This is a genomic window from Anaerosporobacter sp. (assembly GCF_965301125.1).
In genome coordinates, this window is sequence record NZ_CBDLAM010000001.1 from 31236 (window position 1) to 72001 (window position 40766).

The 40766-nt window shown below is 33.4% G+C and carries 34 protein-coding genes; 11 read left to right on the plus strand and 23 right to left on the minus strand.

All coding sequences use genetic code 11. The features are described from left to right. Positions 1-112: 112 nt before the first annotated feature. Both ACW2QF_RS00175 and ACW2QF_RS00180 read right to left on the minus strand, forming a co-directional pair. Complete coding sequence (locus tag ACW2QF_RS00175; RefSeq protein WP_455713963.1) at positions 113-1537, minus strand: sensor histidine kinase; 1425 nt, start codon at positions 1535-1537, stop codon at positions 113-115. Position 1538: 1 nt separating this feature from the next. Next, positions 1539-2222, minus strand: coding sequence for a response regulator transcription factor (locus ACW2QF_RS00180; RefSeq protein ID WP_455713964.1), 684 nt, complete (start codon positions 2220-2222; stop codon positions 1539-1541). Positions 2223-2467: 245 nt separating this feature from the next. Between ACW2QF_RS00180 and ACW2QF_RS00185 the strand changes: the two genes are divergently transcribed. From ACW2QF_RS00185 to ACW2QF_RS00215, 7 genes are all read left to right on the plus strand, one after another. Next, entirely contained in the window at positions 2468-3448 is a 981-nt protein-coding gene (locus ACW2QF_RS00185) for an ABC transporter substrate binding protein (RefSeq protein WP_455713965.1), read from the plus strand. Positions 3449-3602: 154 nt separating this feature from the next. Beyond that, positions 3603-4634, plus strand: coding sequence for an ABC transporter permease (locus ACW2QF_RS00190; protein ID WP_455713966.1), 1032 nt, complete (start codon positions 3603-3605; stop codon positions 4632-4634). A 20-nt stretch (positions 4635-4654) separates the two neighbouring features. Continuing rightward, positions 4655-5449: an ABC transporter ATP-binding protein gene (locus tag ACW2QF_RS00195; protein ID WP_455713967.1), complete on the plus strand. Its 795-nt coding sequence runs from the start codon at positions 4655-4657 to the stop codon at positions 5447-5449. Positions 5450-5503: 54 nt separating this feature from the next. Continuing rightward, entirely contained in the window at positions 5504-6187 is a 684-nt protein-coding gene (locus tag ACW2QF_RS00200; protein ID WP_455713968.1) for a response regulator transcription factor, read from the plus strand. Between the two features lie 120 nt (positions 6188-6307). Continuing rightward, a complete protein-coding gene (locus ACW2QF_RS00205) occupies positions 6308-7231 on the plus strand; it encodes an ABC transporter ATP-binding protein (RefSeq protein ID WP_455713969.1) in 924 nt (307 codons plus the stop codon). Further along, positions 7228-8007 carry an ABC transporter permease gene (locus ACW2QF_RS00210; protein ID WP_455713970.1) on the plus strand — a complete coding sequence of 260 codons (780 nt, stop codon included), beginning with the start codon at positions 7228-7230 and terminating at the stop codon, positions 8005-8007. Before ACW2QF_RS00205 ends, ACW2QF_RS00210 begins: the two co-directional genes overlap by 4 nt. 43 nt (positions 8008-8050) lie before the next feature. Beyond that, the gene (locus ACW2QF_RS00215; protein WP_455713971.1) at positions 8051-9019 is read left to right on the plus strand and encodes a sensor histidine kinase; all 969 of its coding nucleotides are present in this window, start codon (positions 8051-8053) and stop codon (positions 9017-9019) included. A gap of 104 nt (positions 9020-9123) precedes the next feature. On the opposite strand, the gene ACW2QF_RS00220 is transcribed toward ACW2QF_RS00215, so the two are convergent. From ACW2QF_RS00220 to ACW2QF_RS00245, 6 genes are all read right to left on the minus strand, one after another. Then, positions 9124-10677, minus strand: coding sequence for a Na+/H+ antiporter NhaC family protein (locus ACW2QF_RS00220; RefSeq protein WP_455713972.1), 1554 nt, complete (start codon positions 10675-10677; stop codon positions 9124-9126). A gap of 159 nt (positions 10678-10836) precedes the next feature. Further along, entirely contained in the window at positions 10837-11772 is a 936-nt protein-coding gene (locus tag ACW2QF_RS00225) for a DUF4349 domain-containing protein (RefSeq protein WP_455713973.1), read from the minus strand. Positions 11773-11878: 106 nt separating this feature from the next. Beyond that, positions 11879-12346 carry an Lrp/AsnC family transcriptional regulator gene (locus ACW2QF_RS00230; RefSeq protein ID WP_455713974.1) on the minus strand — a complete coding sequence of 156 codons (468 nt, stop codon included), beginning with the start codon at positions 12344-12346 and terminating at the stop codon, positions 11879-11881. Positions 12347-12721: 375 nt separating this feature from the next. Next, on the minus strand, positions 12722-14002 hold the full coding sequence (locus ACW2QF_RS00235) for a glycosyl hydrolase family 18 protein (protein ID WP_455713975.1): 1281 nt from the start codon (positions 14000-14002) through the stop codon (positions 12722-12724). Between the two features lie 222 nt (positions 14003-14224). After that, on the minus strand, positions 14225-15646 hold the full coding sequence (locus ACW2QF_RS00240) for a spore germination protein (RefSeq protein WP_455713976.1): 1422 nt from the start codon (positions 15644-15646) through the stop codon (positions 14225-14227). Between the two features lie 214 nt (positions 15647-15860). Further along, entirely contained in the window at positions 15861-17591 is a 1731-nt protein-coding gene (locus tag ACW2QF_RS00245) for a glycoside hydrolase family 13 protein (protein WP_455713977.1), read from the minus strand. A gap of 271 nt (positions 17592-17862) precedes the next feature. Here ACW2QF_RS00245 and ACW2QF_RS00250 point away from each other — a divergent pair, with 271 nt between their 5' ends. Further along, positions 17863-18867 (plus strand): asparaginase, encoded by a 1005-nt coding sequence (locus ACW2QF_RS00250; protein WP_455713978.1) that lies wholly within the window; start codon positions 17863-17865, stop codon positions 18865-18867. A gap of 151 nt (positions 18868-19018) precedes the next feature. Further along, positions 19019-20029, plus strand: a complete 1011-nt coding sequence (gene asnA, locus ACW2QF_RS00255) for an aspartate--ammonia ligase (protein ID WP_455713979.1) — start codon at positions 19019-19021, stop codon at positions 20027-20029. Positions 20030-20122: 93 nt separating this feature from the next. On the opposite strand, the gene ACW2QF_RS00260 is transcribed toward asnA, so the two are convergent. The 12 genes from ACW2QF_RS00260 to ACW2QF_RS00315 form a co-directional block, all read right to left on the minus strand. After that, a complete protein-coding gene (locus ACW2QF_RS00260; protein ID WP_455713980.1) occupies positions 20123-20689 on the minus strand; it encodes a manganese efflux pump MntP in 567 nt (188 codons plus the stop codon). Between the two features lie 233 nt (positions 20690-20922). Further along, a complete protein-coding gene (locus ACW2QF_RS00265; protein WP_455713981.1) occupies positions 20923-22605 on the minus strand; it encodes a peptide ABC transporter substrate-binding protein in 1683 nt (560 codons plus the stop codon). Positions 22606-22743: 138 nt separating this feature from the next. Further along, positions 22744-23733, minus strand: coding sequence for an ABC transporter ATP-binding protein (locus ACW2QF_RS00270; RefSeq protein WP_455713982.1), 990 nt, complete (start codon positions 23731-23733; stop codon positions 22744-22746). Beyond that, positions 23730-24740 (minus strand): ABC transporter ATP-binding protein, encoded by a 1011-nt coding sequence (locus ACW2QF_RS00275; protein ID WP_455713983.1) that lies wholly within the window; start codon positions 24738-24740, stop codon positions 23730-23732. Before ACW2QF_RS00275 ends, ACW2QF_RS00270 begins: the two co-directional genes overlap by 4 nt. Positions 24741-24758: 18 nt before the next feature. Beyond that, complete coding sequence (locus ACW2QF_RS00280) at positions 24759-25811, minus strand: ABC transporter permease (protein WP_455713984.1); 1053 nt, start codon at positions 25809-25811, stop codon at positions 24759-24761. A 66-nt stretch (positions 25812-25877) separates the two neighbouring features. Continuing rightward, a complete protein-coding gene (locus ACW2QF_RS00285; protein ID WP_455713985.1) occupies positions 25878-26795 on the minus strand; it encodes an ABC transporter permease in 918 nt (305 codons plus the stop codon). A 294-nt stretch (positions 26796-27089) separates the two neighbouring features. Continuing rightward, complete coding sequence (locus ACW2QF_RS00290) at positions 27090-27434, minus strand: DUF6560 family protein (RefSeq protein WP_455713986.1); 345 nt, start codon at positions 27432-27434, stop codon at positions 27090-27092. Positions 27435-27633: 199 nt separating this feature from the next. Next, positions 27634-28290 (minus strand): DUF6560 family protein, encoded by a 657-nt coding sequence (locus ACW2QF_RS00295; protein ID WP_455713987.1) that lies wholly within the window; start codon positions 28288-28290, stop codon positions 27634-27636. A gap of 192 nt (positions 28291-28482) precedes the next feature. After that, positions 28483-32499 carry an RHS repeat-associated core domain-containing protein gene (locus ACW2QF_RS00300; protein WP_455713988.1) on the minus strand — a complete coding sequence of 1339 codons (4017 nt, stop codon included), beginning with the start codon at positions 32497-32499 and terminating at the stop codon, positions 28483-28485. Next, on the minus strand, positions 32496-32648 hold the full coding sequence (locus ACW2QF_RS00305) for a hypothetical protein (RefSeq protein ID WP_455713989.1): 153 nt from the start codon (positions 32646-32648) through the stop codon (positions 32496-32498). The genes ACW2QF_RS00300 and ACW2QF_RS00305 overlap by 4 nt, the downstream gene beginning before the upstream one ends. Before the next feature lie 8 nt (positions 32649-32656). Further along, positions 32657-33715 (minus strand): AAA family ATPase, encoded by a 1059-nt coding sequence (locus ACW2QF_RS00310; protein ID WP_455713990.1) that lies wholly within the window; start codon positions 33713-33715, stop codon positions 32657-32659. A 19-nt stretch (positions 33716-33734) separates the two neighbouring features. Continuing rightward, positions 33735-34652 (minus strand): FHA domain-containing protein, encoded by a 918-nt coding sequence (locus ACW2QF_RS00315; protein ID WP_455713991.1) that lies wholly within the window; start codon positions 34650-34652, stop codon positions 33735-33737. Between the two features lie 280 nt (positions 34653-34932). On the opposite strand from ACW2QF_RS00315, the gene ACW2QF_RS00320 reads away from it, so the two are divergent. Beyond that, the gene (locus ACW2QF_RS00320; protein ID WP_455713997.1) at positions 34933-35070 is read left to right on the plus strand and encodes an IS3 family transposase; all 138 of its coding nucleotides are present in this window, start codon (positions 34933-34935) and stop codon (positions 35068-35070) included. 66 nt (positions 35071-35136) lie between these two features. Here the strand turns inward: ACW2QF_RS00320 and ACW2QF_RS00325 are convergent, their stop codons facing one another. Continuing rightward, complete coding sequence (locus ACW2QF_RS00325; protein WP_455713992.1) at positions 35137-36123, minus strand: Ig-like domain-containing protein; 987 nt, start codon at positions 36121-36123, stop codon at positions 35137-35139. A 514-nt stretch (positions 36124-36637) separates the two neighbouring features. Between ACW2QF_RS00325 and ACW2QF_RS00330 the strand changes: the two genes are divergently transcribed. Continuing rightward, complete coding sequence (locus ACW2QF_RS00330) at positions 36638-38572, plus strand: endonuclease MutS2 (protein ID WP_455713993.1); 1935 nt, start codon at positions 36638-36640, stop codon at positions 38570-38572. Positions 38573-38629: 57 nt separating this feature from the next. Here the strand turns inward: ACW2QF_RS00330 and ACW2QF_RS00335 are convergent, their stop codons facing one another. Further along, positions 38630-39565: a carbohydrate kinase family protein gene (locus ACW2QF_RS00335; protein WP_455713994.1), complete on the minus strand. Its 936-nt coding sequence runs from the start codon at positions 39563-39565 to the stop codon at positions 38630-38632. A gap of 19 nt (positions 39566-39584) precedes the next feature. After that, positions 39585-40364, minus strand: a complete 780-nt coding sequence (locus ACW2QF_RS00340) for a TrmB family transcriptional regulator (RefSeq protein ID WP_455713995.1) — start codon at positions 40362-40364, stop codon at positions 39585-39587. Between the last annotated feature and the right edge of the window lie 402 nt (positions 40365-40766).

The window sequence follows — 40766 nt, forward strand, 5'->3', positions numbered from 1 at the left end:
AACCATTTTGTAAATATATAGTTAAAAAGCACTACATATTTTGTTTATATTTATATATTAAAAAGAGGCAACCTTTAATTAAAAGTTGCCTCTTCACATATAAAATACATTATCATCTTCTCCTAGGAAGCGTCACAATAAAACTAGATCCCTTCGTATATTGAGAACGTACACGTATATTACCAGTATGTTTCAAGATAATTAATTTAGCGATGGATAACCCCAATCCATGCCCATTAATCTTTCTATCCCTTACATGATCAGAACGGTAGAATCTCTCGAATATATTATCAATATCTTTTCTTGTCATACCGATACCAGTATCCTCTACCGATATAACACAATCCCCATCTTTATTCTCACAAGATATGTAGATTGAGTCCCCATCACTAGTGTACTTAACCGCATTATCAACAAATACCCTTATTGCTTGCTTTAGCGCTTGCCTGTCCCCATAAACCATAACATCTTCTAGCGCCTTGGTCTCAATAATCCGATTGGTTGTAACCATCTTCGTTTCCTTTAACATATCTTCTACAAGTACACGCATGTTAAACATATGCTTCTCTAATTTAAGTGTCTTTTTATCGTGCCTTGATAGGAACAATAACTTCTCAACTAACTCTTGCATTGACTTAGATTCATTCTTAATCGCTTCTATAGATTCTTCCAAGACTTCCGGATCTGATTTTCCCCATCGATCTAACATGTTAACATATCCTTGAATAACTGCAATCGGTGTTCTAAGCTCATGTGAGGCATCGGAGACAAATTGTTTTTGACTTTCATAAGATAATTCAATCCGATCTAGCATTTTATTAATTGTCTCAGCAAGATCCTTAAGTTCATTCTTTGTTCCAGCAATATTAATTCTTTCACTTTGTAGGTTATTAACAGTAAGGCGATTTGCTAGTCTTGACATATTTTTAATAGGTAAGAACACTTTTTCATCACCATTTTTACCATAACCAATTACACAGGCTGTAAAGAATGCAAGCAGTAAAATCACAAATGGTAATAAACGATATAACAAAAGGCATTCTTCTGATAAATCAAATTGAAAATATAATACATAGCCCGTATCACCAATCTTAATCTTCTGTGTATCCTTCACAATTAACACTTTCTGGTCGTCTATAGTCCCATAGAATACCTTATGCAAGAGACTATCTCTCTTTTCAATACTACGCTCAATATCATTGAAAACAATTTCCTGTGTATCTTCATTTAAAATTTTTAAAGATAACCCTTGCATATAATATGGATTTTTCTCTTCAAAATCACTTATGTAAATCTCTTCATTCTCTAGACTAAATACCAACTGTTTTTGCAATGTATTACTATCATATGCCGAAATACCTAGATATACCCCTACGAATAATAAACAGAATACAACGCTATTAATAATCAACAATCTAAGGTAGTTTAATGATATACGGAATGCGATTGAGAAATAGAACTGGCTAAAGAATAACTCTTTTCTCTTTCGTAATGGTAGAACCGTACGAATTAGTAGTTTTCTAATCCATTCAACCATCTTACTTCTCGTCCTTAATTATATATCCAACGCCGCGGACAGTACTAATAAGATGAATTCCGTATTTGTCATCAATCTTTTGACGTAGGTATCTAACATATACATCTACCACATTCGTATCCCCTAGATATTCATAATCCCATACGTTATTTAATAACTGTTCTCTCGTCATAGCAATATTCTTATTCTTTAGTAGGTATTCAAGTAATTGGAATTCCTTCTTTGTTAGAGTAATTTCTTCTTTATCATATGTTACCGTATGACTAGCTAGATTTAGTAGAAGTTTTCCGTACTGCAATGTCTCTGTCTTTACGCCAGCATTTGAATGACGATTTAAAGATACACGAATTCTTGCTAACAGTTCTTCAATTGCAAATGGTTTTGTCATGTAATCATCCGCTCCCATATCAAGACCTGCAACCTTGTCTGTTACATCATCCTTAGCAGTTAACATGATGATCGGAACTTGGTTTCCCTCTTGTCTTACCCTTCTACAAACCTCTATACCACTTAACCCTGGTAACATAACGTCTAGGATAACCAAATCCACATCATCATGCATTGCTTTCTCAAACCCTTGTCTTCCATCTAAGGCAATCTCAACTTCATAGCCTTCATATTTCAATTCCAGTTCAACAAATCTTGCAATCTTATTCTCATCTTCAACTATTAATATTTTTGCCAAAACTATATACCTCCCTAATTTTCTATATAATTACTTCTATTGTATCATTATTTCTATAATTTTCACATTAAAAACATATTAAAAACTGTAATTAAATTGGGTTATTGCCATCACTAATGAGACGTCAACAGTGCAATATTAATTGACTAACAATTAAAAGTATCGTATAATTTACTTTATTATACCAAAGCTTTAAAGCTTTAAAGATTAAAATCGATAACAGATTAAAGAAGGGGACGGAGAATATGAAAAGAAGTAAAAAAATACTATCTACACTATGCATTTTTGCTTTGACCGTGACAGCGCTTAGTGGATGTAGTTCAAAAAAGGATTCTGACAAAACATTTAAGATTGGTGTTAGTCAACTTACAACTCATGACGCACTTGACGCTGCTTACAAGGGTTTTGTTGATGGTCTATCTGAGGCTGGATATAAAGAGGGCGATAATATCGAAATTAATTTTCAAAATGCGCAAGGTGACAAATCAAACATTAACACCATTGCTTCCACACTAGTTAATGATAATCCAGATTTAATCTTAGCGATTGGTACATCAACTGCTCAATCACTTGCTAATCTAACGAAGGATATTCCTATTGTAGTTACAGCCGTTACTGATCCTGAAGAAGCTGGAATTGTAGACACTAATGAAGCACCTGGTGGAAACGTTACTGGCACATCTGACTTAAATCCAGTTAAGGAACAGATGTATCTTTTAAAACAATTAGTCCCAACTGCTGATAAGGTTGCAATTCTATATTGTTCCAGCGAAGATAATTCGAAATTCCAAGCTGATCTTGCTGCAGAAGCTGCTGCAAATATTGGTATAGAAACAGTAGAAGCTACCGTATCTAGCACTAATGATATTGAACAAGTTATTCAATCATTAGTAGATAAAGTAGATGCTATCTATGCTCCTACAGATAACACGATTGCATCTGGTATGTCAACAGTATCGATGATTGCCAACGCAAACAATATTCCAGTTATCTGTGGAGAAACAGGAATGGTAGAGAATGGTGGCCTTGCTACATACGGACTTGATTACTATAACTTAGGAAAACAAACTGCTGCTATGGCTGTTAAGATTCTTACTGGGGAATCAGAGCCCGCAGATATGCCAATTGAATATATTGAAAATGTAGAATTGGCTATTAATGAAGATGTTGCTACTCAATTAGGAATCACGATTCCTGATGATTTAAAGGCTGAGATGAATAAATAATCGTAACCCGACTTACATATTGTTTAATACTAGAATAACCCCCGTTTTTTAATAGTCATTTAATTAAATATGGGCGATATTCTCTTTTACATTTTATATAAGAAATCTACATTATTAAATGATCGAATATAACAAAAGATTACAGGAGGTTATTATGGAAAACTTAACAGCAGTTTTATTTTCAATTTTAGGTGCTACTGGTCAAGGTCTTTTATGGGCAGTATTAGCACTTGGTATCTATATTACATTTAAAATCCTTGACATTGCCGACATGACTTGCGATGGTAGTTTCGCGTTAGGAGGTTGCGTAAGCGTTACATTAACCGTATCTGGTTGGAATCCATTTTTAACTTTACTTATATCCGTATTAGCTGGTATGGCTGCAGGTATGGTAACTGGCCTCTTACATACAAAGCTTAAGATTCCTGCAATTCTAGCTGGTATCCTAAGTATGATTTCCCTTTATTCTATTAACCTAAGAATATTAGGACAGGCAAATGAATCTTTAGTTAAATCAGATACCATCATCTCATTAATTAAAGACTTAATTCCTGATTCTATTATGGATTATATGAGATACTCCACACTGAATTCCATTATTGTTATCACTGTTGGTATTATTTTTGGTGTTTTACTTTGTATTCTACTGTATTGGTTCTTCGGTACTGAAGTCGGTAGTGCTCTTCGTGCAACTGGTAACAACGCAGACATGATCCGTGCTCTTGGACAGAATACAGACCATATGAAGATTCTTGGTCTTGTTATTAGTAATGGCTTAATTGCCTTATCGGGTTCTTTAGTAGCTCAAAGCCAGGGATATGGCGATGTTAACATGGGGCAGGGTTCTATTGTTATCGGTTTAGCTTCCATTGTAATTGGTGAGGTATTCTTAGGACATCGTACTTCATTTATAAGTAAATTAATTTCTGTTATTGTTGGATCTGTTGTCTACCGAGTAATTATAGCCCTCGTACTTCAAGCTGGATTAAATAATAATGATCAAAAATTATTTACTGCTATCATCGTTGCTTTTGCGTTATCAATTCCAGTTATTAAGAAAACAAAATTCGGTAGGTTTGTATCAAAGATTTTTGCTTGGATTAAGAAATCAAAATTTGGTAGGTTTATGAATAAAATCTTTGGACGTAAGAGAAAAACTTCCACAGTAGTAACTTCAAGCAAATAATCATTAGGAGGGAAAACAATATGTTATTTATAGAAACCTTACATAAAACATTTAATGCAGATACTATTAATGAAAAACATGTATTAAAAGGTGTGAATCTACATCTTAATCCTGGCGATTTCGTTACCATAATTGGTGGTAATGGTGCAGGTAAATCCACTTTATTAAACATGATTGCAGGTGTATATCCTGTAGATAGCGGTACACTTAAATTGGATGATATAGATATTACCAAACAACCTGAGCATGTTCGTGCGAAGCTGTTAGGGCGTGTGTTCCAAGACCCAATGAAAGGGACCGCTGCTAACATGGAGATTCAAGAAAACCTTGCTCTTGCATATCGACGTGGCAAAAAACGTGGATTAAAATGGGGTATCAACTCCGATGAAAAGCAGCAATACGTAGAAACTTTGAAGACACTTGACTTAGGCCTTGAAAATCGTCTTTCTTCAAAAGTTGGATTATTATCAGGTGGTCAACGACAAGCACTTACTTTATTAATGGCAACCTTAGTGAAACCAAAACTATTGTTACTTGATGAGCATACTGCTGCCCTTGATCCAAAGACAGCCAAGAAAGTACTTGATTTAACCGAACAAATTGTAGAGACAAATCACTTAACTGCACTTATGGTTACCCATAATATGAAAGATGCTATTCATATCGGCAACAGACTTATTATGATGCATGATGGTAACATTATCTATGACATTAGTGGAGAAGAAAAGAAAAACCTACAGGTATCCGATTTACTTAAAAAATTCGAACAAGCAAGCGGTGGAGAATTCGCTAATGACCGTATGATACTTGCATAATTAAAATGCAAGTATCATAGCGTGTTAGATTATAATCCAGAAAGAAGTGTTAAAATGCAATATAATATCTTGATTGTAGAGGATGATTCAGATATCAACAGTCTATTATCCAAAATATTGAACGCTGCTGACTATAAAACGAATCAGGCATTTTCAGGTACAGAAGCAAAACTTCTTCTTGAAAAAGAACTACCGGATCTAATTCTTCTAGACCTTATGTTGCCAGGAATATCAGGTAAAGAACTCTTGTATGAAATCAGAGAAGAAATGCATGCGGATATTCCAGTTTTAATTCTATCTGCAAAAAGCTCTTTGAATGATAAGGTTGAATTATTAAGAACGGGAGCGGATGATTATATTACCAAACCTTTTGAACCAGAGGAAGTTATCGCAAGAATTCAAGCTGCTCTCCGACGTTCTGGAAAAAAATCTAGTTTCCATGGATTACTGACATACAAAGAAATTAAACTTTACCCTGAATCACGAAAAGTAACGGTACGTGAGACAGAACTTCTACTTACTACACATGAGTATGACATACTTTATCTTCTTATGCAGTCTCCTGAAAAGGTGTATTCCAGAGAAAGTCTTTACGAATTAGTATGGAAAGGTGGCTATTACGGTGAAAATAACACGGTAAATGTCCACGTTAGCAATTTAAGAAAAAAATTAAAAGAAATAGATCCCACAGAAGAATATATTCAAACAGTATATGGGATTGGATTTAAACTCCAGTAAAATCTTTATAACTTCTTTAATATTTCTTTATGACTTATTAAAAACCAAAAAGATATAATATGTTTATCAATGAGGGGACCCTTTATTTAATAAACGTATCTTTGAATGGAGGTAAATAGAATGAATGAATATGTCATAGAGACAAAACAAATTACAAAATCCTATGGTTCTATCCTTGCATTAGACAATGTAAATATTCATGTTAAAAAAGGAAGTATTTATGGTCTAATTGGAGACAATGGTGCTGGAAAATCTACACTCTTAAAGTTACTTGCAGGACATGCTTTTGCCACAAGTGGAGAAATACAACTGTTTGGTAAATATGATGAAAAAGAGTTAGAACGTTGTCGAAAACAGACAGGTTGTATGATTGAGCAGCCTGGATTTTTTCCAGATATGACCGTTGAAAAAATGTTGGAATATTACCGCATTCAAAAAGGAATTCCAGACAAAGGGAAAGTAGATGAAATGTTAATCCTAACGGATATTGTCGAAAAGCGAAAAAGTAAATGCAAAAATCTTTCACTTGGTCAACGACAACGTTTAGGTCTTGCGATTGCAATGATCGGAGAACCTCAACTTTTACTTTTAGACGAACCAATTAATGGGCTTGATCCTAGTGGAATTATTGAATTTCGTAACTTGTTGCACCATTTAAATAAACACAAAAATATAACAATCTTATTATCTAGTCATATCCTGTCAGAGCTTCAACAAATTGCTACCTTTTATGGATTTTTAAGCAAAGGAAAACTAATCGAAGAAATTTCAGCGCAAGCTTTGCAAGAGAAGTGTTCAGACTGTATTGAAATGACGGTATCAGATGTAGAGAAATATTCTGTCTTATTAGAACACTTCTTTCCAAAGGACTTTTATAAAGTTCTACCAGATAAAGCAATCCGTATTTTAAAACCTCAAGAGCAACCAGAAGCCTATAGCAGACTGGCTTCTGAGCATGGAATATATATTACAGGAATGGGAAGAATCCAATCTTCTTTGGAAGATTACTATATGGACCTTAAAAACGGAGGTGCACTAAAATGATGAACTACATAAAAAGTGAAATTTATCGTGTGTCGCATAGTTGGGGCTTATACCGATTAACGATTGTTCTGGCAGCATTAGCATTCTTAATAAATGCAGTAATTGGGTGGGTTGGAAAAATGGACGGTCCAAGTTTTCGCTATGATACTACTTCTTTTTCTTATTCAAACATAGTAGCACAACCAATGATATACTGTATTATGGCCATTGTCATCGCAGCAACCCTCTACGAAGGGAATAGAAAAAATGGTAACTTAAAAAATGCAATTGCTTTTGGAATTTCCAGAACAAAAATCTTTCTTGGTGAGAGTATTGTGGCCACAATTTCATCAATCTTTGCTTTAATAATTGTTTTGGCTGTTTATATTGGAAGTGCCATATTATTTCTGGAACATACGGGACCTGTAGAACTGTGCGATTTATTGATGGAAGTTCCCGCAGTATTTTTCATTGCAGTTGCTTCATTGATTTCAGGAATTATCTTTATGGAGTTGTTTGAAAAGAGTAGCACGGGAATTATAACATGGGCTATCATTTGGTTTATAGTTCCTACCTTTTTTTACTACCTAGGACTTCGTTTTGATTTTGTCTACAACATAGCTATGTGGATGCCTGCAAATTTTTTTGGAACGAAAGAGATGATAGTAAACTTACATCAATGTTCAACAGCATGGGATACATCTGCAGGAATGATAAAATGCTTAATTTCTGGGATTGCTGGGATTACTGTGTTTATTACATCCGGGATTTTCTTGCTACGAAAAAAGGAAATTTAGAAATCACGTTTGCATAGGTCAGGTTATCTAACGGAGGTATAAAATGATTTATATATTTTTTGTTGTTGCAGTTATAATTGGAGCCTATTTTGCTTTCCGTTTCTTCTTGATAAAATACGCACTCCAAGAAACCGATAAGCAACTACAAGACATACAAAAAGACCTGACTCAAAATCAGGTTCTTCATTTACCCATACCAGCCAAAGATCTAGGAAAACTTATGAATTCTATTAACAATACTTTGGAAGAGATACGAAAAGAGCGTCAAAGTTATGAGAAACGTGAGAAGGAATTTCAACAAACGATAGAAAATATAAGTCATGATTTAAGGACACCCTTAACTGTGATTTTGGGATATTTAAAATTTATTAAAAAACCAGACAAAGAAATAGATATAAATAAAGATTTAACAGAGACTTTGGAAGTTATTGAACGGAAAGCAAAGTCCATGGAAAAGCTGGTAACACAATTCTATGCCTACTCTCGATTAAGTTCACAAGATTATAACTTGACAATACATGAAGTGGATGTTTGCAGAATTTTAAGAGAGACTCTTATTGATAATTATCAGATTTTGGAGCAAGCACATTTGAAAGTAGATGCAGAACTACCGGAGTATCCAATATGGATAATGGGTGAAGAGGGGGCATTAGAACGAATATTTTCTAACTTATTTCAAAATGCTGGACGATATGCAAGTAACTTTTTGAACATCCGCATAAAAGAGTACTCGGGAAAAACATCTATTTCTTTTGTTAATGATACTGATAAACTTTACGAAAGTGATGTACCTCATTTATTTGACAGATTCTATATGCAAGATAACTCAAGAACTCAGGGTGGTACTGGGCTAGGTCTGACTGTCGCCAAATCACTGGCAGAATCCATGGATGGTACGCTGAATGTAGAAGTTATTAATAGCAAATACGATGTATTACATGATAAAAATATTTCACTTTGTTTCAAATTAGAATTGAAAAATGTACTAATTAATAAAAGCATTGATAAATGATTCAAAAAATGGGCGTATCTGATATTTATCATATTGAGAGATACTTTGAATATTCCAATATGATAATTTCCAGAAACGCCCATAAAAACTATCTTACTCTATATCTAATTATTAACCTTAGTATAATCAATTGGGTCCTTCTTATTTGAAATTCTACCTAACACAAAAATTGATACAACTAAAAGTATTAAAGCTATAGCAAATGGGATTACTAAACTCTTCATTATCCCCATTAATAGATATCCAATTCCACCACACACTGCTACAACACTTGCATAAACCAACTGTGTTGATACGTGATCTATGTGATTACAGCCTGCTCCAGTAGATGATAGGATTGTTGTATCCGAGATTGGTGATATATGATCGCCATATACAGATCCTGCTAATACAGCCCCAAGTACTGGATATAGTAAAATACTTGTTGATTCTGATGAACAAATTGCTACTCCAATTGGAATTAATAAAGCCATAGTTCCCCATGAAGTACCTGTGGCAAACCCTAAGAATGCTGCAATAGCGAATACCATAACTGGTAGAATGAATACCGGGAAGCTTGCATCCTTCACAAGATTTCCTACATATCCGCCTGTATTTAAATAATCCACACTACAGATACCACCAATTGCCCAAGCAAGGATTAAGATTGTGAATGCTGGAACCATTGACTTAACACCTTCTGAAATTCCTTCCATGAATTCACGGAAAGAAAGAATCTTACGAATCGAATATTGAATAAATGTAAGTACTAATGCACCAAAACTACCTAATACTAGAGAAAGAGATGCCTCACACTCTCCAAACGAAGCGAAGAAATTCGTTTCTCCTGTTAATCCACCACCTGTATATGCCATAGCTAATACTGTTAATACAATTAATGAAATAATTGGGATTACAAGGTCAATTACCTTTCCTTTTGTCTTCTCTTTCTTAACTTCTGTAACGACTACTTCTTTTCCTGAGAATAAATCACCATGTTCAATAGCATTCTTTTCAAAGCGTGCCATTGATCCGAAGTTTACTTTTGATAAACAAATTATTATAACCATAATAATCGTTAGAATCGCATACAGATTATACGGAATTATCTTAATAAATGTAGTCATTCCATTACCTGCACCCGCATCCTCTATATACGTTGCTACGGAAGCTCCCCAACTTGATATAGGAGCAATGATACAGATTGGAGCTGCTGTTGCATCAATTAAATAAGCAAGTTTAGCCCTACTAATTCTATGTTTATCTGTAAGTGGTTTCATAACTGTTCCTACAGTAAGACAATTAAAATAATCATCAATAAAGATAAAACAACCAAGAGCAGATGTTGCTAGAGATGCTCCTCTTCTTGTCTTAATCTTCCTAGCTGCCATCTCTCCATATGCAGCTGAGCCACCTCCCATAGCAACAATTGCTACCAATGCCCCCAGTAGTCCTAAGAAAATTAAGATGTACACATTCTCTCCCATCTTTTCACCCATAACTTCAAAAGAAGTAACTACCATCTCAATTACATTACCATTGTTATAGATTAGCGCTCCAACTAGAATTCCTGTCAATAATGACGAAATAACCTCTTTGGTAATGAGGGCTAAGACAATTGCAATAAGGGGAGGGAGTATAGATAAAAGTCCATAGTTTACTGCTTCTAATACGTCCATTCCTTTATTCCTTTCCATTCTTGTTATATTTTTCAACTATAAAGATAACTATTTTGTCCTTATAGTATTAAAATTCATCCTAATACATCTTTATATTTATAACATGAATGGATTTGTCTAGCAACATGAATGATTTTCCATGGATAATTATGTCTTTTATTACTGATTATTACTTTTTTTAATTTTCTTCTTAATAACAACAATTCCTACAACGATGATTGCTCCCCAGAAGATAAAATAAGGAAGATTTGAAGTAATCCAAATAATAAAGTCCGTAAAATTCTCCTTAATATCATAAAGTGTATCTTTGAGTCCTGATTTCATCTGCTGCCAAGTAGATTCTTTCTCAACATGTGAAGTGTAACGAATCACCTCTTGAATGGATACAGTAACTGTACTATACTCAACAAGATTATCATATGTCTTTAACTGTGATTCGTAAGACTCTAACTCATATCGAATCTCTGATAATCGATTTTCTAATAATATAATAGAATCCAAATCAACTGCTTTTTCAATTAACTCTAATAGACGTTTTTGTTCGACCTTAAGTACTTTCACATGGCTTTCCATATCCACATAATTAACTGTAACATCTTCTGCTGACATATTCTTTGACACTACATTACCAGTCTTATTCACTTTATTAACAAAGGAATCTAATTTAGCTGCTGGTATTCTTGCAATAATGTTACAGTAACGATTTGTGCTACTTAATAAATCACTCATTTCAATACTCTCAGCATATCCCCCAAGAGAAGTAATTTCAGCTTCTATGGTATCTACAACCTTATCAAAATCCTGGGTTTCTAACTCAAGTGATACATTACGAATAATCTTACGATTTGCCTCAACCTTAATAGCACTTTCCCCACTATCCGAACCAGTAGTTGTTTTATCTTCATTAGCACTTTCCTCCGCAATTGCAGTATCAGTAGTACTTTGTGCTGTACTTTCGCTACTATCATAGGTAACATCTTCGGTTTCATATGAGACCATATCTTCCTCTACTTCTTTGTTACTCTTACTCCCACATGCAGTAAAAAGCACGCATACAAGTATTAACGTAATAATTCCCTTAAATTTGTTTTTCATAAAAAAGCCCTCCTTCTAATTCATAATTTATTTATCTATCTATGAATTAGACGAGAGGGTTTTGAAAATGGTTCCATTTTTATTTTTATTCTATTCTTAACTATTCCTATAAGTTACTTACACCAGCTTCCACATCTTCTGCCGATACTGAGATTCCTCGATGAGGAACAGATGTTGAGAATACAATTTGAGTCTTCGTTGTACCGAATTTTTGCAAATGACCAATGAAAGAATCAAGTTCCATGGTACTTGGAAAACATACCTTTATCAACATAGAATAGCTTCCCGTAACGCAATTACATTCAATAACGTTAGGACATTGTTGTACGAATGGATAAAATGTATCCTTTTTCGTTGGGGACATTTCAAGATTAATAAAGGCTGTAATGTGGTACCCTAGTTTAATCGGATTAATACTTGCATGGTAACCTGTTATAATATCCTCTTTTTCTAGACGTTCAATTCTTGCTGCCACCGCTGGTGACGATAAAAACACCTTTTCTGCTAATTGTTTAAGTGAGTACCTAGCATTTTCTTGTAGTAAACTAATTATTTTTTTATCGATCTTATCCATTTTGATACCTCCTGTTATACAATTTTTACGAGAATTTGTAATATTACGTGTTATGTAAGGCTGATTAGTTGGGGCTAGATGTAAAAAAAGCATAGGTTTAGCACCTATGCTTCTTTGCAATCTTTTTTTATTTTACATTTTCTTCATTATACAATGTAAAGTAAAGTTTTTCAAGTTTTTTATTAATTTAAATATAAAAGATTTTTTGAACAAAAAAGTTAATGATACGTTCATAGAACCTTCATAAACACTACACATCTAATACACATTTAATTGTTATTATAGTTATATCAAATAAGTCAACTAACTTTTATATAGATTTTTTTTCATAACATCCCCCTCTTAGGAGCCCCCAACGGCTCCTCCTTTTTTTATCTAAATAACTTTATTGATATTATATAAGGAATTTAGTACAACCCAGTTTTGAGGGAAGTATTTCATAATAGTCCAATAACTCGCACCATTAAGTCCATACTCATTAACTAATTGAAGTTTATAATTAATACTTCTGGCATCCTCGAACCATACTACGTGTTCAACTCCATCTGTCGTGTAATTAAAATAAGGTGTTTTTGCCTCTTCATCAAAATTAATAGTTGCACCATACTCAGCAGCTCGTTCTACAGCTGCTACATTACTTATGGAGGTAGCTCTTGATTCTCCTCTCACAAAAGGGAGCGCCCAGTCATAAGCATAATTTGGAACACCCATGAATATTTTCTTTGGATCAATTTGCGTAACGGCATAATCAAGTACTTCCCTTACTTTATTAATAGGAGCTACTGCCATTGGTGGACCATATGTATAGCCCCATTCATAGGTCATTAATAAAACTTTATTTGCAACTGCTCCTAGTCCTTTATAATCATGAGCTTCATACAAAAGTCCTGGTTGATCTGAAGATATTTTAGGTGCTAGCGCTACCATAACTTGAAAACCTTCTGCGTTCAGCTTAGTTGTTACATTTTGTATGAAATTAATATATGCCTCCCTATCATCAGGATAAATATATTCAAAATCAATGTCCAATCCATAGTATTGCTTTTCTTCTAGATTAGCAAGAATATTTTCAATTAAACGATTCTGTGCTTCTATATCGTTCAAAATCTGATTTGCTAATTCATTACTAAAGGTACCCTCTGGAGTTAATGTTGATATTAGCATGAAAGAAGCTACACCATAATCTCTCGCAAGCTGAATGATCTCTTCATCATCAATATCGATTAGTTCCCCTTCTGGTGTAAAACCATATGTAAATATAGTAATATAGGTTAGAAAAGGTAAGGTCTTAATTAATACGTCTCTATCAATAAAAGGATATAGATACCCATTTACCTCCATTGATCCTATTCTTTCTCCTTCGTATTCAATTACGATTTGTTGACCAACATATAAATAAGGAAAATCTGCAAGCCCTGGATTATTTTGTAGTAGTGTGATTACACTTACACCATTTTTCTGTGCTACTTCAAGAAGTGTATCTCCCTCCTCGACCGTATAGGTTGTCTTTGGATACAAAATAACAAGCGTCTGCCCAACAACTAAGTTATCCGGATTGGTTAATTCATTATCCTCAATAATACGATTAGGTGTTGTCCCATAATCTGTCGCAATACTATAAATGTTTTCTCCTTGCGTCACTACATGTATTTCCATATGTACTCCTTTCATTATAAGAACCGTACTAAGACAATAATTTAACTTAGTACGATTCCTCTACTCCTTGATTTACTCTACTAACTCATACTTCACACTTAAAAACTTCCTATATAGCAGTTACCTACTCCTAGAAATCTTCAAGTGCGCAGTTTGAGTTCCTAACTTGATAATTCATTTATACCCTAATATATGTCTTACTAGTCCTAGCTTAGAACTTTACTACCTGATTTTTTCACTTGATGGTAAAGTAACTCTAAAAAGATGTCTAACAAGCACTCTAAAGTTAAATGGTACAAGCGGATACATATAGTTATAACCGGATATTGTTCTATTGAACATAACTGCTAACAGAGTTAACACAAGACCTAAAATAAATCCCCACTGACTGAATAGACCAGTTAATATCAATATTACAAGTCTCATAAACTTGAGCGCATATCCTAGTTCAAAACTAACTTGCGAATAATTTGCAATAGCTACGAATGCCATGTAAAGCATTATTTCTGAATTAAACCATCCTGAACTAACAGAGAAGTCTCCTAATATCAATGCAGCTACAACACTTAAGGGCGTACTTAACATACTTGGTGTATTCAGTGATGCTATTCGAAGTCCATCAATAGAAAACTCAAGTATAAGAAACTGAATAATAATAGGTATATTAATGGTATCCTTAATCTTAATAAACTCTAGCCCCTTGGGTATCCAGTCCGGATGTTGCATCAATAATGCGAAGGTCGGTGTTAACACCAAGGCTATGATATTAATAATAATTCTTGAAAGTCGGAGATATGTTCCCGTAATTGGTGGGAAATAATAATCATCTGCCTCCTCTACAATCCCGAATATTGTTGTAGGAAGTATCATTACAGAAGGAGAGTTATCAACTACAACTACAATTTTTCCTTCTAATACAGAAGCGGATGCAGCATCGGGACGCTCCGTATAACGAAACTTTGGAAATGGATTCAACCAACTCCCACGATAGATACATTCTGCTAAACTCTCTTGATTCATAGTAAGTGCATCGATTTTAATACTTTGTATTTTATCTATTACTTTATTCAATAGCCTTTCATCCACGCGATCTTTCATATAGCAGACTACGATATCTGTATGTGAAGAACTCCCAACTGACATCATCTGCATGATAAGACTTGGATTTCTTATTCTTCTCCTAATAAGTGCGGTATTGGAAACTAATGTTTCTACAAATCCATCTCTAGAACCTCTCATGACCTTATCTTTATCAGGTTCCTCTACACTTCTTGCCGGATATGTTCTACAGTCAATTGCTAGTACCTTTTCATAACCATCAATAAGTAAACAAGGCACACCGGAGAGAATACGTGTAATAACGTCATCCATCTTATCCACCAAATCAGTTTCACCATACGGTAGTAACTTATTTTTAAATTCTTCTGGTGTACAATCCAAATCTTCTTTCTTAAGATCTGAAAAGAACTCCATTAACTTTTCAAGTATTTCATCTTTTGCAAACCCGTCTATAAAATAAATACAACTTTCTCTTTGGCCTATATCGATATTTCGATTAATAATATCAAAGTTATCATCTACCATTAACTCTGCATCCAAACGCCTTTTGTTCGCTGCAAAGTTTTTACTTATCGTGTTTACCATATACTAATATTTGCTCCTTATATTGTATTTAACACTTATTGTTTACCTAATCTTCCTAATTATTCAGGTTTAATACGACTGCATAATTTATGTTCTTTTGTAAATCTGCAGTTTCTTCCCACAAAAATAGCTCCTCTATATGATTGGCAGTTTTATTAATTAAACTGTCTACATATAGAAGAGCTCATTATATTTCATTCACTTATTTAGAAAGTTACTTATTAATAACATGTAAGACCATAAAGTTCATAGGATCAACAACCAATTCCCTATCACCCTCTAAGACTTCATTTGTAAGCAGATTGCAATACATACCCTCTTTAAGTCTATATGAAAGTTTCTCTTCTTCACTATTGTTAATGATAATTATTGATTTATCATCATTAAGAACTCTTTCATATATTAAGAATTGTTGCTTTGCTAGAAGTGTATTAAATTCTCCGTCAACAAATTCCTTATGTTCTCTACGAATGTTTGCTAACCACTTAAAATGTTCGAATAGCGTAACGTCTTGTTTTTCTTTATCCCAGATCATACAACGTCTGCAATCAGGATCGTTACCACCTTCAAGTCCTACTTCATCTCCGTAATATATATACGGAATTCCTAAATATGTGTATTGGAACACCGTTGCCAACATAAGTCTCTTCTTCTCACCAGAAGCATCCGTAACGAAACGGGCTGTATCATGTGAATCTAGAAGATTTAACATCTGTTTATGAATGTCTTTACGAAGGGAATGTTGTCTAATTGACAACGCTTCGATGAAATTCTCGGCAGTCATTTTACGAAGTGCAAAGAATTCTAATACAGATTCTCTAAATGGGTAGTTCATAGTGGAGTCTAATTCATCTCCCTTACAGAATGAATTGCCCATATGCATGATTTCACCAATTACTATGGCATCTGGATTCTCTTTCTTTACGCGTTCATAGAACTTCTTAAGGAAACTATGATCGATTTCATCGCATACATCCAAACGGAAACCATCTATATGAAATTCTCTTAACCAGTAACTTGCTACATCCAAGAAGTATTGCACGGTACTCGGATTACTCATGTTTAACTTTGGCATATTCCCATATCTATCATAGAAAGTTACATAATTAAGTTTTCTTTGATCAATTGGATAAGAATCAATATAATACCAATCTTTATAGGTAGACTTTTCTCCCTTTGCCATAACATCTTTGAAAGCAAAGAAGTCATCCCCAGAATGATTGAATACGCCATCTAATACAAAACGCATTCCTCTCTTATGTGCTTCATCAATTAACTCTCTTAATTCTTCTTTGGTACCAAACTGAGGGTCAATCTCATAATAATCTTTTGTATTATACTTATGGTTGGAACAAGATTGGAAAATTGGAGTTGTATATATGATTGTAACTCCAAGCTCTTTTAGGTAGTCTAACTGTTTTGTAATTCCTTTTAAATCACCACCAAAGAAGTCATGGTTCCCTACCACTTTTTCTCCCCAAGGTTTTACCCCTTCTGGATCATTATTATGATTTCCATTACAGAAACGGTCTGGGAAAATCTGATACATAACCCCATTCTTGGCCCACTCTACTGGATGATAGAAATCTCCTGGGCAAAGATAAGGAAATTGAAATGATTGCGGAACATCTGGCTTTTCATTAATAATTCCTCTCTCATTATAATAAAAACAATTTCCTTCATTATCAATTAATTCAAAAAAATAGCGAAACTTCTTATCTACATTAACTAGCTCCACCTCATAATAAGTGAAGTTTTCACTTCCCTCAGTACGATTCATAGAAACCTGACTAAATGGTTTCTCGTAATGATGTCTATCTTTATAGTAAACATAAACATTTTTAATATCATCTTTCGCCGTTTGAATTTTTAAATATAATGTATTCTGTTCAATTGCATAAGCATATGGTACGTCTGGTGTATGGTATATCCCTTGTTTAATCATATTTGTTTACCTCCTATGAATAGTAGTTTATTATGTACTACTAATATAATATCATAGATAGAAAAATTGTCAATTATAATTTTCGTATTTTTTCGTAATATGTTTAAAAAACATCAAAGATTTAGTAGGTTAATTAAATTAATATACATTGTCTTACTTTTATTTACATATTGTATTTTATCATTGATTTTGCTATACTTTATCAGAATAGAAGATACCTTTATTGGGGATTTTTCATATATATATGTAGATATTAATGGAGGATGATAAAATGATACAAGAGAAAAAACGGATTTTAGTGCTTGCAACTGGTGGAACAATTGCATCGCAAACGAGTGAAGAAGGATTGATTCCTGCATTAAGTATTGATAATTTATTCTCAAAGATCACAGGATTGAATGAGAATTATGATATAACTGCAAAAGATATTCTTCATTTAGATAGTTCTAATATACAACCTGAGGAGTGGCAATTAATCGCTAACCATATATATAATTCTTGCCATGATTACGATGGAATTGTGGTTACACATGGTACTGACACAATGGCATATACCACAAGTGTACTTTCTTATATGCTTCAAAACATTCCCATCCCTGTAGTAGTTACGGGGTCTCAGTTACCCATATTACATCCATTAACAGATGCCACGGACAACATCCGTTGTGCCTTTGCAATGGCTGCAGCTGGAGTTCCAGGAATCTTCTTAGCATTTAATCGCAAGATTATCTTAGGATGTCGAGCTGTTAAAGTCCGCACAACTGGTTTTGATGCATTTGAAAGTGTTAACTGCAAATACGTGGCTACTATTGATTCCAATGGGCTTAATATTAACCATAAACTTTTATCTGATACGGATGAGGAAGTTGAACTAAAAGATTCTGTTTGTTCAGAAGTATTCTTAATTAAATTAACTCCAGGACTAAACCCAGGAATTTTTGACATGCTCTTAGAGATGAATTATAAAGGTGTTGTAATTGAGGCCTTTGGAGCTGGTGGATTACATTTTATTCACCGTGACCTTATACCGAAACTGCAGAAATTAGTAGATCATAATATACCTGTCGTTGTATCTAGCCAATGCCTATATGAACGTAGTGATTTATCCATCTACCAAGCTGGTCAAAAAGCACTAGAAACAGGGGTTATCCAAGCTTATGATATGACTACAGAGGCGACCGTAACAAAACTTATGTGGGCTCTGGGACAGACAAACGATTTAGATGAAATCAGAACCATCTTCTCAACTAATCTAGTTGGTGAGATTAAATTATAGCATTATGCAACGTTAAAAAACTTATAAAATCCATTTACCTATTTTCCATACTAATAGTTTATGGTATAATAAATTAAGTTTTTTATCACTACACAGTGATAAAATTATAAAGTGTGTAGAATATTTAATAATATTAAGGAGAAGACGCAAAATGAAGAATCTTATTATACCAGATGGTTATCAACCAGCTATTAACATAAGACAAACAGAAGTCGCAATCAAAGATGTAAAAGACTTTTTCGAAAAAGAGTTAGCAAAAGAATTAAACCTTACAAGAGTATCTGCTCCCCTGTTTGTTAAACCAGAAACTGGGCTTAATGATAACTTAAACGGAGTAGAACGTCCCGTAAGCTTCGGAATTAAAGAACAAAATGACGCTAACGCAGAAATCGTACATTCATTAGCTAAATGGAAACGTCTTGCCTTACAACGGTACGGATTTTCTGTTGGTGAAGGCTTATATACGGATATGAATGCGATTCGTCGTGATGAAGATACCGATAACATTCATTCTATCTTCGTTGATCAATGGGATTGGGAAAAGATCATTACCAAAGAAACTCGTACAGTAGAGACATTACAAGATACTGTTAAGAAAGTATATAATGCACTAAAATCAACTGAGAAATTTATATGTGATAAATATACATATGTAAATCCAATTATGCCAGAAGAGATCTCTTTCATAACAACCCAAGAATTAGAAGATATGTATCCAGACAGTACACCAAAAGAGAGAGAATATAAGATTGCCAAGTTAAAAGGTGCAATCTTCATTATGCAAATTGGTGGGGCTTTAAAATCAGGAGAGAGACATGACGGTCGTGCACCTGATTATGATGATTGGTCATTAAATGGTGATATTATTATGTATTATCCTGTCCTCGATATTGCTCTTGAACTTTCTTCTATGGGCATCCGTGTTGATGAAGACTCTCTAAGAGAACAACTAAAGATCAGCGATTGTATGGACCGCGCTAATTTACCTTTCCAAAAGGCATTACTTAATGGTGAATTACCATATACCATCGGTGGTGGTATCGGACAATCAAGAATCTGTATGTTCTTCCTTCGTAAAGCACATATTGGTGAAGTGCAAGCTTCAATCTGGCCTGATGATATGTTCGAATATGCAACAGCAAATGGTATTGCATTACTATAACTATAAATTAACTCACAACTTATAAACTTATATAAAAAGGTATGGTTGTACAAATAATTCTTTGCACAACCATACCTTTTTTATTAGTAATCTCTATCCTATTAATCCAAGATGTTCTACTAAAATCTTAAGACCTATTATAATTAATATTATACCACCAAGTAATTCAGCTTTTGATTTGTACTTGGTACCAAACACATTGCCAATCTTCACACCTATGAAGGAAAAAACAAATGTCGTAATACCAATTAGACAGACTGCTGGAATTATCTGAACTTGTAAGAAAGCAAATGTTATACCTACTGCAAGTGCATCAATACTTGTTGCAACTGCTAAAATTGTAACATACTTAAGACAAAATTTCTTTTCTTCTTTCTTCTCGTCATCCTTGTCTAACGCTTCTTTAATCATATTACCACCAATAAAAGCAAGTAATACAAAGGCAACCCAATGATCAATAGAGGTTATATACCGTTGAAAATTCTTTCCAAGTAAGTAACCTAATAAAGGCATTCCTGCCTGAAAACCTCCAAAAAATACTGCAAGTATTCCAGCACGTTTTAAATTCAACTTCTTCATAGATAATCCTTCACAAATAGAAACTGCAAAAGCATCCATGGATAACCCAACCGCTAATAAGAATAATTCAATAAAAGTCATAGATACAAATCCTTTCTCTTACTTAATTAAGTTGTATAATATGATAGAACAAAGTGAGCAATTTAAAAGAGACTTATCTGCAATAAAAATACTGCAGACAAGTCTCATTATTTAAAATAAAGCCAGATGTTCTCCATCAGTATGTTGACTTTATTACACTACGTGCAAACTACTCCCTTATCTTCGTTAAATTATAGAGAATAATTAATCATCTGTCAAGAAAATCTATGCATTTATTCTGTAATATCAGCATACATGAAGTACCAATAACCGTATGGTGAATGCCATGAACCTGTTATCTTTGAGCTCTGCAACCAGAAGTCGTTATAATATGCTAAAGGAATAGTACCAACTTCCTCCATGAGAATATCTTCTGCTTCATGAAGAGCCTGTGAACGTTCATTTTCATCTAATGTAGTTCTTGATTTTTTCATTGCTGCATCAAATTCTGAATTACTGAATTTACCATCATTGTTACCATTACCAGTCATAAAAAGGTCTAGTATATTAGATGGATCACTATAGTCTCCTACCCAACCATTTCTTGCTGCCATATAATTTCCATTACGACGTTCTGCAGAGAAACTACTCCATTCAAGAATCTCTACTTCTACTGTAACTCCTAGTTCTCCCCATGCCTGTTGTAAGTATTCTGCAACTACTTTATGATATGCTGTATCATTTGTGGAATAAGTAATTGTAGGGAAACCTTCTCCATTTGGATAACCTGCTTCAGACAGTAATTCCTTAGCTTCTTCTAAGTTTGCATCAAAATTACTATTATCGAGATATGGATTTCCTCCATTTGCATTATCTAAAAACTCAGTGTTGTTTACATCGCTCCAACCAGGTCCTAATAGATTAGTAGCTGCTGTATAGGTACCCTGCATTAGAGTACCGGCTAAATACTCACGGTCAATAGCGAGACTCAATGCTTTACGTACTTTTGAATCTGCAAAAGCAGGATCATTTAAGTTCAAGTTTACGTAGTATGTACCGATTATCGGTTCTACATTGAATTCAGAGTTATCACTTAAATTTGGAATCTCTTCTGTTGGAACATCCTTAATCATCGACACTTCTCCTGATTTGTATGCACTGTAAGCTGCATTAGAGTCTTCCATTAAAACAAATTTAATACTTCCTAATTTGATTGCATCTGCGTTCCAATAATTAGGATTCTTACTCATAATAATATGAGAATCTGGTACCCATTCTGTTACATAAAATGGTCCATTGGATACGTATGTATCTGCTGATACTGCCCATGCATCGCCATTCTTTTCAATAGTTGCCTGTTGTACCGGTGATAATGTGGCAAAAGCTGCTAGTGATTCAAAGTAAGAGCATGGATTTTCTAAATTAACTACAAATGTTTTATCATCTGGAGCAGAAACTCCTAAAGCATCTAAGTTTCCAGTAGTAGCTTCATCAAATCCCTTGACCATTCCTAAAACAGTTTCTCCATATGGTGCTGCAACTTCAGGATCAGCAACTCTCTTCCAACTGTATACGAAATCATTTGCTGTTAAATCACTTCCATCAGACCACTTAAGACCGTCGCGTAAGTGGAATGTCCATGTTAAACCATCTTCAGATACTTCCCAAGTCTTAGCTTGGCCTGGTTGAATGCTATTATCCTCTCCGATAATTAATAATCCTTCAAAACTATGTAGGATCATATTACCACCATCAACAGCGCTATTTAGTGCTGGATCGATTGTCTCTGGGTTTGGACCAACTTGTACTGCTAGTTGCTTTCCTTCTGTGCTGGTTGTACTACCATCTTTTGTTCCTTCATCAGTAGTTGTAGTTTGATCTGCTGGAGTTTTATTTGTATTGTTTTTTCCTCCACAAGCAGTAAGAGAACCTACTACTAATGCAACTGCGAAAATTATAGATAATTTTCTCTTCATTTTAAAACCTCCCTTTTTTATAATAATTCGTTGATTATTCATTCAGCTACCTATATCAATAGTGTAGATATAAACAAATTATTTTGTTCTTATTTATATTAATCAGAATAAGCAAGCTTAGACTGTCAATACCACCTATTAATTAATCTTCTCATAATTATGGCATGCGATATAGTGCCCTTGTTCAACCTCTTTCCATTCTGGTTCTTCCACTTTACATTGTTCAGTTACATAAGGACATCGCGTACAAAAGCGACATCCACTTGGTGGATTTAAAGGACTTGGTATATCACCTTGTAATATAATTCTTTTATTTTCTCTTGCCTCTTTGGGATCCGGCACTGGAATGGCTGATATCAAACTTTTGGTATATGGATGCAAGCATTTCTTTACTATCGTATTACTATCTGCTAATTCAACCATTTTTCCAAGATACATAACACCAATTCGATCCGATATATGTTTTACAACAGATAAATCATGTGCAATAAACAGATAGGTTAACCCCATATCTGATTGTAAGTCCTCAAACATATTTACTACTTGCGCTTGTATAGATACATCAAGCGCAGATATTGGTTCATCACACACGATAAACTCTGGATTTACAGCAAGCGCTCTTGCAATTCCAACTCTTTGCCTTTGTCCACCTGAGAATTCATGAGGATATCTGTTGGCATGTTCAGAATTCAGTCCTACTTTTTCTAGCATAGAAAGAATCATTTCTGAACGTTGCTTTTTATCTGCCGCCAACTTATGTATATCAATTGCCTCGCCTACTATATCCCCCACCGTCATTCTTGGATCTAAACTTGCATACGGATCCTGGAAAACGATTTGCATCTTCCTTCTGTAAGGTAACATATTTACATGGATTTTCTGTTCACTATCAAATATTACATTATTATCATATATAATCTTGCCTTCAGTAGGCTCGTATAATCGTAGAATACTTCTACCTGTGGTCGTTTTACCGCATCCACTTTCTCCTACTAGGCCCAAGGTTTCTCCTTTGTTAATGTAGAACGATACATCATCTACTGCCTTAACAAATTTTTTATTTTTACCAACCCCTCCTGCTGGGAAGTACTGTTTCAAGTGTTTTACTTCTATTAACTTATTACTCACTTTGCTTCCTCCTCTACGTCCTTCAATACTACATTTTCTTTTATATTCATAAAGCAATATGAATAATGGTTATCATCGAAATAAGTAATTGGAGGCTTCTCACTTAAACATATGTTCATGCAGTTTTTACAACGAGGTGCAAAAGAGCAGCCACTTGGAGGATTTAATAAATCAACAGGATTTCCTTCAATTGGAATTAATCTCTCATGTTCATCACTATTAATTCTTGGGATACTCTCTAATAGTCCTTTTGTATACTCATGTTTTGGATTATAGAATATATCATCACATGTACCATACTCTATGATTTCTCCTGCATACATAACGGCAATTTTATCGCACATATTAGCTACAATTCCAAGATCATGTGTTATCATGATAATTGCCATTCCTAATTTTTCTTTTAGTTCCATCATTAACTCTAAGATTTGCGCTTGAATTGTTACATCTAAAGCTGTTGTTGGCTCATCGGCTATTAATAATTTGGGTTCACAAGCTAAGGCCATTGCAATCATAACACGCTGCCTCATACCACCTGATAGTTCATGTGGATATTGTTTCAATCGTTTTTGAGGCTCATTAATACCTACTAAAGTTAATAATTCAACTGCTCTTTCCTTGGCCTGACTTCTACTCTTCTCGGTATGTAGGCGAATTGCTTCTATAATTTGATTACCAATTGTATAAACTGGATTTAAACTTGTCATAGGATCTTGGAAAATGATTGCTACCTCTTTCCCTCTAATCAAAGACATTTGTTTTTCATTCATTTCATGTATTAAATGTCCATTAAACTCTACTGTTCCATCGATCAGCTTTCCTGGATGAGATGTTAATCCCATAAGGCTATATGCGGTTACTGATTTACCTGATCCACTTTCTCCTACGATTCCTAGTACCTCTCCTGGTTCCAAATGAAAAGATACATCATTTAACGCTTTTACTTCTCCTGCTGGTGTAAAGAAAGAAAGTCGTTCATGCTGAACATCTACTAAATATTTACTCATATTCTTTTTTCCTTTCTTCTAGTCTTTTAACTTAGGATCAAATGCATCTCTTAGACCATCACCTAATAAATTAAAGCTCAATATAATAAGACTAATTAGTATTGCTGGAATGAACAACAAATATGGATACGACTCCATACCGTTAATTGCATCACTTGCCAAGCTTCCCAAAGAAGGTAATGGCACTGCAACACCCAAACCTAGAAAACTTAAGAAGCTTTCTGTAAAAATAGAAGAAGGAATTTGTAATGTTGTTGTTACAATTAATGTACCAATGCAATTAGTTAATAGATGTTTACGAATAATTCGCCCACTACTTGCTCCTAATGCTCTTGCTGCTGTTATGTACTCACTCTCTTTTAACATTAAAATCTGGCTACGTACCATTCTTGCCATACCTACCCAGTAGAGTAATGCAAATACGATAAATATACTTATTAAATTGGATCCCACCGATTGCATCCAATGAAATCCTCTTACCGTAGATAACTTACTTAAAGGATCTTTAAGTGCGAACGAAAGCAAAACAATTAACAGTATATCTGGTATGGTATATATAATATCCACAATCCGCATCATAATTAAATCTGTCCATCCTCCGAAAAAAGCAGCGACAGAACCAAATATTGTACCAATAACAAAGATAATTGCTGTAGCAATCAATCCTACTAGTAATGATATTCTACTTCCCATCATTACACGAATGGCATAATCACGTCCCATTTTATCGGTTCCTAGTATATGCGGAAATACATTTTCTCCTGCGTCTATACGTTCCTGCTCTTTTTCAGAATATTGCATTGGCTTTAAGTTTTCCGAACCTTTTACCTGTGTTTTATAATCGTATGGATAAAAAGATGGTACAATAAAGGAACATATCATAATTAGAATAATTATAATTAAGCTGACTAACGCTACTTTATTTTTACATAATCTCTGTAAACCATCTTTCAAGAATCCAACGCTTTCTCTCATAACAACTTGACTTTTCTTGTCATCTTCAGAAGCTGGTAAAAAATCTTCTGGTTTATACTTTGCATGAAAGCTTACTGTTGTAGGGTTTTCTCTCATATCATTCTTCAATACGAATTAAATATTTCTCTTCTAATCGTATGTGACTCCTTTCTTAACTTCGATCTATTTTAAAGTAATTCTTGGATCTACTATTTTATAGATAATATCAACAATAACATTCATAAATACTAAAATTGTGGCTAGAAAAATTGTAGTTCCCATAATAACGGTATAATCACGATTTGTTATTGAACTAATGAATTCTCCGCCTAACCCTGGTATCGTAAATATCTTCTCAACTACGAAACTACCTGTAAGAGTATATGCAAGCATTGGTCCAATATATGTAACTACAGGAAGCAAACCATTTCTAAGTGCATGTTTGAACATCCTTAAAAAAGCTTTTACTCCTTTTGCTCTAGCTGTTCGTATATAATCCTGCCCAAGTACTTCAAGCATCGAGGATCTCATTAATCTCGTAATATATGCAGCTGGATAGAGACTTAATGATATAACCGGCATAATATAATTCTTCCATGATCCAATACCATACGTAGGTAACAATTTGAATTTACCTCCAAGAAAATATAACAGTACCGTACAGACTAGGAAACTTGGTATAGCAATGCCTGATGTTGATACAATGGAAATAATGTGATCTGTAACCTTTCCTCTCTTAGCTGCTGCTATACAACCAAGCGGGATTCCAATTATCAAGGAAACCAAAACCGCTATACCACCTACTTTTGCAGAAACAGGGAACTTAGAGAACATAATAGAAGATACCGTTCTTCCTCTCTGCTTTAAACTCTCTCCAAAATCTCCATGTAACGCATCTTTCATATAAGTTAAATATTGTTGTGATAGAGGCTTATCCAAACCGTACTTTTCTTCTAGTGCTTTTTGTGCCGTAGGGCTTACTGCTTTTTCGGATAAAAATGGGCCACCAGGAACCATATTCATTAGAAAAAACGTAAGTGTAGCTACTACAAAAATTGTTATTACTGCTAATCCTACGCGCTTCGTAATATACTTAACCATATCCTTCTCCTTTTTACCATTTTGTGTATATTTTCATAATTATATCACAACATCTAGAAAAAAAGTTAAAAAAAAGTAGATATTATTCAATATCTACTTTTTTACTCACAATTCATAATTTTATTAATTATATTTTGTTATATTAGTTAATTTTATTAATATTATTAGTATTACTTATGTCACTTTTTTAAATGGATTTACTTGAATATCATCTTAACTTTTGTAAAAGTAAGTGATTTACCTTTATCATATTTTGTATGTTTCATTTTACCTAACTTATTTATGTATCATCGCTTATTTATATAAAGTGTCCCTCTTATCATTCACTATATTCACATTATATACTCTGGCCTGATGTAAAAAGTAAGGTCCATTCTCTAAAGTAAAATCTATTGAAAATATTCTTTTTCCTTCTCGATAAACAATAATGTTATGGTTCTTTTTTTCAATCACCTTGTCCAAATCTGAAAACTTATATTGCTTTGTGATAAAAAAATAATTCCTGTAGTAAATAGTATCTTTATCAACTGTTATTCTCCAACTCATAACAAAGAAGGCAGTAGCAAAAACAAATTTCAGTGATCCCATTATTAAAATAATAATTGTCGTTACAATCATGTTTCTAATAACACCTTCCATATTTTTCCTTTTCACTGAGTAACATTATTATATTTTTATCAAAATGTTTTACTCATACAATAATGTTTTGTCTTCTACTTCTCCAACTTCTACCAGAAAAAGAGCTGCCCATACAATTATTCCCATCGACTGCCAAGGTGCAGATATCTACCCTATGACTTTATCTATGAGTAGATGACGCTTGCCGTAAGATGGATAATTACTTAATATAGTGCACTATATCCACATTATATACTCTGGCCTGATATATAAAATCTATTTTAGACCATATAATAAAATCTATTAGAAAGATCTTTTTCCCTTTTCGATAAGCAACAATGCTACCGCTCTTTTTATAAACCAGCTTGTCCAAATCCGAGAACTTATATTTCTTTGTGACAAAAAAGTAATTCCTATAGTAAATAGTATCTTTATCAACTGTTAATCTCCAACCCGTAATAGCCAAAAGCATAGCTAAATAAAGTAATACAAACATTCCAAAGAATATAACAGTGCCTAAATCTATTCCTTTACCTAGATCCCATCCTCCTACATATGTACCAATATTTATAACAAAAATAATTCCAAAAAATATTCCCCCTATTATGGGTATTAATCTTATTTTATGCCCAACTTCGAGCACAAATCTATCTTCTATTGGCTTTCTATTTTCTATTGGCTTTCTATCTTCTTTTGGCTTTCTATCTTCTTTTGGCTTTCTATCTTCTATTGGTTCTTCTTCTCCTTCTTCTAAAAAGTTGCTTTTACCACTTTCTACTTCGCTTACTTTTTTTCTGTTCGAATTGGTTTTAGTCAGTCGTACTATTATAATAGGAACGACCACCCATATAATTATATTACTAATAATATTTTCCATATTACTCCTTTTCGAAAAATGATATTTTGTATTATTTTTAGGATCTCTTACTTATCGTAACAATATCCCTATTTATAGCTTCTCCTGCTTTATAACATATTTTGTAGATGTATACATTCAAATATTTAACTTTCAAAAAGCAAAACCTTTGAATGTAATCAATCCTTAATCTTAAAACATTAGATTCTTTCTCTAACTAGGTAATCCGCAACTAGACTGCTCGTTTGCACCACCTATAATCCAATCTGCTGTTCCGCCGAAAGCATCTTTAATTCCCTCGCTTAGAGCCAAATTACCTACAATAAACTTAAGTTCAGCAACCTTTCTTCCCAAGCTAGCACTTAATTTCTTTTTTACCTTATCCCTTGCTACTCCAGGAATCTTGTTATCAAGTTCCTTTATTGCCCTTATTAAAAATTCACCTCTTTTCGACATATCTGTGCTTACATATTTCCCTATTTGTTTTGAAGCTACATTTACTGCTGCATCTGTAGCTACACCTACGGTCAGGGTAGTTCCAATGCTAATTACACCAGTTTCAATTACTTTTGAAACATCAACATCTTTAATATCTTTTCCATCTACAATAACTTGCTCAGCAACATCACCAGCCATATCTACAACGGCGCCTGAAGCTGCTTGCACAACAATTCCCACACCACTTCCTGCTATTGCTCCTTTGACGGCTCCTTTGGCTGCTTCTATTCCTACTTTTTTGTAATCAACACTACCAAAACTTTCACCTATACTCTTTCCTGATTTCACACCATCAACAACTTGTGTTGTAACAGAAACAGCTGCAGAAACTATTCCACCAACTGCTGCACCGATTAAAGCAGTCAACCATTCTCCGTCATCATCTTCAAAATCCTCTGGTTTATTACAACAATATGAATACCTATTTAAGGTTACAGGTTGATAAATGAATCCCCTCACTCTATCTTCACTGCTAAATCTACCTAATCTAGGTTCATACATTCTGGCTTGAGCATAATACATATCACACTCATCATATTGGTAGCCCGTATATCCAAACGGTTGTTCAGAAAAATCATTCGTAGGTGATAGTCCAAATTCGTCATAACTAAAGTGTTGCATTGTCCTATCTCCAGACAGAATTGTTGGACTACCATGATCGTCAGACATATAATATGACATATAATCATTCGATTTCATTCCCATAACTTTTCCGTCATAATAAAACAATTGTTGGATCTGGTTTGTACTATCTTTTCTTCCAAGTATATTATTGCTTTTTCGTGTCAAATCTAAGGTATATCTTACATCATTCCACCTACCATCACCTGTTGCTTTTGTTCCAATTCTTTTTCCCAATCCATTATAGTAGTATGAAATGGTTTTTGTTTTTTCTGATTTTGAGCTCATATTCACTTGGCTCATTCTATTAGCTGAGTCATATATAAATTCTTTAATAATTCTGCTATCTTTATAGATCTTGTTCAAATTTCCTCTTCTGTCATAATCATATGAGTTCTCAGAAATTCCATTATTCTCACTTATTAACTGATTATTTGTATTATATATGTACTTTGTTTCTAATTCATGAACGAAATCCTTCATCTGAATGCGATTACCAAACGCATCATATTCGTAACCACGTTGATCAACGCCATCTTTACTAACCATCGTAAGTCTGTTTAATCCGTCATATCGGTAATCGTACACACCGTTATCTTCTAGCTTATTTAGACGCTTCTTTATTGATTGTATCTTGTTCCCAGCTAAGTCATACTTATACACATATGACTCCACTATTTCCTGATTAGATGAATTAGTTATTTCACTAATTCTTCCAAATTCATTATACTTATATTCTGTCTTTAGTCCATTTGGCATTAATCTTGCAATAAATCGCCCCAATTTATCGTATTGATATTCCGTCTTTTCTTTCCCATCATGCATCTGTACAAGTTGATTTGCATTATTATATGTATAAGGTACGCACTCTCCATCTGGATAAATAAGTTTCTTCTTCTCTCCCATGCTTCCCCATTCATATTGAACAGTTTCACCATATGGATCAGTTACACTAAGCGGCATACCCTTTTGATCTACCTTAATTGATGTTGTACCTATCCAATCAGTAATGGATTCTAACTGTTTTAACATATTGTATGAGAAATTCATCTTACGTTTATCCGCATATACGATTTCATCTATTTCTCCAACGGAATCATAATGATACTTTGTTTCATATCTGTCTTGATCAATTTTGGAGAGTAAATGTCCACATCTATCGTATATATACTCTTCTACATCTCCAAGCGGATTCTTGATTTTCTTAATATTACCAAGGAAATCCCACTCAAATTCTGTTTCCTGTATAGATTCCTTTCCCTTTTTGGTGATGCTCTTAACGTTCCCTACTGAATCATAGGTATATACAGTTTCAAACAAGTTAGGATCCACTACTTTAATTAAATTACCATTTGGCGAATACTCATAACTAGTAACTTTGTTGTTTTCATCTGTATCTGATGTCATATTTCCAAGCTTATCGTAAGTATACTTTTTTTCACCTCCAGCTGCGTTTATAACTTTTACTACACGATTCATACAATCATACTCAATTGATATTTGTTCACCCAATACATTTTTTCTTGCTGTTAAATTACCATTAGCATCATAGCTATATTCTTCTTGCAATCCATTAGGCTCTCTATAACTTCTTAATCTTCCTACTTCATCATAGGTATATATTGTTTCCCCACCGTTTGGATAAACAATTCTTTTTACCTTATCATTTAGTGTATGTTCAAAAGAAGTAGTATAACCTCTTTCATCTGTATAACTAGTTTTATTTCCCATATCATCATAGGTGAATGATATTGTATTTCCCAACGCATCATGAATTTGTACTAAGTTACCATCTAAGTCATATTCATATCTTGTTTTTGCACCATTAGCTTCCATAGCACAAATCAACATATTTTCTGAGTTATACTCAAATCTTGTATCATTATCCTCAGGATCAGTCATAGCAATTCTATTACCTACTGCATCATATGTATATTTAATTTCACCTTTTTGAGGTAATACCACCTTGGCTAAATTATTATCTAGGTCATATTCGTATTCTCGAATACCATTGTCAGGGGTCTTTTTTTCTGAAACATTCCACATTTTATCATATGAATAATAGGTTGTATTTCCTTCTTTATCCGTCTCCGAAATACGTCTTCCGCTAGTATCATACTCTATAGAAACAGTATATCCGTCATAATCAACTATTTCAATTGGCTTACCATTTGAATTATATGTATATGTCTTTGAATTACCTTCTGCATTAACAGTTTTAATAACTCGATTAGCGTTATCATAACAATAAGTTATCTCATTATTGTTTGCATCCTTTGTAGATATTACTCTATTTAGCGCATCGTAAGAATAAGTAATAGTTTGTTCTAATCCGTTAGTTATTGAGGTTAGATTACCTTTTGCATCGTATGAATAATATTTTTCTTCTACATCATTAACTATTTCTTTTTCCGGTCTTCCCTCCGCATTATAAAATATTTCAGCTTTATTTCCAAGAGCATCTTCCGTGTATATCAAATTGCCTTTCTTGTCATAACTATTCTTAAGTCTAAGCTTTCCATTTATACTTATGTTGGTTAATCTGTTATCACTATCATATGTAGTATTTATCCGCCTCTTACTAGAATCGATAACTTGAGTCATATTTCCTCGGTTATCATATGCCATTCTTGTTGTATAACCATTTCTATTCGTTCGGCTTACACACTGATTACGTTCATTATATATAAAAAGCTCTTTCGTATTATCTCCGTATATAATCTCGGTATTTCTGTATTTATCATCATGGACGTAAATAGTTCTACTTCCGTTACGCTCTGTCTGTATAACTTGCATTAAATCATCATTATACTCAAACTCCATTTTCCCACCATCAGGGAAATTTTGTTGTGTAACTCTAAATCTGTCATCATAATCATTATGTACGCTAATGACATCTTGACTATTTACTATCTCTGTTATTCTACCATTCATTGCATACTTGTATGATAAGAAAATACCTTCTGGCATTGTCACTGATTTAAGATATTTATTATCATAATCAAATATAATTTCTCTACCTGTTGCATCTTCTACTTTTTCAATATATCCATCGCTATTATATGAAAATATAAAATAATCTCCATTATCAGATATAGCCTTTATCATCATTGCTTTATATCTGAAGTATCTATTCCCAAACCAAAAGCCTGATCCAATCCAATGACTAGTTCTCTTGTTGTAATATCCAACGGAATCTCTAACTCAACAGATATATTTCTTTTTAATATGTTGAAAATAATAACTATCTTATTTTCCATGCTCCCTCCTATATTACTAAGAATGACACCTTACGAATTCCAGCTTTCTGACATAATTCTTCGCATTTTACAGTTCCATTCACATCAAACTCTTCTACATATTCATTTACCGTAAACTTAATTATCATATCAGGTGAAATCAATGCGTTATAATTTTCTTTATCAAATCTATTACAAACAAATAGATATTTATCTGGATTCGTACAATTTATATTTGATATCAATCCATTTGTGCTATGTACTGAATTAACACTCTGACCTGTCACAATTATCACCTTATCAGCAATATCTAACAATCTTGTCTTGTCTTCATCAAATGTACTCTCTGCATCAACTACTATAAAGTCATAATCATTACTTTTTTTTGCGGACAAAGCAATTTGTTCATATATAGAATATTTTAATCCTACAGATATGAGTGCTGCTTTAAATGCCGGAAGATAACTAAATATTTCTTTTCTAATAACATGCTTAATCTCTGAATAAATATTTTCACTCGAATTTGATAATTTAGTATATACTTCCGGTGATGATATGGTTGTTTGATTATCGAGCATATGCTGAAATAACTGCAAGCGACTGGCATTTATATACAATACCCGCTTGTAATTTTTTGTGAGATATGCACTAATTCCCATTGCCACTGTTGTCTTTCCAACTCCACCATTTGCCGATGTTACAAGGATTATCTGAGTTTCATTTTTTTCTTTACTTTCAACATTCAGTGCCTCCGCACTTTTACCAACTATCTCGTTAAATACTTCTTTAATACTCGTATATTTAAATAATCGTACTACATTAGGTTCAGCAGTATCCCCATCTTCATATTGTTCCATCATAATGAAGATATTTGCAATATTATGTCTTTGTAATGATGAATCATATAACAAATCTGATATAATTAGAATTTCTGCCTTTTGTGGCTTGGTAAATAATTTTTCAAAATACTCTTTATCTGTTATAATTTCCAAATCTATTTGATCGAAGAATTCCTTCACAAACTTAAGTTGTAATGGTACTATGTAACTTGCGTCCGTATCTGCAATTATTACTCTAGGTCTTGCCATAGATACACCTTCCTTATTTCTAAACTATCAAAAAATCGCTATCAGCTAAACGAATAGTATCACCTCTTTTTATCTGACACTGCTGATATGGAACAATACGTGTTCTGTTTATATAAGTTCCGTTCACACTGCCTTCATCTGAAATGTAAAAAACGCCATTACGTCTTGTGATTTTACAATGCTTTCTACTAATCATCTTATTAAATGGAATCACTGCATCCACAATCTCTGCTTTCTTTCCAATAATAAGTTCTTCTCTATCCATAATGATTTCAAAATACTTAGGCACATCCATTGCAACAATACGAATACTATTACCAACAATTGTAGGATTATCCCCGTTTCCTTGTTTCTGCTTAATAATTTGTTTTGTTCCTGCACCTCTCAACTTATTGTAAACATCTTCTAATTCCAAAGAACCATTACATAAATCCATTACAAGCTGTTCTATCCTGTCATTTGCGGTTGTCACCACCTTATTAATAAGTTTCACAAGACTGGAGCGAAGTTCACTTTCAAACTCTGCATAGCCATCAAATATTTTTTCATTAATTGGAAAATATACTAATTTAACCTTCAATGTACTTACATCCAAAAAAATACTATCCCATGACAAATCAATATTCTGGCAAGTTAGAAAGCCATTATTTCGAACTTCTATAACATTTTCAAGAAGGTTTACAACTATAGTAATAAAGGTATCTGGCGTAATTCCTGTAAAGATAGAGGACATTGGACGGTAATCATCAGTTACATAATATAATTCCATTTTCCCGTTATATAGCATCTTCATACACTGAACAAATATTCCACTTGTTTGACTTTGTAAAACCTTATAATCTGTATTTATAAAATGTGCATTATTCTCCAATACATAGCCGAGATTGTTACCACTTTCTATTTCCAAGAGAATTCCCTTATCCTTCAATGTATACATAAAACTACCTTCCTTCCTAAACAACTGTTTATTACAAGTAAAACCTTATACCTATAAAGTGTTGCTTCTGATAAACAGCCCTAAGGTTTCTTTATATAGCACAGCAATTTCAATTGCTGTTTCTCCGTTCATAATCCACTGATATATTGCGTATAATATCAGATTCTAAATAATTCCACAAATTAACATATATAAGAATACCATAACAAGAATATTTTTGTCAATAAATGTATTATATAGTCATCCTAATTGACTATAACAAAAAAGTTTTGCACTAAACATAAAATTCTACTTTTACAAAAAACTTTACCTCACAAAGCAGTATCTAGAGTATTATAATAACGATAGGTATCAATGGGGATTAAAAAAGATGACTCCGAAACAATATCGAAGTCATCTTCTAAAAGGAGCTGCTTAACCCCTTTTACTTATATCCCTTTATTTTTATAATTAAGTTTTGTAATATTACCTGATTTCATTAATATTACTTATTCATTATTTTTTTTATTGCCTTTATTGCAATATCGTTTTGACCTTCATAAAAAGAAAGTAATTTACCTTCATCCTCTTCAGAGTCATTCATCTTTCCTAACATAATAAAGAATACATAATCCCCAACTGTCACAACTTTTGATGCTTTTACTTTAGGCATATTCATCGGATATTGGAGCACTTCTTCCTCAAGGTACTTTTTGTATTTTACTAACACTTGTTTCACTTCGTCTTTCTTACCAGCTGCTGGTTTGACAGCTATGAATCGATCTACGCTAGTACTCATTAATGGTACTTCTGCTATTACATCATCATATAGATTGGATTTTAATCCAACAATTTCAGAAAGCTCATCCTTTGACATAGATACTTTTGCTCTATAATTATCACCATACGCTTCTTTTACTGCTGTATGAATAGATTCTAATTCGCTCTTAGTTGACTTTTTCTTAACTGTTACTGTACAAGTTAACTTCTTATTATCAACTTTTGCTGTGATTGTTGCCTTACCTGCTGCCACTCCTTTTACTTTACCAGATGAAGTAACACTTGCAACTTTGTTATTACTTGAAGACCAAGAAACTTTTTGTGTGTTTCCGTTTAACTTTAAGGTAAAACTGCTTCCCGCTGATACTGTTTTAGACTTCGAACTGATAGAAACATTTTCAACCTTAACGTTACAAGTATATTTTTTTCCAGATACAGTAGCATATACTTTTGTAGAACCTTTTTTGATTCCTTTAACATATCCTTTATTATCAACTGTTGCAATCGATTTGTTTGCAGATTTCCAAGTAACTTTTGCTTTTGTTCCTTTAACTTTTAATTGCTCTTTTCCACCTTTTATTACCTTAATCAAGGTCTTATCCAAAGCAGTTGCTGCTTTTGTTACCTGCCCTGTTGGCGCAAGTATAGAAACAACCATAATTAAGCATAATAAGATGCTAATTCTTCTTACATTTTTCTTCTTTGGGTTCATTATATTTCTCCTTGGTTATTCGCATATTTTCATCTTATATAATTAATATGTATTAATTGGTACTATTATATCAATGTGACGATTATAGTGTCAATACGAAAAACTACTTACAGTTGACAATATAGAATGTTCTATGTTATAGTTTTTGTATTAAATTTGAAAGGATGGTGTTGTATGTTAACGGTTTATAAAATGGTGATTACGAATTAAATAGTAATGATGAGACGATTGCAGATTCCTGCTCGTACTCTGCCCTTTTATAGAGCCACATACAATATCTTTTAATATTACTTGTTTGACAAGATAAGGTTGAGAGTGTGTCTTTCAATCTTTTTTTGTACCTTTTTTTATCTTGTATGTAACGCACTAGCTGCATGTCTTTCGCATGATTTAGGACTTTGCGTTTGGAAAATAAGCGCGCTGAATCTGTAGGGTTCTTATTATACTCAACATACGTAAACCCCAAGAATATAAAACTAATTAATCATATTAAAAAGAAAAGAATGATTATGAAATGAATACTAATATAATAAAAGCACTTGACTCTAACCTATTAACTCTAGAATTTGATAAGATCATATCAACGCTAACAGAATATGCAGTAAGTGACTCTGCCAAAGAACAACTATCCTCCCTACGCCCTTATCTAAGAGAGGATGACGCTCGTCGTAAAATGGAAGAGACAACAGAAGGTAGAAAACTCTACGATTACCTAGGTAATCCTCCATTATCAACCATGCAAAACTTGAAAGATATCTTACTACTATGTGAGCAGGATGGCGTTCTATTACCAGAACAACTTACTATAATTATTCAATTTATAACAAGTTGCAAACGTCTAAAACGCTACCTAGAACGTGGCAATGACCTACAACTTACACTAACTTCCTATGCTTATTCCATTGATACACTTGATGCTTTGTATGAGGAACTGAATAAATCAATATACAATAACCAAGTAGATGATAGTGCATCCACGGACTTAAGAAATATTAGACGAAAGATTGAAAATTCACAAGTTACCATTAAGCAGAAATTAGAGTCACTACTACGTAGTAAACGCGAATACTTTACAGACTCCTATGTATCTACTAGAAATGGACACTCTGTACTTCCTGTGAAAAAAGAATACAAACATCAAGTTAGTGGAAGTGTTATTGATATGTCAGCCACAGGATCAACTTACTTTATTGAGCCAACTATTGTATCCAAACTTCAAGAAGAAATCAGTACCCTTCGTATTATGGAAGACAATGAAATCCGTAAGATTCTTTATATTCTTACTTCTTTTGTAACAGATTCAATAGAAGCATTGCGTACCAATATGGAAGTTATGACAAGCCTTGACGTTATCTTTGCAAAAGCCAAATTAAGTGCTGACTTAGATGCTCATGAAGTAACTATAACAACCAATCATACTATTCGTATTGAAGAAGGAAGACATCCACTACTAAATCAAAGCGAATGTGTTCCACTTACCTTTCATATGGATGAGAATACAACAGGTATCGTTATCACTGGCCCGAATACCGGTGGTAAGACAGTCGCTCTAAAAACAGTTGGACTGCTATCAACAATGGCTCAATGTGGGCTTCACATTCCAGCTAAAAATACTAGTGTAATCGCGATGCACAATATGGTTTTATGTGATATTGGAGATGGTCAAAGTATTACTCATAATCTATCCACCTTCTCATCTCATATTACAAATGTTATCCACATCATACAGGAAGCTTCTGTGGAAAGTCTCGTATTATTAGATGAACTAGGTTCAGGAACAGATCCCGCCGAAGGAATGGGAATTGCTATATCCATATTAGAGGAACTTCGCTCCATCCCATGTAGATTTATTGCTACTACTCATTACCCAGAAGTAAAGGAGTATGTAGCCCAAACAGAAGGATTAATAAATGCCAGAATGGCATTTGATCGTGAAAGTTTACGTCCATTGTATCAATTAATAATTGGTGAAGCTGGTGAAAGTTGTGCCTTATATATAGCCAAACGGCTTGGATTACCAGACCATATGTTAAATATAGCAAGGCACTATGCTTATAAAGAAAAGACAGTGAATGAACTACCCCAAAAACAAATGAATCAAACACCTCGAACTAATAATTCATCTCCCCTAGTAAAAACCAAACCTAAGAATCAAGATAAGACAAAAGCAAAGACATACCATATAGGTGATAGTGTTATCGTATATCCTCAAAAGATTCTAGGAATTGTATATGAACCACATCCAACTAATCAAGGTGAGATTGGCGTACAAATTCGTGGTAAGAAACAACTGATTAACCATAAGCGTATTAAATTAAAAACACCCGCTACCGAGTTATATCCAGCTGACTATGATTTTTCTATTCTATTCGATAGCGTAGAACTTAGAAAAACCCGTCATCAAACAAATCGTATGTATCGAAAGAATACAACTGTTAATATTGATTAAAAGAAGAGTCATAAAGGGATTGTAGCTAAATAGCAACAATCCCTTTTACTCTATAAATCAACCTTTATATCTAACCTCTTTGATATCATATGTAAGCTTCTTTGACAGGCTGAACAATTCATCCTCTGATAGAAAACCTACTGCTCCTCCATTATCACCAATTTTATAAGATGCAAAAGTCACTGCATATTTGATTGCCTCAATCTCATCCAGCCCTTTAATATAACAATGTAAAAAGGAACTAAAAAGTGAATCTCCAGCGCCAACCGTATTAATAACATTTCTAGTAGTAACTGCACCTATATGAATAATTCTATCTTTCTCTCTACTATATAACAAAGCTCCCTTTTTTCCCAACCCTATAACAATTATCTTTATATTATATCTATTTTTTAACTCTATAATAAATTCTTCTGGAGAACTTGGTATATTTTCATCACTTAAGAATAAGATATCTGCTGCCTCCATGAATTCTTTATTATACTCATCTTCTATATCTCCTAGTACATGTACATCCGTTGCAATTAAGACATTCCTTTTCTTTGCTTCTTGTAATAGTGATCTAGAGAAATTAATATTACAAGCACACAGTAAATCTGCATGTTCTAACTCTTCAATCCCGTCATCCATCTGATAGCTATGTTCCTGTACATCCTTCAAGTCGCAATAACACTGTCTTCTTCCACTTGCCTCATAGAGTATTACAGATTGTGGTGTTTTCTTTAATTCTTTTTTGATTCCTTTCGTCTCAATCCCATAAGAGTTAAATTCACGCTCTATCCGATCTCCTTCCTCATCCTCTCCAATGAATGATATCACAGAAACGTTATCACCTAACTTCTGAAATGCTCTTGCCAAGTTATAGCCGACTCCTGAAACTCCTGTACTAACCCCATCTGTTGAGAAATCAATTGGATAATATGGTATTGGGAATTCACGCACTTTAACTGTTGTTTCCACATTCACAAGACCTGAAATTATAACTTTACCCATATTTATACCTCCTCTTTTATTATCTATTTTCAAGCATGGTTCCAATAGTAATTGATTCATCAAACACAAAGTTTTTCTTTTCTTTTAATCGTAATAGATAAATATCATTATGGATGTGCTCTGATATAATAGATACCATTAAACTGTTCTTAGTAACCGTACCAAGAAATTCTGGTCGGTCCTTGTAAGCATCTGCAACTAAAGTTACGTTCATATCCGTAACAAGCATCATTCTTGTTGGATATCCCTCAACGCATTCTCCCCTATGATGTGAGTAGAACTCAATATTAAGACCACTAGTATTTAGATTAGCAAAAGAGAATACAATAATACGTACACCACGTTCATTAAGGATCTTAAACTCCTTCTCAAACAAATGTAGGGAAAAATCAGTATTCAAATATACCTCTTTTTCCGCTTGTAATAATAGCTCTCTCGCTTTGTCAACAACATTATCATATCCCTTTATATTAAAGAACTGCTCTTCCCCTGATTCTTTGGCAATGTTCTTTAATTTAAATTGTGCCACATCCGCATTCTCAGAAAATTGACGTTTTAATTTAGGTATCAAAGTATCTGGATTTTCAGCCTTATATACTAGCGGTTCTCCTGGTAATAACATCAGAATTCCTCTCTCATGCATACTATCAAGCACGGAATATACACTTGATCTTGATATATGTATCTTCTTGGCTATTTGATATCCAGTTAATTCTCCCCCCTCAAGTAAGGTTATATAAATCTGTGCTTCTAATTTTGTAAAATGTAAATTACATAGATAGGTTATTAAATCTTCCAAAATATATCCTCCAAAAAATAATAGTGGTATAAATTATACTACTATTATAAGACGATTTATATATTTGTCAATTTATTTATTAATATTTCTTATTATAACTCTATTTTTGATTTAAAAATTCCTTAGTCTAATATTACGGTCTCTTCTATAACCTCAATAGATAACACATAACTATAAATCAATGTATGATTCATAAAATTCCTTCTACAATAAAAAAAGCGCAACGTAATAACGAAGCGCATAGGAGATTTGTATTCTTAATGCAATATTAAAATTTATTACAAATTAAAATCTTAAACAATATGAAAACTAAAACAATATGAAAACCTAATACAATATGAAAAATTGAGATTTGACTCCAAAACATGAAAATCCGCTAATGAAAATAATAAAGTAATTTGT

Bases quoted from the DNA above. Each gene is read 5' to 3' on its own strand.
- ACW2QF_RS00175 (WP_455713963.1), bottom strand. From the start codon at position 1,537: ATGGTTGAATGGATTAGAAAACTACTAATTCGTACGGTTCTACCATTA.
- ACW2QF_RS00185 (WP_455713965.1), top strand. From the start codon at position 2,468: ATGAAAAGAAGTAAAAAAATACTATCTACACTATGCATTTTTGCTTTG.
- ACW2QF_RS00190 (WP_455713966.1), top strand. From the start codon at position 3,603: ATGGAAAACTTAACAGCAGTTTTATTTTCAATTTTAGGTGCTACTGGT.
- ACW2QF_RS00195 (WP_455713967.1), top strand. From the start codon at position 4,655: ATGTTATTTATAGAAACCTTACATAAAACATTTAATGCAGATACTATT.
- ACW2QF_RS00200 (WP_455713968.1), top strand. From the start codon at position 5,504: ATGCAATATAATATCTTGATTGTAGAGGATGATTCAGATATCAACAGT.
- ACW2QF_RS00205 (WP_455713969.1), top strand. From the start codon at position 6,308: ATGAATGAATATGTCATAGAGACAAAACAAATTACAAAATCCTATGGT.
- ACW2QF_RS00210 (WP_455713970.1), top strand. From the start codon at position 7,228: ATGATGAACTACATAAAAAGTGAAATTTATCGTGTGTCGCATAGTTGG.
- ACW2QF_RS00215 (WP_455713971.1), top strand. From the start codon at position 8,051: ATGATTTATATATTTTTTGTTGTTGCAGTTATAATTGGAGCCTATTTT.
- ACW2QF_RS00220 (WP_455713972.1), bottom strand. From the start codon at position 10,677: ATGGACGTATTAGAAGCAGTAAACTATGGACTTTTATCTATACTCCCT.
- ACW2QF_RS00225 (WP_455713973.1), bottom strand. From the start codon at position 11,772: ATGAAAAACAAATTTAAGGGAATTATTACGTTAATACTTGTATGCGTG.
- ACW2QF_RS00230 (WP_455713974.1), bottom strand. From the start codon at position 12,346: ATGGATAAGATCGATAAAAAAATAATTAGTTTACTACAAGAAAATGCT.
- ACW2QF_RS00235 (WP_455713975.1), bottom strand. From the start codon at position 14,002: ATGGAAATACATGTAGTGACGCAAGGAGAAAACATTTATAGTATTGCG.
- ACW2QF_RS00240 (WP_455713976.1), bottom strand. From the start codon at position 15,646: ATGGTAAACACGATAAGTAAAAACTTTGCAGCGAACAAAAGGCGTTTG.
- ACW2QF_RS00245 (WP_455713977.1), bottom strand. From the start codon at position 17,591: ATGATTAAACAAGGGATATACCATACACCAGACGTACCATATGCTTAT.
- ACW2QF_RS00250 (WP_455713978.1), top strand. From the start codon at position 17,863: ATGATACAAGAGAAAAAACGGATTTTAGTGCTTGCAACTGGTGGAACA.
- asnA (WP_455713979.1), top strand. From the start codon at position 19,019: ATGAAGAATCTTATTATACCAGATGGTTATCAACCAGCTATTAACATA.
- ACW2QF_RS00260 (WP_455713980.1), bottom strand. From the start codon at position 20,689: ATGACTTTTATTGAATTATTCTTATTAGCGGTTGGGTTATCCATGGAT.
- ACW2QF_RS00265 (WP_455713981.1), bottom strand. From the start codon at position 22,605: ATGAAGAGAAAATTATCTATAATTTTCGCAGTTGCATTAGTAGTAGGT.
- ACW2QF_RS00275 (WP_455713983.1), bottom strand. From the start codon at position 24,740: ATGAGTAAATATTTAGTAGATGTTCAGCATGAACGACTTTCTTTCTTT.
- ACW2QF_RS00280 (WP_455713984.1), bottom strand. From the start codon at position 25,811: ATGAGAGAAAACCCTACAACAGTAAGCTTTCATGCAAAGTATAAACCA.
- ACW2QF_RS00285 (WP_455713985.1), bottom strand. From the start codon at position 26,795: ATGGTTAAGTATATTACGAAGCGCGTAGGATTAGCAGTAATAACAATT.
- ACW2QF_RS00290 (WP_455713986.1), bottom strand. From the start codon at position 27,434: ATGGAAGGTGTTATTAGAAACATGATTGTAACGACAATTATTATTTTA.
- ACW2QF_RS00295 (WP_455713987.1), bottom strand. From the start codon at position 28,290: ATGGAAAATATTATTAGTAATATAATTATATGGGTGGTCGTTCCTATT.
- ACW2QF_RS00300 (WP_455713988.1), bottom strand. From the start codon at position 32,499: ATGATGATAAAGGCTATATCTGATAATGGAGATTATTTTATATTTTCA.
- ACW2QF_RS00305 (WP_455713989.1), bottom strand. From the start codon at position 32,648: ATGGAAAATAAGATAGTTATTATTTTCAACATATTAAAAAGAAATATA.
- ACW2QF_RS00310 (WP_455713990.1), bottom strand. From the start codon at position 33,715: ATGGCAAGACCTAGAGTAATAATTGCAGATACGGACGCAAGTTACATA.
- ACW2QF_RS00315 (WP_455713991.1), bottom strand. From the start codon at position 34,652: ATGTATACATTGAAGGATAAGGGAATTCTCTTGGAAATAGAAAGTGGT.
- ACW2QF_RS00325 (WP_455713992.1), bottom strand. From the start codon at position 36,123: ATGAACCCAAAGAAGAAAAATGTAAGAAGAATTAGCATCTTATTATGC.
- ACW2QF_RS00330 (WP_455713993.1), top strand. From the start codon at position 36,638: ATGAATACTAATATAATAAAAGCACTTGACTCTAACCTATTAACTCTA.
- ACW2QF_RS00335 (WP_455713994.1), bottom strand. From the start codon at position 39,565: ATGGGTAAAGTTATAATTTCAGGTCTTGTGAATGTGGAAACAACAGTT.